Source organism: Streptacidiphilus alkalitolerans (genome assembly GCF_042511045.1).
GTDB lineage: Bacteria > Actinomycetota > Actinomycetes > Streptomycetales > Streptomycetaceae > Streptacidiphilus > Streptacidiphilus alkalitolerans.
Map to the genome: position 1 here is coordinate 334,289 of NZ_JBHEZX010000007.1, position 56,218 is coordinate 390,506.

Annotated in this window: 47 protein-coding genes and 2 pseudogenes (2 of these 49 cut by a window edge); 27 read left to right on the forward strand and 22 right to left on the reverse strand. The window is 71.7% G+C overall.

All coding sequences use genetic code 11. The annotated features are described in order from the left end of the window. Window positions 1-904, forward strand: partial view of an adenylosuccinate lyase gene (purB, locus tag ACEZDG_RS18860; protein WP_380510727.1) — the 3' portion only. 536 nt of this gene lie to the left of the window's left edge; the window shows 904 of its 1,440 coding nt (coding positions 537-1,440); the start codon falls outside the window, past its left edge; its stop codon occupies window positions 902-904. A gap of 252 nt (window positions 905-1,156) precedes the next feature. Further along, window positions 1,157-2,221, forward strand: coding sequence for a terpene synthase family protein (locus ACEZDG_RS18865; RefSeq protein ID WP_380510730.1), 1,065 nt, complete (start codon window positions 1,157-1,159; stop codon window positions 2,219-2,221). Here the strand turns inward: ACEZDG_RS18865 and ACEZDG_RS18870 are convergent. After that, window positions 2,218-2,598: an RNA-binding S4 domain-containing protein gene (locus ACEZDG_RS18870; protein ID WP_380510733.1), complete on the reverse strand. Its 381-nt coding sequence runs from the start codon at window positions 2,596-2,598 to the stop codon at window positions 2,218-2,220. The genes ACEZDG_RS18865 and ACEZDG_RS18870 overlap by 4 nt on opposite strands. A 174-nt stretch (window positions 2,599-2,772) precedes the next feature. On the opposite strand from ACEZDG_RS18870, the gene ACEZDG_RS18875 reads away from it, so the two are divergent. From ACEZDG_RS18875 to ACEZDG_RS18890, 4 genes are read left to right on the forward strand one after another with little or no spacing between them, the layout of a single operon-like run. Next, window positions 2,773-3,711, forward strand: coding sequence for an ABC transporter ATP-binding protein (locus tag ACEZDG_RS18875; RefSeq protein ID WP_380510736.1), 939 nt, complete (start codon window positions 2,773-2,775; stop codon window positions 3,709-3,711). Further along, window positions 3,708-4,556 carry an ABC transporter permease gene (locus ACEZDG_RS18880; RefSeq protein WP_380510739.1) on the forward strand — a complete coding sequence of 283 codons (849 nt, stop codon included), beginning with the start codon at window positions 3,708-3,710 and terminating at the stop codon, window positions 4,554-4,556. Before ACEZDG_RS18875 ends, ACEZDG_RS18880 begins: the two co-directional genes overlap by 4 nt. 38 nt (window positions 4,557-4,594) lie before the next feature. Beyond that, complete coding sequence (locus ACEZDG_RS18885) at window positions 4,595-5,890, forward strand: sensor histidine kinase (protein WP_380510741.1); 1,296 nt, start codon at window positions 4,595-4,597, stop codon at window positions 5,888-5,890. After that, a complete protein-coding gene (locus tag ACEZDG_RS18890) occupies window positions 5,887-6,561 on the forward strand; it encodes a response regulator (protein ID WP_380510744.1) in 675 nt (224 codons plus the stop codon). The genes ACEZDG_RS18885 and ACEZDG_RS18890 overlap by 4 nt, the downstream gene beginning before the upstream one ends. 44 nt (window positions 6,562-6,605) lie before the next feature. On the opposite strand, the gene ACEZDG_RS18895 is transcribed toward ACEZDG_RS18890, so the two are convergent. Both ACEZDG_RS18895 and ACEZDG_RS18900 read right to left on the reverse strand, forming a co-directional pair. Further along, window positions 6,606-7,763 carry an RNA polymerase sigma factor gene (locus ACEZDG_RS18895; protein ID WP_380510747.1) on the reverse strand — a complete coding sequence of 386 codons (1,158 nt, stop codon included), beginning with the start codon at window positions 7,761-7,763 and terminating at the stop codon, window positions 6,606-6,608. A gap of 109 nt (window positions 7,764-7,872) precedes the next feature. After that, window positions 7,873-8,526 carry a TetR/AcrR family transcriptional regulator gene (locus ACEZDG_RS18900; RefSeq protein ID WP_380510750.1) on the reverse strand — a complete coding sequence of 218 codons (654 nt, stop codon included), beginning with the start codon at window positions 8,524-8,526 and terminating at the stop codon, window positions 7,873-7,875. Between the two features lie 113 nt (window positions 8,527-8,639). On the opposite strand from ACEZDG_RS18900, the gene ACEZDG_RS18905 reads away from it, so the two are divergent. Then, window positions 8,640-10,205 (forward strand): FAD-dependent monooxygenase, encoded by a 1,566-nt coding sequence (locus tag ACEZDG_RS18905; RefSeq protein WP_380510753.1) that lies wholly within the window; start codon window positions 8,640-8,642, stop codon window positions 10,203-10,205. On the opposite strand, the gene efeB is transcribed toward ACEZDG_RS18905, so the two are convergent. The 3 genes from efeB to efeU form a co-directional block, all read right to left on the reverse strand. Then, window positions 10,190-11,506, reverse strand: a complete 1,317-nt coding sequence (gene efeB, locus ACEZDG_RS18910; RefSeq protein ID WP_380510756.1) for an iron uptake transporter deferrochelatase/peroxidase subunit — start codon at window positions 11,504-11,506, stop codon at window positions 10,190-10,192. The two genes, ACEZDG_RS18905 and efeB, sit on opposite strands and share 16 nt — an antisense overlap. Before the next feature lie 2 nt (window positions 11,507-11,508). Beyond that, a complete protein-coding gene (gene efeO, locus ACEZDG_RS18915; protein WP_380510759.1) occupies window positions 11,509-12,708 on the reverse strand; it encodes an iron uptake system protein EfeO in 1,200 nt (399 codons plus the stop codon). Between the two features lie 97 nt (window positions 12,709-12,805). Next, window positions 12,806-13,639 carry an iron uptake transporter permease EfeU gene (efeU, locus tag ACEZDG_RS18920; protein WP_380510761.1) on the reverse strand — a complete coding sequence of 278 codons (834 nt, stop codon included), beginning with the start codon at window positions 13,637-13,639 and terminating at the stop codon, window positions 12,806-12,808. A gap of 293 nt (window positions 13,640-13,932) precedes the next feature. Here efeU and ACEZDG_RS18925 point away from each other — a divergent pair, with 293 nt between their 5' ends. Genes ACEZDG_RS18925 through ACEZDG_RS18935 form a run of 3 tightly spaced genes read left to right on the forward strand, consistent with a single transcriptional unit; the run spans window position 13,933 to window position 15,668 of the window. Continuing rightward, window positions 13,933-15,087: an inorganic phosphate transporter gene (locus ACEZDG_RS18925; protein WP_380510764.1), complete on the forward strand. Its 1,155-nt coding sequence runs from the start codon at window positions 13,933-13,935 to the stop codon at window positions 15,085-15,087. Further along, window positions 15,084-15,338: a hypothetical protein gene (locus ACEZDG_RS18930; protein ID WP_380510766.1), complete on the forward strand. Its 255-nt coding sequence runs from the start codon at window positions 15,084-15,086 to the stop codon at window positions 15,336-15,338. The genes ACEZDG_RS18925 and ACEZDG_RS18930 overlap by 4 nt, the downstream gene beginning before the upstream one ends. A gap of 27 nt (window positions 15,339-15,365) precedes the next feature. Then, a complete protein-coding gene (locus ACEZDG_RS18935; RefSeq protein WP_380510769.1) occupies window positions 15,366-15,668 on the forward strand; it encodes a DUF3349 domain-containing protein in 303 nt (100 codons plus the stop codon). Between the two features lie 69 nt (window positions 15,669-15,737). Here the strand turns inward: ACEZDG_RS18935 and ACEZDG_RS18940 are convergent, their stop codons facing one another. The 4 genes from ACEZDG_RS18940 to ACEZDG_RS18955 all read right to left on the reverse strand — a co-directional run bounded on the left by ACEZDG_RS18940 (window position 15,738) and on the right by ACEZDG_RS18955 (window position 18,806). Continuing rightward, complete coding sequence (locus ACEZDG_RS18940; RefSeq protein ID WP_380510772.1) at window positions 15,738-16,547, reverse strand: ABC transporter permease; 810 nt, start codon at window positions 16,545-16,547, stop codon at window positions 15,738-15,740. A gap of 29 nt (window positions 16,548-16,576) precedes the next feature. After that, on the reverse strand, window positions 16,577-17,392 hold the full coding sequence (locus ACEZDG_RS18945; protein WP_380510775.1) for an ABC transporter permease: 816 nt from the start codon (window positions 17,390-17,392) through the stop codon (window positions 16,577-16,579). A 19-nt stretch (window positions 17,393-17,411) separates the two neighbouring features. Next, window positions 17,412-18,341 carry an ABC transporter ATP-binding protein gene (locus ACEZDG_RS18950; RefSeq protein WP_380510778.1) on the reverse strand — a complete coding sequence of 310 codons (930 nt, stop codon included), beginning with the start codon at window positions 18,339-18,341 and terminating at the stop codon, window positions 17,412-17,414. A 105-nt stretch (window positions 18,342-18,446) separates the two neighbouring features. After that, a complete protein-coding gene (locus tag ACEZDG_RS18955; RefSeq protein ID WP_380510781.1) occupies window positions 18,447-18,806 on the reverse strand; it encodes a DUF1304 domain-containing protein in 360 nt (119 codons plus the stop codon). 133 nt (window positions 18,807-18,939) lie between these two features. On the opposite strand from ACEZDG_RS18955, the gene ACEZDG_RS18960 reads away from it, so the two are divergent. The 6 genes from ACEZDG_RS18960 (at window position 18,940) to ACEZDG_RS18985 (ending at window position 28,779) form a co-directional block, all read left to right on the forward strand. Further along, the gene (locus ACEZDG_RS18960) at window positions 18,940-20,898 is read left to right on the forward strand and encodes a discoidin domain-containing protein (RefSeq protein ID WP_380510784.1); all 1,959 of its coding nucleotides are present in this window, start codon (window positions 18,940-18,942) and stop codon (window positions 20,896-20,898) included. Between the two features lie 231 nt (window positions 20,899-21,129). After that, window positions 21,130-22,197, forward strand: a complete 1,068-nt coding sequence (locus ACEZDG_RS18965; RefSeq protein WP_380510786.1) for a phosphatidylinositol-specific phospholipase C domain-containing protein — start codon at window positions 21,130-21,132, stop codon at window positions 22,195-22,197. A gap of 259 nt (window positions 22,198-22,456) precedes the next feature. Beyond that, complete coding sequence (locus ACEZDG_RS18970) at window positions 22,457-24,322, forward strand: methylmalonyl-CoA mutase family protein (RefSeq protein ID WP_380510789.1); 1,866 nt, start codon at window positions 22,457-22,459, stop codon at window positions 24,320-24,322. Next, on the forward strand, window positions 24,319-26,523 hold the full coding sequence (gene scpA / locus ACEZDG_RS18975) for a methylmalonyl-CoA mutase (protein ID WP_380510792.1): 2,205 nt from the start codon (window positions 24,319-24,321) through the stop codon (window positions 26,521-26,523). Before ACEZDG_RS18970 ends, scpA begins: the two co-directional genes overlap by 4 nt. Before the next feature lie 7 nt (window positions 26,524-26,530). Further along, window positions 26,531-27,526: a methylmalonyl Co-A mutase-associated GTPase MeaB gene (gene meaB, locus ACEZDG_RS18980; protein WP_380510795.1), complete on the forward strand. Its 996-nt coding sequence runs from the start codon at window positions 26,531-26,533 to the stop codon at window positions 27,524-27,526. 80 nt (window positions 27,527-27,606) lie between these two features. Beyond that, window positions 27,607-28,779, forward strand: a complete 1,173-nt coding sequence (locus ACEZDG_RS18985) for a serine hydrolase domain-containing protein (RefSeq protein ID WP_380510797.1) — start codon at window positions 27,607-27,609, stop codon at window positions 28,777-28,779. Here the strand turns inward: ACEZDG_RS18985 and ACEZDG_RS18990 are convergent. The 4 genes from ACEZDG_RS18990 to ACEZDG_RS19005 form a co-directional block, all read right to left on the reverse strand. After that, a complete protein-coding gene (locus tag ACEZDG_RS18990) occupies window positions 28,767-29,003 on the reverse strand; it encodes a DUF2277 domain-containing protein (RefSeq protein ID WP_380510800.1) in 237 nt (78 codons plus the stop codon). The genes ACEZDG_RS18985 and ACEZDG_RS18990 overlap by 13 nt on opposite strands. A 58-nt stretch (window positions 29,004-29,061) precedes the next feature. Next, a complete protein-coding gene (locus tag ACEZDG_RS18995; protein WP_380510803.1) occupies window positions 29,062-30,747 on the reverse strand; it encodes a beta-propeller fold lactonase family protein in 1,686 nt (561 codons plus the stop codon). Window positions 30,748-31,005: 258 nt separating this feature from the next. Continuing rightward, window positions 31,006-31,653: a TetR/AcrR family transcriptional regulator gene (locus ACEZDG_RS19000; RefSeq protein ID WP_380510805.1), complete on the reverse strand. Its 648-nt coding sequence runs from the start codon at window positions 31,651-31,653 to the stop codon at window positions 31,006-31,008. Window positions 31,654-31,761: 108 nt separating this feature from the next. Further along, entirely contained in the window at window positions 31,762-33,243 is a 1,482-nt protein-coding gene (locus ACEZDG_RS19005; RefSeq protein WP_380510808.1) for an MFS transporter, read from the reverse strand. A 236-nt stretch (window positions 33,244-33,479) separates the two neighbouring features. Here ACEZDG_RS19005 and ACEZDG_RS19010 point away from each other — a divergent pair, with 236 nt between their 5' ends. Next, complete coding sequence (locus ACEZDG_RS19010; RefSeq protein ID WP_380510811.1) at window positions 33,480-34,952, forward strand: MFS transporter; 1,473 nt, start codon at window positions 33,480-33,482, stop codon at window positions 34,950-34,952. A 27-nt stretch (window positions 34,953-34,979) separates the two neighbouring features. On the opposite strand, the gene ACEZDG_RS19015 is transcribed toward ACEZDG_RS19010, so the two are convergent. Further along, complete coding sequence (locus tag ACEZDG_RS19015) at window positions 34,980-35,654, reverse strand: GNAT family N-acetyltransferase (protein ID WP_380510813.1); 675 nt, start codon at window positions 35,652-35,654, stop codon at window positions 34,980-34,982. Window positions 35,655-35,975: 321 nt separating this feature from the next. Here ACEZDG_RS19015 and ACEZDG_RS19020 point away from each other — a divergent pair, with 321 nt between their 5' ends. Beyond that, window positions 35,976-36,335, forward strand: a complete 360-nt coding sequence (locus tag ACEZDG_RS19020) for a DUF3040 domain-containing protein (RefSeq protein WP_380510816.1) — start codon at window positions 35,976-35,978, stop codon at window positions 36,333-36,335. A 36-nt stretch (window positions 36,336-36,371) separates the two neighbouring features. On the opposite strand, the gene ACEZDG_RS19025 is transcribed toward ACEZDG_RS19020, so the two are convergent. The 3 genes and pseudogenes from ACEZDG_RS19025 to ACEZDG_RS37885 form a co-directional block, all read right to left on the reverse strand. Then, window positions 36,372-36,848: a type B 50S ribosomal protein L31 gene (locus tag ACEZDG_RS19025; RefSeq protein WP_380510819.1), complete on the reverse strand. Its 477-nt coding sequence runs from the start codon at window positions 36,846-36,848 to the stop codon at window positions 36,372-36,374. Window positions 36,849-37,000: 152 nt separating this feature from the next. Continuing rightward, entirely contained in the window at window positions 37,001-40,255 is a 3,255-nt protein-coding gene (locus ACEZDG_RS19030) for a discoidin domain-containing protein (protein WP_380510994.1), read from the reverse strand. Window positions 40,256-40,470: 215 nt separating this feature from the next. Beyond that, window positions 40,471-40,869, reverse strand: a pseudogene (locus ACEZDG_RS37885) (IS701 family transposase); the annotation flags it as partial. A 322-nt stretch (window positions 40,870-41,191) separates the two neighbouring features. On the opposite strand from ACEZDG_RS37885, the gene ACEZDG_RS19040 reads away from it, so the two are divergent. The 3 genes and pseudogenes from ACEZDG_RS19040 (at window position 41,192) to ACEZDG_RS19050 (ending at window position 43,936) form a co-directional block, all read left to right on the forward strand. Beyond that, window positions 41,192-42,328 (forward strand): hypothetical protein, encoded by a 1,137-nt coding sequence (locus ACEZDG_RS19040; protein WP_380510824.1) that lies wholly within the window; start codon window positions 41,192-41,194, stop codon window positions 42,326-42,328. A gap of 154 nt (window positions 42,329-42,482) precedes the next feature. Further along, window positions 42,483-42,581, forward strand: a pseudogene (locus ACEZDG_RS19045) (transposase); the annotation flags it as partial. Between the two features lie 506 nt (window positions 42,582-43,087). Then, on the forward strand, window positions 43,088-43,936 hold the full coding sequence (locus ACEZDG_RS19050; RefSeq protein WP_380510826.1) for a tetratricopeptide repeat protein: 849 nt from the start codon (window positions 43,088-43,090) through the stop codon (window positions 43,934-43,936). Between the two features lie 331 nt (window positions 43,937-44,267). Here ACEZDG_RS19050 and ACEZDG_RS19055 read toward each other — a convergent pair whose 3' ends face one another. Further along, the gene (locus ACEZDG_RS19055; protein WP_380510829.1) at window positions 44,268-45,389 is read right to left on the reverse strand and encodes an esterase-like activity of phytase family protein; all 1,122 of its coding nucleotides are present in this window, start codon (window positions 45,387-45,389) and stop codon (window positions 44,268-44,270) included. A gap of 258 nt (window positions 45,390-45,647) precedes the next feature. On the opposite strand from ACEZDG_RS19055, the gene ACEZDG_RS19060 reads away from it, so the two are divergent. Continuing rightward, complete coding sequence (locus ACEZDG_RS19060) at window positions 45,648-46,337, forward strand: DUF6629 family protein (protein WP_380510832.1); 690 nt, start codon at window positions 45,648-45,650, stop codon at window positions 46,335-46,337. Between the two features lie 55 nt (window positions 46,338-46,392). Then, window positions 46,393-47,445, forward strand: coding sequence for a rod shape-determining protein (locus ACEZDG_RS19065; RefSeq protein WP_380510834.1), 1,053 nt, complete (start codon window positions 46,393-46,395; stop codon window positions 47,443-47,445). Window positions 47,446-47,556: 111 nt separating this feature from the next. Here the strand turns inward: ACEZDG_RS19065 and ACEZDG_RS19070 are convergent, their stop codons facing one another. From ACEZDG_RS19070 to ACEZDG_RS19080, 3 genes are read right to left on the reverse strand one after another with little or no spacing between them, the layout of a single operon-like run. Next, entirely contained in the window at window positions 47,557-48,960 is a 1,404-nt protein-coding gene (locus ACEZDG_RS19070; protein ID WP_380510837.1) for a dipeptidase, read from the reverse strand. Further along, window positions 48,953-49,393: a hypothetical protein gene (locus ACEZDG_RS19075; RefSeq protein WP_380510840.1), complete on the reverse strand. Its 441-nt coding sequence runs from the start codon at window positions 49,391-49,393 to the stop codon at window positions 48,953-48,955. Before ACEZDG_RS19075 ends, ACEZDG_RS19070 begins: the two co-directional genes overlap by 8 nt. After that, complete coding sequence (locus tag ACEZDG_RS19080) at window positions 49,390-50,886, reverse strand: APC family permease (RefSeq protein WP_380510843.1); 1,497 nt, start codon at window positions 50,884-50,886, stop codon at window positions 49,390-49,392. Before ACEZDG_RS19080 ends, ACEZDG_RS19075 begins: the two co-directional genes overlap by 4 nt. A 246-nt stretch (window positions 50,887-51,132) precedes the next feature. Here ACEZDG_RS19080 and ACEZDG_RS19085 point away from each other — a divergent pair, with 246 nt between their 5' ends. From ACEZDG_RS19085 to ACEZDG_RS19100, 4 genes are all read left to right on the forward strand, one after another. After that, window positions 51,133-53,508: a discoidin domain-containing protein gene (locus ACEZDG_RS19085; RefSeq protein WP_380510846.1), complete on the forward strand. Its 2,376-nt coding sequence runs from the start codon at window positions 51,133-51,135 to the stop codon at window positions 53,506-53,508. Window positions 53,509-53,681: 173 nt separating this feature from the next. Next, on the forward strand, window positions 53,682-54,503 hold the full coding sequence (locus ACEZDG_RS19090; RefSeq protein WP_380510849.1) for a SigB/SigF/SigG family RNA polymerase sigma factor: 822 nt from the start codon (window positions 53,682-53,684) through the stop codon (window positions 54,501-54,503). 76 nt (window positions 54,504-54,579) lie between these two features. Beyond that, window positions 54,580-55,446, forward strand: coding sequence for an aldo/keto reductase (locus tag ACEZDG_RS19095; RefSeq protein ID WP_380510852.1), 867 nt, complete (start codon window positions 54,580-54,582; stop codon window positions 55,444-55,446). A 39-nt stretch (window positions 55,447-55,485) separates the two neighbouring features. Continuing rightward, on the forward strand, window positions 55,486-56,218 hold the start of the coding sequence (locus ACEZDG_RS19100; protein WP_380510854.1) for an ATP-dependent DNA ligase. Its footprint extends 818 nt past the window's final position; 733 of the gene's 1,551 nt are visible here — the first part of the coding sequence; it begins with the start codon at window positions 55,486-55,488; its stop codon lies beyond the right edge, outside the window.

Consider the following 56,218-nt stretch of genomic DNA (forward strand, 5'->3'; position numbering starts at 1 on the left):
GCGGCTCGAGGAGCTGATCGCCCGCTACCCGCTGCGCGGGATCAAGGGCCCGGTCGGCACCTCGCAGGACATGCTCGACCTGCTCGGCGGCGACCAGGACAAGCTGGCCGACCTGGAGCGCCGGGTGGCCGGCCACCTCGGCTTCCAGCAGGGCTTCACCAGCGTCGGCCAGGTCTACCCGCGCTCGCTGGACTACGACGTGCTCTCCGCGCTGGTGCAGCTCGCGGCCGGGCCCGGCAGCCTGGCCAAGACGATCCGGCTGATGGCCGGGATCGAGCTGGTCACCGAGGGCTTCAAGGAGGGCCAGGTCGGCTCCTCGGCGATGCCGCACAAGATGAACACCCGGTCCTGCGAGCGGGTCAACGGCCTCGCGGTGGTGCTGCGCGGCTACGCCTCGATGGTGTCCGAGCTGGGCGGCGACCAGTGGAACGAGGGCGACGTGTCCTGCTCCGTGGTCCGCCGGGTCGCGCTGCCGGACGCCTTCTTCGCCTTCGACGGCCTGGTCGAGACCTTCCTGACGGTGCTGGACGAGTTCGGCGCCTTCCCGGCCGTGATCGCCGCCGAGCTGGACCGCTACCTGCCGTTCCTGGGCACCACCAAGGTGCTGATGGGCGCGGTGCGGGCCGGGGTGGGCCGGGAGACCGCGCATGAGGCGATCAAGGAGCACGCGGTGGCCTCGGCCCTGGCGATGCGGGCCGGCGTCCGTGAGAACCAGCTGGTCCAGCGGCTGGCCGAGGACGACCGGATCCCGATGGACCGGGCCGAGCTGGACGCGCTGCTGGCCGACAAGCTGTCCTTCACCGGCGCGGCGGCGAGCCAGGTGGCCGAGGTCGTCCGCCGGGTCGAGGCCGTGGCCGCGGCCCACCCGGAGGCGGCCAAGTACGCGCCGGGCGCCATTCTCTGACGCCCCGGAAGCTGACGGAATGTGGGAAGGGCCCGCGGTGGGGGGATACCGGGGCCCTTCCTTGCGTCGGCACTCAGGAGTTCCAGGGGGGAGAGGTGCCTCCCAGGCCGCCCGCACCTTTCGTCTACCCGTACACCGCCCGGCAAACCGGATTCGGCCGTGAGTTCGGAGAATTGAGCGCGACGGCCGCATCCTCGGGCCGCCGGTCTCGTTGAGCCCGGTGGCAGTCGAACGGAGCGAGGGAGTGCAGACATGGTGTCGATCCCAACGGCGGTGGACCCCCGGCCCCCGCTGCCGCAGGACGGGCTGGTGCTGACCCTCGCGCTGCCGTACGGGCGGCTGCCCGCGCCCGGCGACCACCCCGACCGGGAGCGGCTGCGGCAGCGGCACGACGCCTGGTTCCGGGAGCGCACGGCCGGACTGGGGCCGGAGCAGGAGCGGCGGCTGTTCGGCCAGTGCGAGGGCGTCAGCCTGATGTGCCGGGTGCTGCCCGGCGCGGACGCCGAACGGCTGCTCGGGATCTGTCTGGCGGCCTCGGTGCTGTTCCTGCTGGACGACGCGACGGACGGTGACTCGGACGAGGCCTCGCAGGCGGACCGCTATCTGGCGGTGCTGGCCGGAGCCCCCGCTGACGGCGGGTCAGCACACCTGCGGCTGCTGGGCCAGACGCTGGCCCGGGTCCGCCAGGGGGTCCCGGACCGGCTCTGGGCCCGCTTCGTGGCGGGCTTCTCCGAGGTGATCGCCACCGCGGCGGTGAAGTCCGCCGCCCCGGTCCGCGACTACCCGGGCTATCTCGCGGTGCGCCGCGCCGACGCGGCGTTCGACCTGGTCGGGGTGGCCATCGAGCACGGTCTGGCGCTGGACCTCGACTTGGGGGCCGGCCCGGAGCAGGAGTCGGCCGCCGCGCTGCTGGACGCCTGCTTCGAGCACACCATCCTGGTCAACGACCTGCTCTCCTACCGCAAGGAGTACGCCGCCGACGAGCCGATGAACGCGATCAGCGTGCTGCGCCGCACCCGGGGCCTTGAGCTGCAGCAGGCGGTGGACCTGCTCTGCGAGCGGCTCGCGGCGGCGGAGGACGCGTTCTTCAGCGAGGCCGCCCGGCTGCTCGCGGCGGCGCAGGGCAGGCCCGGCGGCGACCCGGCCGGGCTGCGGGCCTACCTGGACGCCTGGTCGCTGATGCTCAGCGGCAATCTGGCCTGGTCACTGGCCTGCCCCCGCTACCACGGCACGGGCGGCGGCTGGGACTGGGCGCAGGGCGCGCCGGAGCGGATGGCGCTGTACCCGGACCGGACCGAGTTCGCCGGGCGTTCCTAGCGTCCGCCGTGCAGGCGTTCCAGGTCGCGGCGGTCGCGCTTGGTCGGCCGGCCGGTGCCCCGGTCCCTGATGGCGACCAGCAGGATCTCCTCGCGGGGCGGGCGCGGGGGGCTGTTGTCGACGTAGCACTCCACCGCGGCCGGCGGCCCGAGCCGCTTGCGGACCAGCCGGGAGACCACCACGACCCGCTCGTAACCGCCGCTCTCGCGGACCCTGACCTCGTCGCCGGTGCGCAGCACCTGGGCGGGCTTGACCTTGTCGCCGTTCACCCGGACGTGTCCGGCCTTGCAGGCCGCCGCCGCCAGCGAGCGGGTCTTGGTGAGCCGCACCGACCAGATCCACGCGTCGACCCGGACGGGCCCCTCGTCGGAAGTCATGCCCCGACCCTAGTACGCGTGGCAGCCGCCCGTCGTGGACCTCCGCCGTAGTACCGGGGTACCACGGCGGTCCCCATGATCCGTCCTGGGTACCACGGTCCGCGCCGGGCCCGCTCCTAGCGTGGGACCGACCGCAGGACGACACCGTCCGGCGGCAGGGCAAGGGGAGACGCGATGATCGAGGCGCACCAGCTGACCAAGCGGTACGGGGAGAAGACGGCGGTGGACCGGTTGGACTTCACGGTCAGGCCCGGCACCGTGACCGGCTTCCTCGGCCCCAACGGCGCCGGGAAGTCCACCACCATGCGCATGATCGTCGGGCTGGACGCGCCGACCGCGGGGTCGGTCGCGGTCAACGGCCGCCGCTACGCCCAGCACAGCGCGCCGCTGCAGGAGGTCGGGGCGCTGCTGGAGGCCAAGTCGATCCACCCCGGCCGCTCCGCCTTCGACCACCTGATGGCCCAGGCGTACACCCACGGCATCCCGCGCCGCCGGGTCGACGAGGTGATCGGGATGACCGGCCTCGAGAAGGTCGCCAAGAAGCGCGCGGGCGCGTTCTCGCTGGGCATGGGCCAGCGGCTGGGCATCGCCGCGGCGCTGCTCGGCGACCCGGCCACGGTGATGCTGGACGAGCCGGTGAACGGGCTCGACCCCGAGGGCGTGCTGTGGATCCGCAACCTGCTCACCGGGCTGGCCGAGGAGGGCCGCACGGTCTTCGTCTCCTCGCACCTGATGAGCGAGATGGCGCTGGTCGCGGACCATCTGATCGTGGTCGGCCGGGGCCGGCTGCTCGCCGACACCACGGTCGAGGCCCTGGTCCGGGACGCCGGCGGCGACACCGTCAAGGTCGCCACGGCCGACCCGGCCCGGCTGCGCGAGCTGCTGGCCGGGTCCGGGGTGGAGGTCAGCGGACGGGCCGGCTCCGAGGAACTGCTGGTCACCGGCCTGGAAGCCCGTGACATCGGGATCCGGGCGGCCGAGCACGGCATCACCCTGTACGAGCTGACGCCGCGCACGGTGTCGCTTGAGCAGGCGTTCATGGAGCTGACCCGGGACGAGGTCGAGTACCACGGCACCACCACGGTCGACGAGAAGCAGGGGAGCGCGGCATGAGCACGGTCATCGAGCAGGAGGCGCCGGCCGGCGTCGCGGGCGGCCGTGAGCGTCCGGCCTACAAGGTCACCGGGGCGCGGGTGCTGCGCTCCGAGTGGGCCAAGCTCTGGTCGCTGCGGTCGACCTGGATCACGCTGGGTCTCGCCCTGGTGTTCGTCATCGCCTTCGGCCTGATCAGTCTGGCCCACTACAAGTCGGCGCTGGACGGCGGCGGCCACCTGGACCCGGACCTGAAGACTGCCACCGCGGCCGACCTCTCGCTGTTCGGCGTCAACTTCGGCCAGCTGGCGCTGGGCGTCCTCGGCGTCCTGGTCACCGCGGGCGAGTACTCGACCGGCATGATCCGCTCCACCCTGGCCGCCGTGCCCAAGCGGCTGCCGGTGCTCTGGTCCAAGGCCGCGGTGTACGGCGTGGTCGCCTTCGTGGTCGCCCTGGTCGGCGTCTTCGCGGCCTTCGTGTTCGGCCACGGCATCGTCTCCGGTACCCCCGCCGCGGTCAGCCTGTCCGACCCGGGCGTGGTCCGGGCCCTGTTCGGCGCGGCGCTGTACCTGGCCCTGGTCGGCGTCATCGCGGTGTCGCTCGGCGCGCTGCTGCGCTCGGTCGCCGGCGGCATCTCGGTGCTGGTGGCCTCGCTGATGCTGATCCCCGGGCTGGCCGACCTGCTGCCCAGCTCCTGGCGGGACGACGTCACCCAGGTCCTGCCGAGCAACGCGGGCGGATCGATGTTCGCCGTGCACCACGCCGCGGGCACGCTCAGCCCGGGAACCGGCCTGCTGGTGCTGCTCGGCTGGACCGTGCTGGCCCTGGCGGGCGCCGCCTACCGGCTGATGCGCACGGACGCCTGAGAGACTCGGGAGCAGGCAGCGAAACAGAGGTGGCGCGCGTGACGACGACCGAGGACCCGCTCTGGGGGCACCCCCAGGTCACCCGGCTGGCACGCGCGGGGCGACGGCTGCAGCAGTTCGACCGGAACCGGCCCTGGGTGTTCGACACCGCCGTGGTGCTGCTGGTGCTGCTGCTGTTCGCTCTCCCCGACCTGCTGCACGACGGCCACCGGCGGGAGGGCGTCCTGTTCGGCGTGATGCCGCTGCCGGCCGTGGTGGCGCTGCAGCTGGCGCTGACCCTGCCGCTGTTCTGGCGGCGGCGCGCCCCGGAGGCGGTGCTCGCGGCGGTGGCGGCGGTGTTTGTGCTGCAGTGGTCGCTGAATGTGTGGCTGCACAGCGACATCGCGGTGTTCATCGCCTTCTACAGCGTCGCCAGGCTGGGCCGGGTGGCGCGGCTGCCCTGGGCCTGCGGGGCGATGGCAGCGGTGCTGCTGCTCCCGGCGCTGCGGGTGTCGGCGGTGGTGTCCTGGCTGGTCGCGCTGTTCTTCCTGTACAGCGCGGCCACCGCCGCCGCTGCGCTGGGCCTGGCGGTACGGATCGGCCGGGCCTACCTGGACGCGCTGCGGGACCGGGCCGCCAGGCTGGAGGTCGAGCGGGACCAGCGCAGCCGGCTGGCCGCCGCCGCCGAGCGGGCCAGGGTGGCCCGGGAGATGCACGACATCATCGGCCACAACCTGTCGGTGATCATCGGCCTCGCCGACGGCGGCGCCTACGCCGCGGAGGTGGCGCCGGAGCGCAGCAGGGAGGCGCTGACCCACATCGGGGCGACCGGACGGCAGGCGCTGGACGAGCTGCGGCGGATGCTGGGAGTGCTGTCGACCAGGCCGGAGGGCGGGGCGGAGCCGGAGCAGGCCGAGGATCCGCAGCTGAGCCCGCAGCCGGGGGTGGCCGACCTGGACGCGCTGTGCGCACGGGTCCGCTCGGCCGGCCCCGAGGTGGTCTACCGGACCCTCGGCAACCCGGACCGGCTGGACCGGGGCGTGCAGCTGACGGTCTACCGGATCGTCCAGGAGTCGCTGACCAACACCTTGAAGCACGCCGGGCCCGATACCAGGGCCCGGCTCACCGTCGTCGCCGAGGGCACCGAGACCCGGGTGCGGGTGGAGGACACCGGGCCCGCGGCCCAGGGCCCCGCCGCGCCGACGGCGCCGTCGCCGGACGGGCGCGGGATCGCCGGGATGCGGGAGCGGGCCGCGCTCTACGGCGGGACGCTGACGGCCGGGCCCCGCCCGGGCGGCGGCTGGGCGGTGGAGGCGGTCCTGGAAGGACTCGACGGAACCGGGGGCGCCGGATGACCACCGTGCTGATCGTGGACGACCAGCCGCTGCAGCGGCTCGGCTTCCGGATGCTGCTGGAGAGCACCCCGGGCTTCGAGGTGGTCGGCGAGGCCGGCCACGGCACCGACGCGGTCCGCCAGGTCGCCGCGCTGCGCCCGGACGTGGCGCTGATGGACGTACGCATGCCGGGCATGGACGGTATCGAGGCCACCCGCCGGATCGTCGCCAACGGCGGCCGGTCCCGGGTCCTGGTGCTGACCACCTTCGACCTGGACGAGTACGCCCACGCCGCGCTGCGGGCCGGGGCCAGCGGGTTCCTGCTCAAGGACGCGCAGCCGGAGGAGCTGCTCGCCGGGATCAGGGCGGTGGCCTCGGGGGACGCGGTGATCGCCCCGGCGCTGACCCGTCGGCTGCTCGACACCTATGCGCACCGGCTGCCCGGGCACCGGCCGGGGGAGGGGGCGGGCGGCGCCGAGGACCCCCGGCTGCGTGCGCTGACCGAGCGCGAGCACGAGATCCTGGTCGCCATCGGCCGCGGCTGGACCAACGGCGAGATCGCCGAGCGGCTGGTGCTGTCGGAGTCCACGGTGAAGACCCACGTCGGCCGGGTGCTGGCGAAGATCGGCGCGCGGGACCGGGTGCAGGCCGTGATCCTCGCCTACGACCTGGGGCTGGCCCGGCCGAACTGACACCCGGTGGTGCCGGCCCGGCCGGTGGCCCTATGCCGTGCGTCCTAGTCCAGGTAGTCGCGCAGGACCTGGGAGCGGGACGGGTGGCGCAGCTTGGACATGGTCTTGGACTCGATCTGGCGGATCCGCTCGCGGGTCACGCCGTAGACCTTGCCGATCTCGTCCAGGGTCTTGGGCTGGCCGTCGGTCAGGCCGAAGCGCATCGAGACCACACCGGCCTCACGCTCGGCCAGGGTGTCGAGCACCCCGTGCAACTGCTCCTGGAGCATGGTGAAGCTGACCGCGTCGGCCGGGACGACCGCCTCGGAGTCCTCGATCAGGTCGCCGAACTCGCTGTCGCCCTCCTCGCCCAGGGGGGTGTGCAGGGAGATGGGCTCGCGGCCGTACTTCTGGACCTCGACCACCTTCTCCGGGGTCATGTCGAGTTCCTTGGCCAGCTCCTCGGGCGTCGCCTCCCGGCCCAGGCTCTGCAGCAGCTGGCGCTGCACCCGGGCGAGCTTGTTGATGACCTCGACCATGTGCACCGGGATGCGGATGGTGCGGGCCTGGTCGGCCATGGCGCGGGTGATCGCCTGCCGGATCCACCAGGTGGCGTAGGTGGAGAACTTGAAGCCCTTGGTGTAGTCGAACTTCTCGACCGCGCGGATCAGGCCGACGTTGCCCTCCTGGATCAGGTCCAGGAACAGCATGCCGCGGCCGGTGTAGCGCTTGGCGATGGAGACCACCAGGCGGAGGTTGGCCTCCAGCAGGTGGTTCTTGGCGCGGTGCCCGTCCTCGGCGATGATCTGCAGCTCACGGCGCAGCGTGGGCTTGAGCTCGTCGTCGCCCTCGATCATCGCCAGCGCGAGCAGCCCGGCCTCGATCCGCTTGGCGAGGACGACCTCCTGCTCGGCGTTGAGGAGCGGGACCTTGCCGATCTGCTTGAGGTAGTCCTTGACCGGGTCGGAGGTCGCGCCCGCCACCATGACCAGTTGCGCGGGGGCGTCGTCCTCGTCCTCGTCCGAGACGGTGTACGACCCCTGCGGGTTCTCGTCGGTGCCGGCCTTCACGACGGTGTCGGGAGTTTTAGTGATGTCGGCGGAAACGTCCCCGTCGTCTATCACGACGCTTTTCCGGGCCCGCTCGGATGTCTTGGCGGCAGCCACCATCGGTGCTGTGCCTCCCTCTCGAAAGACCTGCTTGAGGCTGCGCAGGACACGCATCCGGGGGTCTGCCGCGCGCTCGGCGCTACGGCATCGCCCAGTGGATTATCGGCGAAATCTGGAATTCGTTACAGCTTCACTCGCGGCAAATGAGTGATCTGGGGCACAGTCACCCGTCGGCCACACTGATCGGCGTCCCGCCGGGACCGCTGCCGCCGCCGCTGATACCGCGGACGATCAGGCCGGTGAGGGTGTCCACCGCCTCCTGGTCGCTGAGCTCGCGGCCCAGCTCCTCGCCGCCCTCGACCAGCCAGTTGTAGGCGAACTGGGAGATCAGCGAGATCAGCGCCGAGGCTACCACCAGCGGGTCGCCGGGCAGCTCGCCGCCGGCCGCGCGGACGTGCTCCAGGTGCTCGGCGACGTCGTGCAGGTTGGGGGCGAGGATCTCGCGCAGCCGCCGGGCGAAGTGCTCGTCGACCATGGCCGCCTGGTGCAGGGCGATGATCACCGGCCGGTTGGCCCGGACGAACTGCCAGTAGGCGTCGACGTGCCAGCGCACGGCCGCGGGGTCGGAGAAGTCCGGGCTGTGGTCGGGGCCGGCCGCCCGTTCGTCGCCCTGGTCCAGCATGTCCGCCAGCAGCGACTCCAGCAGGGACTCCTTGCCGTCGAAGTGGCTGTAGAAGGAGCCCGCGGCGCGGTCCGCCTCGGAGGTGATGTCGGTGATCTTCGCCCGCAGGTACCCGGTCCTGGCGAAGACCCGCTTGGCGGCCTCCTTGAGCGCCGACTCGGTCTCGGCGGCCCGTGCCGCGCGTGTGCCCGTCATGCCGCTGGGACTCCTCCGGTGCGGATGGCCTCGTTCGCTTGCGGTGGACGTTAGCAGCAGCTAGGCTGAATCCAGATTCAGTGAATGATGATTCATCCACGAGGGAGGGTGTCATGCGGAACACCGGGGTGCTGATCGTGGGGGCCGGGCCCGCCGGTCTGGTGCTGGCCTGTGAGCTGGCCCGGCGAGGGGTCGCGTACCGGCTGGTGGAGCGGGACGAGCGGCATTTCGCCGGGTCCAGGGGCAAGGGGCTGCAACCGCGCACCCAGGAGGTGTTCGAGGATCTCGGGGTGCTGGACCGGGTGCGCGCCCTCGGCGGCCCCTATCCGCCGATGCGCGCCTACCGGGGCAACGAGGTGGTGTGGGAGGGGCGGATCGACGAGCCGCGCGAGCCCTCGGCCGAGGTCCCGTACCCCAACGCCTGGATGCTGCCGCAGTGGCGCACCGGCGAGATCCTGCGGGAGCGGCTGTCCCAGCTGGGCGGCGAGGTGGAACTGGGCACCGGGCTGCTGGCCCTGGAGCAGCACGCCGACGGGGTGAAGGCCCTGCTGGCCGGCCCCGGCGTCGAGGGCGGCCGGGAGTGGGCCGGGGCCGACTACCTGGTCGGCACGGACGGGGGCCGCAGCACCGTGCGCCGGCTGGTCGGCATCGGCTTCGCGGGCGAGACCAGGGAGCAGGAGCGGATGCTGCTGGCGGACATCAGGGCCGAGGGCATCGACCGCGACCACTGGCACATCTGGCAGACCGAGGACGCCGAGGGCAACGCCTTCCCGCTGGCGCTCTGCCCGCTGGCCGGGACAGACACCTTCCAGCTGGTGCTGCCGGTGGCGGCCGGGGCCGAGGTCCCTGAGCTGGATCTGCCACGGCTGCAGCAGGTCCTGGACGCCGCGGCCGGCCCGGGGAGGGTGGCGGTGACCGGGCTGGCCTGGACCTCGGTGTTCCGGGCGAACATCCGGATGGCGGAGCGCTTCCGGGAGGGGCGGGTCTTCCTGGCCGGCGACGCGGCGCATGTGCACTCCCCGGCCGGTGGCCAGGGCCTCAATACCAGCGTCCAGGACGCCTACAACCTGGGCTGGAAGCTGGCGGCGGTGGTGCAGGGCGCAGCGCCGGCCGCGCTGCTCGACAGTTACCAGCAGGAACGGCTGCCGGTGGCCGCCGATGTGCTCGGGATCAGCACCCGGCTGCACGACAAGGGCGTCGCGGGGGCGGCGGACGCGCACCGCCGGGACGATCCGCAGCTGCACCAGCTCAACCTCGGCTACCGGGAGGGGCCGCTGAGCTTCGAGGAACGGGCCGACCCGGGCCCGGACGCGGTGCTGGCCGGGGATCGCGCGCCGGATGCGTCGCTGGACGACGGTACGCGCCTGTTCGACCTGCTCAGGGGGACGCACCTGACCCTGCTGGCGCTGGGGGCCGGCGCCGAGCGGGCGGCGGTCGCCGTGGCCGAGGGGTCCGCGGCCGAGGGGTCGCCCGAACGGGTGCGGGTGGTGGTCGGCGCGGGGGCGGCGCTGCGCCGCAGCTACGGGGTCCCGGCCGACGCGGACGTGCTGCTGCTGGTCCGGCCGGACGGCTACCTCGGCCTGGCGCTGGATGTCAGCGCCGAGTCGGCCGAGGCAGCCGCCGAGCGGGTGCGGGGCTGGCTGCGGGCGGTTTCCGGTCCCGCTCAGCCGAAGAGCTGAGAGCCCCAGTCCTTGTCGGCCGGCAGTCCGGGCGGGGTGACGAACAGTCCGCCCGAGACATGCTTGATGTACTCGTTGAGCGCGTCGTGCCGGCCGAGGATCCGCTGCAGGGTGACGAACTGGTCCGGGCTCTTCATATAGGCGAGGAAGAACAGACCGCCGACCAGTTGGGCGGTGACCGGGTCGATCCCGTCGGTGTAGGAGTAGCCGCGGCGCAGGATCCGCAGGCCCTGGTTGTTCTCCGGGGCGGCGAGCCGCACATGGGAGTCCATCGGGATGACGGTCTCGCCCGAGGCGTCCTTGGCCGAGAAGTTCGGAGTGTCGAACTCCTTGGTCCCGGTCAGCGGAGCGCCCGTGGCCTTGGTACGGCCGAAGACGTTCTGCTGGTCGTTCAGATTGTCGCGGTCCCACTGCTCCAGCAGCATCCGTATCTTACGGCTGACCAGGTACGAGCCCCCGCGCACCCAGTGCTGGGGCTCCTCGGTGCCGATCCAGACATGCTGGCCCATCACCGCGGCGTCCCGCGCGTCGATATTGCGGGTGCCGTCCTTGAAGCCCATCAGATTGCGCGGGGTCGCCTGCGCGGGGGAGGTGGACGCGGTGCGTCCGAAGCCGAGCTCCATCCAGCGCGGGGTGACCACCCCGGTGCCGAGGCGACGCAGATTGCGGATGGCGTGGAAGGCCACCTGCGGGTCGTCGGCGCAGGCCTGGACGCAGATGTCGCCGTCCGAGCTGCCCGGGTCCAGATCCTCCTTGGGCAGCTGCGGCAGCGGCTTGAGCAGGGTCGGACGCCGCGCGGCCAGGCCGAAGCGGCTGTCGAAGAGCGAGGCGCCGTAGCCGATGGTGATGGTGAGGTTGCCGGGCTTGAGCCCCTCCGCCTCGCCGGTGTCATTGGGCGGCGACTCCAGGTCCCCGGCGTCGCCGGGCACGGTCCGGCCCTTGGTCATCGCCTCGGCCGCGAACGTCCAGGTGCCGAGCATCGCCTCGAGCTGGGTGCGGTCGGTGGTGGTGACGTCGAACGCGGCGAAGCAGAGCCGGTCCTGCGCGGGGGTGGCGATACCCGCCTGGTGCGTCCCGCGGAAGTCGACGATCTGGCTGGCCTCGGCGGCGTCGGCCGCGGCCGGTGCGGCGTGCCCGCTGCTGTCGCTGTCGTGGGTCAGCAGCGAGCCGGCCGCGGCTGCGGCGCCGACGCCGAGACCCACGCCGATGCCGCCCAGGACCCGGCGCCGGTTGAGGCCGCCGCCGGTCGAGGAAGGGGAGGAGCCAGGAGATTCGGAGGACTCGGAGGACTCGGAGGTCATGGTCAGGCGACCTGTCCGGCGACCTTGGAGACCGCCTCGGCGTAGGCGTCGACAGCGGCCGAGAGGGCCCGGCGCTGGTCGGTGGTGACGGTGCGGTAGTCGACGTAGCCGCTGTTCTCGTAGCCGGGGGTGGCGGCGTACTTGGCGAGCAGGGTCGCGGTCGCGGTGTAGCGCTCGGCGATGGTCGCCACCAGCTGCGGGTCCTTCTTCTGCAGCGTCGGCAGCAGCACCTTCACGGCCTCGTTGGCACCCTCGAGGTTGCCCTTGAAGTCCAGCAGGTCGATGTGGGAGTAGCGCTCCTCCTCACCGGTGACCTTGGAGGTCTGGATCTCGTTGACCAGGTCGGTGGCACCGTTGGCGATCTCGGCCGGCTGGTAGGCGACCGTCTGCACCTGGGCGTAGAGGCTGGCCACGTCGGTGTCCAGCTGGTTGGCGACGGGGGTCATCCCCTTGAGCGAGTCGGTGGTCCAGAGCGCCTGCTCCAGCCGGTGGAAGCCGGTGAAGTCGGCGGGGGTGGCGGCGTCGTCCGCGCGGCCGTCGATGCGGCCGTCCAGGTCGCCCCAGATCTCCGCGGTGGGCTCGACGGCCTCGTAGTGCACCCGGGCCGCGCCGTAGAGCAGCTTCGCCTCGGCGATGTCGCCGCTGCGCACCGCATTGGTGAACGCCTTGGTGGTGGGCACCAGTTGGGCCACCTCGCCGTCGATCCAGGTGGCGTACTGGGTGGTCGCGGCGACCAGCTCGGGGTCGTCCTTCCAACTGTGCGCGGTGCTGCCGGAGACCGCCAGGTCGGTGCTGCTGGTGGCCGCGCCGGGGCAGTACACCTGGTAGGTGCCCGCGGTCAGGGTGAGCGAGAAGTCGCCGGACAGACCGGGGGTGAGGTTCTCCTTCTCGCCCAGCATCTTGCCGTGGTCCTGCAGTTCGGCCTCGGTGACCTTGCCTGAGTTCTTGTTGGTGACGGTGAACTTGACCGGGCCGGCCGGGATCTTGGCGGGGGAGGGGGCGCAGCCCTGGTCGGTGATGGTGATGGCCACGGCGGCGGGCCCGGCGGCGGCGGCCTGGGAGGCACCGGCGGAAGTCCCTGCGGACGGCGTGCTCGTCTTCGCGGTGCCGCTGCTGCCGCAGGCGGTGAGCAGCAGGCCGGTTGCGGACACGGTCACCGCCAGGGCCACGGCGGTCAGGCGGCGGTTCGGCAGGGGATTCACGGGTGTTGCTCCTTGTGGGGGGACGCCGCGCTGCTGCGGGGCACGATGGGGAGACGGGGCACGACGGGGAGAGTGGAGCCGGACGGGCGGGGCCGGCTCAGGCGGTGGCGGGGGCCGGGGTGGGCCTGGCGCGCTTCCTGGCCGGCCACAGCACCACGGCCGCCATCGGGACGGCATAGACCAGCCAGCCGGTGACCATCGGCCAGGTGGGGTAGGGCTGGATACCGAGCACACCGGTCAGCACCGAGGCGACCGGGGTGCCCGGCCGGACCAGCCAGGAGAGGTCGAAGGCCTGGGCGCCCTGGTTGATCCAGCCGCCCTCGAAGGCGGTCATCACGGCGGTGGCGACCAGTCCGGCCGCGACCAGCACCAGCACCACGCCGGTGATCCGGAAGAAGCGGGAGAGGTTCAGCTTGACGCCGCCGCGGTAGATCCCGTAGCCGATGCCGACGGCCAGCAGGATGCCGAGGGCGGCGCCGGTGCCGCCGTACCAGGGGTTGCTGCTCTCGTTGAAGGTGGCGAGCAGGAAGACGGAGGTCTCGAAGCCCTCCCGGAGCACGGCGAGGAAGGCCATCAGCACCAGGGCGGAGGCGGATCCGTCGGCCAGCGCCTTTCCGGCCGCGCTCTCCAGGTCGCCGCGCAGGTCGCGGGCGTGCCGCCGCATCCACAGCACCATGTAACTGACCATCAGCACCGCGATCACGCCGATCACGGTCTCCAACTGCTCCTGCTGCCGCTGCGGCAGGTCGCTGGAGATGACCTGCAGGGCGACGGCCACGACCACGCAGATCGCCACGGCGATGCCGACGCCGATCCACACCTTGCGCAGCGCGTCCCGGCGGCCCTGCTGGGCCAGGAAGGAGGCGATGATGCCCACGATGAGCGCGGCCTCCAGACCCTCGCGGAGTCCGATGACAAACGTGGGGAGCATGTGGTGTGCCCTTCCGAGCCTCTTACCTGCTATTAAGCAAGGCTTGCCTTAGTTAGGCATGCCTTATTCATAGTGCGGCGGGCCCGGTCGCACCAGCGGGCCTCCGAGTGAAATGCCCGAATCATCAGCTAATGACGTACTTCCCCGGGAGCAGTTGTTACGGCGCCGTGACCTTCCCGCCCCGACGCCCGGGAGTCCGCCCATATGGACGGAAGGTGACGGGCAGTCGGCGAACGGCTGAAGCCTCGTCCGGACACCTCGACGCGAGGCACTGCCCTCGGGACACTGCCGGTGTGGGCAACGACACTCTGCTGGCACTGGTGGTCGTCACGGCTCTGGCCTTCGACTTCACCAACGGTTTCCACGACACGGGCAATGCGATGGCGACCTCGATCGCCACCGGTGCCCTCGGTCCCAGGACAGCGGTAGCGCTGTCCGGGGCACTCAATCTGGTGGGTGCATTCCTGTCACTCAGCGTCGCGGCGACCATCGCCAGCGGCCTGGTGGACACCCACCTCGTCACTCTGACGGTGGTGTTCGCCGGACTGGCCGGCGGCATCACCTGGAACCTCCTCACCTGGTTCCTGGGCATACCCTCCAGTTCCTCGCACGCCCTGATCGGCGGTGTGGTCGGCTCGACCATCGCCGCCGCGGGCGGCCACGCGGTCAAGTGGCACGGGCTGATCCAGAAGGTGATCATCCCGGCCGGGCTCTCCCCGGTCATCGCCGGCGTGGTCGCCGCGGTGGGCACCTGGCTGGTCTACCGGATCAGCCGCAATGTCTCCGCCGGAGCCCGCGGCCACGGGTTCCGGATCGGCCAGATCGGCTCCGCCTCGATGGTCTCGCTCGCGCACGGCACCAATGACGCGCAGAAGACCATGGGCATCATCACCCTGGCCCTGATCGCCAACGGCACCCTGGGCGCCGACGCCAAGGCGCCGTTCTGGGTCATCCTCACCTGCGCCCTGGCCATCAGCCTCGGCACCTACATGGGCGGCTGGCGGGTCATCAGGACCCTGGGCAAGGGCCTGGTGGAGATCGAGTCCCCGCAGGGGATGGCGGCCGAGTCCTCGTCCGCCGCGATCATCCTGCTGTCCAGCCACTTCGGCTACTCACTCTCCACCACCCATGTCGCCACCGGTTCGATCCTCGGCACCGGGGTCGGCAAGAAGGGCGCCACCGTCCGCTGGAGCGTGGCCGGACGGATGGCCACCGCCTGGCTGTTCACCCTCCCGGCGGCCGGCCTGGTCGGGGCCGGCGCCTACGGCCTGGCCCATGTGATCGGCGGCACCGCCGGTGTCGTGGTGGTCCTGATCCTGCTGCTTGCGGTCTCCGGGGGCATCTACTACCGCTCCCGCCGGACCTCGGTCAGCCACGACAACGTCAACGCCGAGTGGACCGGTTCGGTCGCCCCGGCCGCTGACCGCAGGGAGGTCGCGGCGGTATGAACGACTGGATCAATCTCCACGCGCTGTGGCAGATCGTGGTGGTCGGCCTGCTGGCCGGCGCCGGACTGCCGGCCCTGTTCGCGGTCGGGCTGCGGGCGCTGAGCCTGCGTCCGGGCGGCGCCCAGGTGCAGGCCGGCGACGAGCATGTGGTGGGCGGCAGCCCGGTCGGGATCGCGGCTGCCGGGCTCTGCTTCGCGGTGGTGCTCGCGGCCGTCGGCTACGGCATCTACATCATCGTCAACGGCGGCTGACCGCCCTTCCGACCCAGGAGGTCCGCGGTGCCACTACCGCCCGTACTGTCGTCCATCGTGGGCTGGCTGCGCGCCGGCTACCCCGAGGGCGTGCCCGAGCACGACTACATCCCGCTGTTCGCCCTGCTCTCCCGCCAGTTGAGCGAGGCGGAGGTCAACCAGGTCGTCGAGGAACTGGCCGGGAGCAGCGACCCGGTCTCGGCCCAGGCCATCCATGAGGCAGCCGCGGCCGTTGTCAACGGTCAGCTGCTGGACTCCGACGTGGCCCGGGTCAGCGCCAGGCTGGCCGCCGGGGGCTGGCCGCTGGCGCGCCCGGACTCCGCCGAGTGACCGACGGGCGCGCGGCGCGGGCCTCCACCCGCGCCGCGCGCCCGCGTTCGGCCCCGGCCCCGGCCCCGGTCAGTGCAGCAGCACGCGCTGCATCCGGGGGAGTGCGACCCGCAGCCCGATCAGGCCCATCAGCAGCAGGTAGACCACCGGCAGCAGCAGCCCGGGCCCGATCTCGCCGAGGGCGGGCTGCCGGATCAGCTCGATGCTCTGGTAGAGCGGCAGGCACTCGACCACCACCTGGATCCACCTCGGGTAGACGCCGAGCGGGTAGAAGGTGGTGGCGAACAGGAACATCGGCAGCATCGCCAGCTGGATGAACTGGAAGTCCTGCCAGCTGCGCAGATAGGTGACCACGGCCAGCCCTGCGGCGGCGAAGGCGAAGCCGACCAGCGCGGCGCCGGGCACCACCAGCAGGATCCACGGGGAGTGGGCCAGCCCGAAGGCGGTCACCACGGCCAGAAAGCCGGTGGTGACCAGGGTGCCGCGCAGCAGCGCCCAGAGCACCTCGCCGAAGGCCACGTCCCGGACGGTCATCGGGGTGGCCAGGATCGAGTCGTAGGTGTGGTTCGTCCTCAGCTTCGAGAACATGTTGAAGGTGGTCTCGTTCATCGCCCCGTTCATGGCCGCGGTCGCCAGCAGCGCGGGCGCGACGAAGGCGGAGTACGGCACGTCCGCCCCGGAGGGTCCGCCCAGGCCGGGGACACGGCCGACCAGTTGGCCGATGCCGATGCCGATCGAGACCAGGTAGAGCACCGGCTCGAAGACCTCGGCCACCAGCAGGGCCCAGGTGTGCCGGTAGATCATCAGATTGCGCTCCACCAGCATCCGGGGCCCGGCGCTGGCGCCTGCTGCGGGATGCGGTGCGGTGAGTACGGCCACGGCCGGCCTTCCTGCCTTTCTTGAGCTCTTCAGCTGTGGAGCCGGGCGGCGAAGCCGCGGCGCGCGGCGAGGTAGCCGACCACGGCCAGGACGGCCAGGTAGCCGAGGTGGACGGCGCTGCCGCCGGCCGTGGCACTGCCCTCGGTGATCGAACGGCAGAGCGTGATGCCCTGGTAGAGCGGGGTGCAGGCGACGACGGCGTGCAGCCAGCCGGGCAGTTGGTCGGCGGAGAAGAAGGTGCCGGAGAACATGTAGAGCGGCATCAGCACAAAGCGGTAGACCGCCTGCAGTCGGGCGATCCGGGTCACCGTGATCGACCAGGCCGCGATCGGTGCGGCGAAGGCCAGCCCGGTGAGCGTGGCGGCGAGCACCAGCAGCAGTGCCTTGACCGGGCCGACCACCCCGAACGCGGCGATGACGACGGTGAACGCGGTGGCGCTGATCAGCAGCCGGAAGGCGATGAACAGCAGGTGCCCGTCCAGGATGTCGCGCGGGCGCATCGGGGTGGCCGCGGCGGCACGGTAGTTGCCGCGCCGCTGGGCCGACTCGAACACCGGTCCTGCCGCCTCGATGTAGCCGGTCTGCATCGCCATCGCGGCGAGCAGCCCGGGGGCGATGAACACCAGGTAGGAGTGGCCGTGCAGATAGCTGCTGCCGCCCCGGTCCACCAGTTTGCCGAGCCCGGCGCCGAGGGCGGCCAGGAACAGCAGGGGGTTGGCGACACTGATCACGACGGTGCCGCGCCAGGTGCGGCGGTAGCGGTGCAGCCAGTAGCCGAGCTCGCGCAGCGCGGGGGCCGGAGCGTGCGCGCTACCGGAGCGCATGCGGGGCAGGGTGAAGGACATCGTGGGCTCCTGCGGCTGGTCAGTCGACGAGGGTGCGGCCGGTGAGCTTGAGGAACACGTCCTCCAGGCTGGACCGGCGGACCAGGGCGGTGAGCGGGACGATGCTGCGGCCGTGGACGGCGGCCAGGGTGCCCTCGCCGTCCTCGGTGTAGAGCAGCAGCCGGTCGGGCAGGACCTCCAGCCGGTCGGCCAGACCGTCCAGCTTCTCGGCGACCGACTGCTGGTCGCCGGGCGGGAAGCGCAGCTCCAGCACCTCGCGTCCGGCGTGGGCGCCGATCAGCTGCTGCGGCGAGCCCTCGGCGACGATGCGTCCGCCGTCCATCACCACCAGTCGGTCGCAGAGCTGCTCGGCCTCGTCCATGTAATGGGTCGTCAGGATGAGGCTGACGCCGTCGGACTTGAGCTGGTAGAGCCGTTCCCAGAGCAGGTGCCGGGCCTGCGGGTCGAGACCGGTGGTGGGCTCGTCGAGGAGCAGCACCTCCGGGTCGTTGACCAGGGCGCGGGCGATGGTCAACCGGCGCTTCATACCGCCGGAGAGGGCCTCGACCTGTTCGTCCGCCTTGTCGGTGAGCCGGGCGAACTCCAGCAGCCGGTCCGCGCGTTCGCGGATCACCGCGCGCGGCAGGCCGAAGTAGCGGCCGTAGATGAGCAGGTTCTCACGGACCGTCAGTTCGTTGTCGAGGGTGTCCTCCTGCGGGACCACCCCGATCCTGGCGCGGATGGCGGAGCCCTCGGTGGCGGCGTCCAGGCCGAGGATGTGCAGCGAGCCGCCGGTGAGCGGGGAGACGCAGCCGATCATGCGCATGGTGGAGGACTTCCCCGCGCCGTTGGGCCCGAGGAAGCCGAACGCCTCACCGGTGGTCAGGGTGAAGTCGATGCCGTCCACGGCGGTGAACCCGGAGGGCTGGTAGACCTTGCGCAGGCCGGTGGCCTGGACGAGTGGCTGCAACGAACTCTCCTTGCGCGGGATCTCTTCCGACAAGGCGAGAACGTAGTGTGATCGATAGAAGCTCGCAATCCATTTACAGTCTGGTGCAAATTTCTGCTTTGGATACTAGGCGGCCAGGACCACGGCCAGGGCGATCGCGCCGGGCAGGGCCTGGGCGACCAGGATCCGGCGGTTCGCGGTGAAGCCGCCGTAGAGCCCGGCGACCAGGACGCAGGCGAGGAAGAAGATCTGGGCCCGGTGCCCGGTCGGGTCGGCCGCGATCAGGCCCCAGATCAGCCCGGCGGCCAGAAAGCCGTTGTAGAGGCCCTGGTTGGCGGCCAGTGGGGCGGTGGCCCTGGCCATCTCGGCGTCAAAGCCCGAGAGCTCGCGGCCGGGCTTGCGCTCCCACAGGAACATCTCCATCACCATGATGTAGACGTGCAGCAGGGCGACCAGTCCGACCAGGACGTTCGCGAGGGTGTGCATGCGGGGGCTCCTTGTGCGCGGTTAGGTAATTGACAGGTTCATAGAGATAGTTGTGTCAGGCTGGTAGACAATTGCATAAAGCAGTGCAAGTTTTGCGGAACCTACTCATCCCCACCCCTGTTGAGAGGTTTCCATGGCAGTCTCCAGAAGGACGTTCCTCGCCACCGTGCTGGCCGGCTCCGCCGTCGGCGCGCTCGCGGGCACGCAGTCGGCGTACGCGGCCAGCGCGGCCGGTGACGTGGTCGGCAAGATTACCGTCGGGTACCAGGGCTGGTTCGCCTGCATCGGCGACGGTGCGCCGATCAACGGCTGGTGGCACTGGAGCCAGAACTGGTCCCAGGCGCCGTCGACCGGCAACAACGCGATCAAGGCCTGGCCGGACATGCGGGAGTACACGCACACCTACCAGACCGCGTACCCGAACTTCGGCAACGGCCAGCCGGCCACCCTGTTCTCCTCGTACGACCAGCAGACCGTGGACACCCACTTCCTGTGGATGCAGCAGAACGGGTGCGACACCGCGGCGTTGCAGCGGTTCAACCCCAACAGCAGCGAGGGCCCAACCCGCGACGCGATGGCGACGAAGGTGCGCAGTTCGGCGGAGTCGCACGGGCGCAAGTTCTACATCATGTACGACGCCACCGGCTGGACGAACATGCAGTCCGAGATGAAGGCCGACTGGACGAACAAGATGTCCGCGCACACCGCGTCCAGCGCGTACGCGCGGCAGAACGGCAAGCCGGTGGTGTGCATCTGGGGCTTCGGCTTCAACGACAACAACCACCCCTGGGACGCGGCGACCTGCCTGGACGTGGTCAACTGGTTCAAGGGCCAGGGCTGCTACGTCATCGGCGGGGTCCCGCGCGAGTGGCGCACCGGCACCGGCGGTTCGCGGGCCGGGTACCTGGGCGTCTACCACGCGTTCAACATGCTCTCCCCGTGGATGGTGGGCGCGATCGGCAACGCGGCGGACTCGGACTCGGTGTACCAGAACATCAACGTACCGGACCAGGCCGACTGCAACGCCAACGGCATCGACTACCAGCCCTGCGTCCTGCCGGGCGATGTGTCGGGGCGTCAGCGGGCGCACGGGGACTTCATGTGGCGCCAGTTCTACAACATGGTCCGGGTCGGCGCCCAGGGCATCTACATCTCGATGTTCGACGAGTACGGCGAGGGCAACCAGATCGCCAAGACCGCCGAGACCCAGGCCACCACCCCCACCGGCTCCGGACTCCTGGCCCTGGACGAGGACGGCACCGCCTGCTCCGCCGACTACTACCTGCGCCTGACCGCCGACGGCGGAAAGATGCTCAAGGGGCAGATCGCGCTGACCGCCACCCGCCCCACCCAGCCCGTTGTCAGCGGCGGCGGGGACACCCAGCCGCCGTCCGCGCCGGGCGGTCTGCAGGTCAGCGGGCACACCGCGACCTCGGTCTCGCTGAGCTGGACGGCCTCGACCGACAACGTCGGAGTCACCGGCTACAGCGTGCACCAGGTCGCCGGCAGCGGGAACACCGTGGTCGGGACGCCGACCGGGACGACGTTCACCGTCTCCGGGCTCGCCCCGTCCACCGGGTACAGCTTCTTCGTCACCGCGCGGGACGCGGCGGGCAACACCTCGGCGGCCTCGGGGACGGTCGGCGCCACCACCGACGCGCAGCCGGGGAACGTCAACCTGGCGCTGCACCAGCCCACGTCGGAGAGCAGCCACACCCAGGTCTACGGCAGCGGCAACGCGGTCGACGGCGACGCCAACAGCTACTGGGAGAGCAACAACAACGCCTTCCCGCAGTGGCTGCAGGTCGACCTCGGCGCGGCCCAGCACGTCGGGCGGGTGGTGCTGACCCTGCCGCCGCCCTCGGCCTGGTCGACCAGGACGCAGACGCTGTCGGTGTCCGGAAGCACGGACGGCTCGTCCTTCTCGACGCTGGTCGGCTCGGCCGGTTACACCTTCAACCCGGCCACCGGGAACACCGCCACGGTGACCCTCCCGGCGAGCGCCAACGCCCGGTACCTGCGACTGACGTTCACCGCCAACACCGGCTGGCCGGCCGGGCAGGTGTCGGAGTTCCAGGTGTACGCCTCCTGAGGCCGCGTCCGAGGCGGCATCTGAGCCCGCATCAGCCGTGAAGCCGCCCGGGTCGGGGCCCGCCGAGGGCAGCGGGTCCCGACCCGGGTATGGCGGGGTTGGGCTGTACGGGGGGAGGATGCCAGGCGTCGTACATTGTCATGTCACTGGCGGTTCTCCTGGTGCCGACAGCATGGGCGGGCCGGGTCGTGCACACCAGTGACGCGGCACCGCTCCCGTCCAGGAGGATTCATGTCCCGTACGTTCTTCCGACGTCTGCTTGTGCTCGGCACCGCCTCGGCAGCACTCCTCAGCGGCGCGCTCCTGGCTCCGGGCGGGGCCGGGGCGGTCGACGGCGGCAGCCTGTCGGAGGCCGGCGCCACCACCGTCGGTCTGCACAACACCTACGACCCCAGCGCCTTCCCCTACCTCGCCAAGGCGCTGGACACCGGCACCTCGATGATCGAGCTGGACGTCTGGGACGACTTCATCACCAAGGAGTGGAAGGTCAGCCACTCCAACCCGCTCGGGAACAGCAACAACTGCGTGGACGCCAGCACCGCCGCCCAGCTGTACTCCGGCGGCGCCAACAAGGACCTGGGCAGCTGCCTGGACGACGTCCGGGTCTGGCTGGCGGCGCACCCGGGGCACGCCCCGCTGATGATCAAGATCGAGCTGAAGGCGGGCTTCCAGGCCACCTACGGGCTCGGCCCGACCCAGCTCGACCAGACCATCGCCACCCACCTCGGCAGCGACGTCTTCCGCCCGGCCGACCTGCTCGCCAAGCCCGGCGGCGGCAGCTACGCCACCCTGGACGACGCGGCCAAGGCCGGGAACTGGCCCAGCCGCGACGCGCTGGCCGGAAAGGTGATCCTGGAGATCATCCCCGGCACGGTGGAGGAGGCCAACCCCACCGACACCCTGTGGACCGACAAGGAGTACGCCCAGCACCTGAAGACGCTGCAGGCGGCCGGGCAGCTCGGCCAGGCGCAGATCTTCCCCGCGGTCCACAACGCCGCGGCGGGCGACCCGCGCACCCGCTACAGCGACACCACGCTGCGCCCGTGGTTCGTGGTCTTCGACGGTGACGCCTCGACCTACCTGAACGGCAGCATCGACACCTCCTGGTACGACGTCAACCACTACCTGCTGGTGATGACCGACGCGCAGAACGTGGCCCCGGCCATCAGCGACACCACCCCGACCGTGGCCGAGGCCCAGGCCCGGGTCGCCCAGTTGGCAGCCGCGCACGCCACCGTGGCCTCCAGCGACTGGACCACCCTGACCACGGTCCAGCCGGAGGTCCTGCCGCGGGGCTGAAAGGCCCGGTGGGAGGCTCTGGCGGAGGGTGCGGCGGAGGACGCGGCAGACTGGACTGGCATTAATAGCCGCGTACATGCCACAATTGCAACGCACGCCGTCCCCCCGGACGTGCAACGGCGCCCCGGTCGCGTGGATTCGGGGCGCCGCTCCATTGGGGGCGGCCCCGTTGGCACCGCACAGCAGGAGAAGTGCAGCGAGGTCAAGGTCACATTCATCTGACCTGCAATCAGTGGTTAACGGGCTCTAACCTGCCAGCATGACGGTCTCGCCCGAAGGGCTCTCCCTGGCCGCCGATTTCCCGGAGGCGACCCGGGAGCATTGGCAGCGCCTCGTCGAAGGCGTCCTCCACAAGTCGGGGGCGTCGGACGCCACCGGCGCCCAGGCAGAGGACGCCCTGGCCACCCAGCTGCAGGACGGCATCCGGATCCACCCGCTCTACACCGCCGAGGACCCGGCGGCCGACGGCGCCGCCGGCCCGGGCTTCCCCGGCCTTGCCCCGTATGTGCGCGGGGGCCGGGCCGAGGGCGCGGTCGCCGCCGGCTGGGACGTCCGGCAGCGGCACACCGACCCCGACCCGGCCCGGGCGAACCAGGCGGTGCTGGCCGACCTGGAGAACGGGGTCGGCTCGCTGTGGCTCACCGCGGGCGCGGCCGGGGTGCCGGTCGCGGCGCTCCCGGAGCTGCTGCAGGGGGTCTACCTGGATCTCGCGGGTGTGGTCCTGGACGCCGGGGCGGAGACCGCCGCCGCCGCCGAACAGCTCTTTCGGGTGTATCGGGAGCGCGGAGTTCCGGCGCACGCCGCCCTCGGGAATCTGGGCGCCGACCCGCTCGGGCTGCGGGCGAGCGGCGGCCCGGCGCAGCCCCTGCCCGAGGCCCTCGCCGAGGCCGCCGCGCTGGCCGCCCGCTGCGCCGCCGAGTACCCGGGGCTGCGCGCGCTGACGGTGGACGCGCTGCCGTACCACGACGCCGGTGCCTCACCCGGGCAGGAGCTGGGCTGCTCGCTGGCGACCGGGGTGGCCTACCTGCGGGCGCTGACCGCCGCCGGACTGACCGTCGAACAGGCGGCGGCGCAGCTGGAGTTCCGCTACGCGGCCACCGCCGACCAGTTTCTGACGATCGCCAAGCTGCGCGCCGCACGGCGGGTCTGGGGCCGGGTGGTCCGGGCGTCCGGCGCCGGCGGCGCGGCCGGGGCGCAACGGCAGCACGCGGTGACCTCCGCGGTGATGACCACCGAGCGCGACCCCTGGGTGAACATCCTGCGCGGCACCCTGGCCTGCATGGCCGCCGGGGTCGGCGGCGCGGACGCGGTGACCGTGCAGCCCTTCGACAGCGCGCTGGGGCTGTCCGACGCCTTCGCCCGACGGGTCGCCCGCAACACCCAGTCGATCCTGGTGGAGGAGTCGCACCTGGCCCGGGTGATCGACCCGGCCGGCGGGTCCTGGTACGTGGAGCAGCTGACGGACGAACTGGCCCGGGCCGGCTGGGCCTGGTTCCAGGAGATCGAACGGGCCGGCGGCCAGGCCGCGGCGCTGGACTCGGGACTGGTCCGGGAGCGGATCGCGGCCGACTGGGCCGAGCGCGAGGCCGACCTGGCGCACCGTCGGGAGCCGATCACCGGGGTCAGCGAGTTCCCGAACCTGGCCGAGAAGCCGGTGCTGCGCGAGCCGCTGCCGCCTGCCGCCACCGGGAGCGCGGGCCTGCCGAAGGTGCGCAGGTCGCAGGCGTTCGAGGCACTGCGGACCCGCTCCGACGCCGAGTTGGCCGCGACCGGGAAGCGCCCGCGGCTGTTCCTGGCCACCATCGGCCCGGCCGTGGTGCACACCGGGCGCTCCTCCTTCGCGGCGAACCTGTTCCAGGCGGGCGGGATCGAGACGGTCACGGGCGAGGGCGCCGAGGCCTTCACCGCCTCCGGGGCGGCTGTCGCCGCGGTCTGCTCCAGCGACAGGCTCTATACCGAGCAGGGCGCGGCCCTGGTCGCGGAACTGCGCGCGGCGGGCGCGCGGCGGGTGCTGGTGGCCGGGAGGCCCGAGGCGCTGCCCGAGGCGGACGGAGCAGTCTTCACCGGCTGCGACGCCGTCGCCGTCCTCACCTCGACCCTCGACCTGATCGGAGCGGTGCGATGATCCCCGACTTCACGGAGATCCCCCTCGACGACGACACCGCCCCGGCCACCGAGGCGGAGTGGCGCGAGGCCTGGCAGCAGGCGGTCGGGAAGCCGGTCGAGGACCTGGGCTGGGAGACCCCCGAGGGGATCACGGTCAAGCCGCTCTACGGCGCCGATGACCTGGCCGGGCTGGACTTCCTGTCCACCTACCCCGGCATCGCCCCGTTCCTGCGCGGCCCGTACCCGACGATGTACGTCAACCAGCCCTGGACGGTGCGTCAGTACGCGGGCTTCTCCACCGCCGAGGAGTCCAACGCCTTCTACCGCCGCAATCTGGCGGCGGGTCAGAAGGGCCTCTCGGTCGCCTTCGACCTGCCCACCCACCGCGGCTACGACAGCGACCACCCCCGGGTCACCGGCGACGTCGGCATGGCGGGCGTGGCCATCGACTCCATCTACGACATGCGCCAGCTGTTCGACGGCATCCCGCTGGACCGGATGTCGGTGTCGATGACCATGAACGGCGCGGTGCTGCCGGTACTGGCGCTCTACATCGTCGCGGCCGAGGAGCAGGGGGTGGCACCCGAGAAGCTGGCGGGGACCATCCAGAACGACATCCTCAAGGAGTTCATGGTCCGCAACACCTACATCTACCCGCCGCAGCACTCGATGCGGATCATCTCCGACATCTTCGCGTACACCTCGCAGAAGATGCCGCGCTACAACTCCATCTCCATCTCCGGCTACCACATCCAGGAGGCCGGGGCCACGGCCGACCTGGAGCTGGCCTACACCCTCGCCGACGGCGTGGAGTACCTGCGGGCCGGTCTCGCGGCCGGGATGGACGTGGACTCCTTCGCGCCCCGGCTGTCCTTCTTCTGGGCCATCGGCATGAACTTCTTCATGGAGATCGCCAAACTGCGCGCGGCCCGGCTGCTCTGGGCCAAGCTGGTGCGGGAGTTCGGCCCGAAGAACCCCAAGTCGCTTTCGCTGCGCACCCATTCGCAGACCTCCGGCTGGTCGCTGACGGCGCAGGACGTCTTCAACAACGTCACCCGCACCTGCATCGAGGCGATGGCCGCCACCCAGGGCCACACCCAGTCGCTGCACACCAACGCGCTGGACGAGGCGCTGGCGCTGCCGACCGACTTCTCGGCCCGGATCGCCCGGAACACCCAGCTGCTGCTGCAGCAGGAGTCCGGCACCTGCCGGGTGATCGACCCCTGGGGCGGCAGCGCCTACGTGGAGAAGCTCACCCACGACCTGGCCGCCCGCGCCTGGCAGCACATCCAGGAGGTGGAGGCGGCCGGCGGCATGGCCAAGGCCATCGACGCCGGCATCCCCAAGCTGCGGATCGAGGAGGCGGCGGCGCGCACCCAGGCCCGGATCGACTCCGGCCGGCAGCCGGTGATCGGGGTCAACAAGTACCGGGTCGCCACCGACGAGCAGATCGACGTGCTCAAGGTCGACAACTCCTCGGTGCGCACCCAGCAGATCGAGAAGCTGCGGCGGCTGCGCGAGGAGCGCGACGAGGACGCCTGCCAGGCCGCGCTGCGCGCGCTCACCGCCTCCGCCGAGGCCGGCCCGCTGCCGGGCGGCAAGCTGGAGGGCAACCTGCTGGCGCTGGCCGTGGACGCGGCCCGGGCGATGGCCACCGTCGGGGAGATCTCCGACGCGCTGGAGGCCGTCTACGGGCGCCACTCCGGGCAGATCCGTACCATCTCCGGTGTGTACCGCGACGAGGCAGGTCCTTCCAGCGCAGTGGAGCAGAGCCGGGCGCTGGTACGGGCGTTCGAGCAGGCGGAGGGGCGGCGTCCGCGGATCCTGGTCGCCAAGATGGGCCAGGACGGCCACGACCGCGGCCAGAAGGTGATCGCCACCGCCTTCGCCGACCTCGGCTTCGACGTGGACGTCGGCCCGCTGTTCCAGACCCCGGCCGAGGTGGCCCGGCAGGCGGTGGAGGCGGACGTGCACATCGTCGGCGTCTCCTCGCTCGCGGCCGGACACCTGACCCTGGTGCCCGCGCTGCGGCACGAGCTGGCCGAGGCCGGACGCGAGGACATCACCATCGTGGTCGGCGGGGTGATCCCGCAGCAGGACTTCGAGGCCCTGTACGCGGCGGGCGCCGCCGCGGTGTTCCCGCCCGGCACCGTCATCCCCGACGCCGCGATCGACCTGCTGAGGACGCTGGCCGCGTCCCTCGGCCACGACGAGCTCTGAGGAACGGATGGCAGCCCGCCGCATCGACCTGGACGCCTACGTCAAGGGAGTGCTGGACGGCTCGCGCGCCTACATCGCGCGGGCCGTCACCCTGGTCGAGTCGACCAGGGCCGACCACCGCGAGCTGGCCCAGCAACTGCTGGTCGCCCTGCTGCCGCACTCGGGCCGGGCGGTACGGGTCGGTGTCAGCGGAGTGCCCGGGGTCGGCAAGTCGACCTTCATCGACGCCCTCGGCACCCTGCTCACCGCCCGCGGCCACCGGGTCGCGGTACTCGCCGTCGACCCCTCCTCCACCCGCACCGGCGGCTCCATCCTCGGCGACAAGACCCGGATGGAGCGGCTCGCGGTCGACCCGCACGCCTTCGTCCGGCCGTCGCCGACCTCCGGCACGCTCGGCGGGGTGGCCCGGGCCACCCGGGAGAGCATGGTGGTGATGGAGGCGGCCGGCTACGACGTGGTGCTGGTGGAGACCGTGGGCGTGGGCCAGTCGGAGACCGCTGTCGCGCAGATGGTGGACACCTTCCTGCTGCTCACCCTGGCCAGGACCGGCGACCAGCTGCAGGGCATCAAGAAGGGCGTGCTGGAGCTCGCGGACCTGGTCGCGGTCAACAAGGCCGACGGCGAGCACGCCCTCGCCGCCCGCTCGGCGGCCCGTGAACTCGCGGGCGCGCTGCGGCTGATGCAGAGCCCCGACGCCGCCTGGACACCCCCCGTACTCACCTGCAGCGGACGCGACGGCACCGACCTCGACGTGCTGTGGGAGCGGATCGAGCAGCACCGGCAGATCCTGGACGGCCTCGGCCTGCTCGCCGCCCGCCGCAGCGACCAGCAGGTCGCCTGGACCTGGTCCATGGTCCGCGACCAGCTGCTCACCCGGCTGCACGAGCACCCTGGCGTCCGCCGGATCACCCCCGAGCTGGAACAGCAGGTCAGAACCGGCCGGTTGACCGCGACCCTGGCGGCGGAACGCATCCTCGGCGCCTTCGGATCCGACGACGGCTGACGCAGGTCCGCAGGACCGATGAGTCCGTGTCGCGGCGGACGTCCTATCCCGGGAACCGCAGCCGCGAGAAGGTGGACCGCATGAGCGACCTGCACGACATCCTGCAGCAGTACGTCAGCGCCGGGCCGTTGCCGGGGGCGGTGGGGCTGGTCGCGCGCGGCGACCGGGTCGAGGTGAGCGCCGTCGGCTCGGTGGACACCGAGGGCAGCGCCCCGATGGCCCGGGACACGATCTTCCGGATCGCCTCGATCAGCAAGCCGCTGGTCGCCGCCGCGGCGATGCTGCTGGTCGAGGACGGGAAGCTGGCGCTGGAGGACCCGGTCGCACCCTGGCTGCCGGAGCTGGCCGCGCCGAAGGTGGTCCGCACACCGGACGCGCCGGTCGACGACGTGGTCCCGGCGAACCGTCCGATCACCGTGCTCGACCTGCTCACCTTCCGGGCCGGGTACGGCTTCCCCTCCGACTTCTCACTGCCGGCGGTGGCGCTGCTGTTCAGCGAGCTGCGGCAGGGCCCACCGGAGCCGCAGGCAGTGCTCCCGCCGGACGCGTGGATGGCGGCGCTGGCGCGTATTCCGCTGCTGCACCAGCCGGGCGAGGCCTGGCTCTACAACACCTGCTCCGACATCCTGGGGGTCCTGATCGCCCGGGTCGCCGGCCGTTCGCTGCCCGAGTTCATGGCCGAGCGGCTGTTCGAGCCGCTGGGCATGGTGGACACCGGCTTCCACGTCCCCGCCGCCGAGCTGGGCCGCTTCACCAGCTACTACCGCCCCCGGCCGGACGGCGGCCTGACCCTGGCGGACGCCCCCGGCGGGCAGTGGAGCAGCCCGCCCGCCTTCGCCTCCGGCGCCGGCGGCCTGGTCTCGACCGTGGACGACTGGTACGCCTTCGCCCGGATGCTGCTGGCCGGGGGCGCCGGTCCGGACGGGCGACCGCTGCTGTCGGCCGGGTCGGTGCGGGCGATGACCACCGACCGGCTGACCCCGGCCCAGCGCGAGGCCAGCGGGCTGTTCCTGGAGGGCCAGAGCTGGGGCTTCGGCGGTTCGGTCGACGTGGACCTGAGCGAGCCCTGGAACGTCCCCGGCCGCTACGGCTGGGTCGGCGGCACCGGGACGACGGCGCACCTGGTCCCGTCCACCGGCACGGTCAGCATCATGCTGAGCCAGCAGGAGATGGCAGGACCGACCCCGCCCGCGCTGATGCGGGACATCTGGCGCTACGCGGCGGTGTTCGGGGACGGCGCTCAGGACGCGTGACTGTGGGACGCCGCCCCCGCGCCGCGGACGACCAGGGCGTCCAGGAGCTTGCGGGTGGCCTCGGCCACCTCCTCCACGGCCTGGTCGAAGGCCTCCTTGTTGTGCGCGGCGGGCGCGCGGAACCCGGAGACCTTGCGGACGTACTGCAGGGCGGCGGCCCTGATGTCCTCGTCCTCGACCTCGGGTGTCACCGGCGGGCGGAGGGTCTTGATGCTTCTGCACATGGTTCCAGTGTGCACTCCGCCCGCCCGGTGACCCCGCTGGTCCGGGAAGGTGCTCCGGTCAGCAGGTGATGATCGCGGTGGTGACGATGGTGCAGGTGCGGGTGGCGCTGTTGTCGGACGGGACCAGGTCCACCGGGCTGCTGCTGGTGCGGCTCATGGTGAGGCTCCAGGGCAGGCCCACGGTGAGCGTGCCGAAGCTCGCGGTGAGATGGCGGGTGACGCTGGCGCCGACGGCCACTCCGGCCACGGTGCACTGGAACGAGCCGCCGGACACACCGCCGGAGACGGCGCAGTCGGAGGAGCTGAGGGCCGCCCCGCGCAGCGTGCCCGAGCCGAAGGCCGCGGCGGTGAGCGCCGAGGGCCCGTGGTTGGTGACGGTCAGGGTGTAGTTGATCTTCCCGACCAGCAGTCCGGGAACGGCGGTCGCGGTCAGGGTGACGCCCACGTCGGCTGCGCTGTAGCTGAAGTGGTCCGCGCCGCTGACCGCGCTGGTCCCGTCCGGCGTGGTGGCCCGGACGTCCACGGTGTCCGGGGCGGTGCCGGCCGGGGAGGTGGCGGTGCAGGAGGTCGCGGTGCAGGAGACGTCGGTGGCGGGACGGCCGCCGAAGCTGATCGCGGCACCGGCGAGGTGGCTGCCGCTGACGGTCACCACGGTTCCGCCGGCCGGCGGGCCCGAGTCGGGGCTGACCGAGGCGACCACCGGCACCGGCGGCGGCAGCACCCCGTCCGGGGCGAGGTCGTAGGGGTGGGTGCCGGTGCTGACGGTGCCGGTCACGCTCTGCGCGGCGGTGTCGACCACCGAGACGGCGGAGTCGTTGTAGTCGGCGACGAAGGCATGGGCCCCGGTGGAGTCGAAGGCCACCGCCACCGGGTTGGCGCCGACCGCGATGGTGGCGGTCACCGCACCGGTCGCGGTGCTGACCACCGAAACCGCGTTGTCGCCCTGGTCGGTGACATACAGTTGGCTGCCGTCCGGGCTGACCGCGAGGCCCTGCGGGATGGAGCCGACCGGGATCGTGCCGATGACCGCGTCCGCGGCGGTGTCGATCACCGAGACCGAGTTGCCGCCCTGGTTGGCCACATAGAGCAGGGTCCCGGCCGGGTTGGTCCGCAGCACCACGGGTGAGGGGCCGACCGGGACGGTGGCGGTGACCGCCCCGCTCGCGGTGCTGATCACCGAGACCGAGTTGGAGCCGGAGTTGGACACATAGACGTCGGCCCCGTCCGGACTCACCGTCACCCGGAAGGGGTTGGCGCCCACGGTGATCGGGCCGCCGCTGACCGTGTCGGTGGCGGTGTCGATCACCGAGACGGTGTTGCCCGACTCATTGGTGACATAGACCCGGCCTCCGTCCGGGGTGACCGCCAGGCCGAAGGGGTGGGCGAACCCGGGGACGACGGCGGTCACCGTGTCGGTCGCGGTGTCGATCACGGAGACGGTTCCGTCGCCGGTGTTGGCCACGTACACATGCGAGCGCGCGGCGTCCTCCGCGACGCCCGAGGGGTTGGTGCCCACCGGGACGGTGGCGACCACGGCGCCGGTCGCGGTGTTGATCGCGGTGACCGTGCCGGACCCGGAGTCGGCGGTGTAGACCGTGGTCGCCGCGGGACCCGCGTCGGCGTGCGCCGCCGGGGCGTTCAGCGCGACCAGACCGGTCAGGCCGAGGGCCGTGGCGGCGGCCAGGGCGGCGAACCGGTGCCGCGAGCGGGCGCGTGGCGGTAACAGCAGTGGCGAAGATGGCATACGGGGATTCCCCTCCCGAGATGCCGCGGCGCTGCGGTCGGAACCCGGCGGGCCCTTACCGGCCGGGGGCGGCCGGAGCACGGGCGCACGCAGCGCAGCCGCGCGTCGATGCAGCCGAGCCCTGTTCCCCCCAGCCCGCTATCCGCAGAAACGGCGCGGTCACGTCCGGCCCCAGGATGCCCCTTTCCGTGGACATGCCGGAGGAGAACGGGCAAAACGGTGCCGTGAACCCCCACCCGTGGTAACGGCGGCAGCCGGCTACCCGCCGCCGCTGATCCGGGCCAGTTGGGCGGGGGTGAGCGACGGCCGGTGGCTGGGCGCGTCGGGGGCGCGGAAGCCGGCCAGCTGGATGTCCAGATGGCGCTCCCAAGCGCCGGGGGCGACATCGCCGGTCGTGGTGATGATGCCGCGCAGGGCGTAGACGGTGGCGAGGACGTCGCCGAGGGTGATGTCCGCGCGGACCCGGCCGTGCTGCTGCGCCTGCGCCAGCAACTCGGCGGTCAGCACCCGGAGATGGGCGGCGCAGGCGGCCTTGGTACGGCCGACCAGCTTGTCGGCGTAGCCGCGGTGGTCGCTGAGCGAGCGGCCGAGGACCCGGAGGTAGGTCTCCAGGCCGGACCCGTCGTCCTTGGCCAGTTCCTGCCCGGCGGTGGTGACCAGCTCGACCAGGATCAGCCGGACCAGCTCGTCGATCAGCGCCTCCTTGTTGGGGAAGCGCCGGTACACCGTCCCCACGCCGACGCCCGCGCGGGAGGCGATGAGCTCCATGCTGGCGTCGGTGCCGAACTCCGAGAGCACCTCGCGGGCGGCGTCGACGACCAGTTGGTGGTTGCGCGCGGCGTCGCGGCGCCGCGGGCGCGGGTCGGCGGCCGTGTCGCTGTCCGGGTGTGCGTGCTGCACGGCCATCGTCGTCGCTCCGGTTCAGAGGCAGAGGTCGTCGTGGGGGAGAAAAAGGGGGTGTGGCGGTCCTGGAGTGCAGTCTAGGACCGCCACCTGCCCCTACGGGCTGTCGTGCTACTCGGGCTTGTCGCCGATCAGGGTTCCGCCGGCCAGCAGGCCCAGCTCCGCGTGCTCCGGCTCGTCGGCCGGCAGTGCGGAGCCGCCGACCGGGAGCGAGCGTCCGGCGGTGGGGATGAGCAGGGCGGCGACCGCGGCGACGCCCAGCGCCACCGCGAGCATCGCGAAGCCGTGGGTGTAGCCGGCCTCGACCGGCAGCCCGCTGGGGGCGGCGTTGGAGGTGACGATGCTGGCCATCAGGGCCGCGCCGATGGAACCGCCGATGGTGCGGATATTGGCGTTCATCCCGCTGGCGACACCGGTCTGCTCGGCCGGCACCGCCGCCACGATCAGGCTGGACATGGCCGCGAAGGCCAGGCCGAAGCCGACGCCCATGATCGCGGTGGCGATGTAGAGCTCCCACTGCTGGCCGTGCGCGAAGGCGAGCAGCGCCATCGAGACGGCGCCGATCAGGCAGCCCAGCAGGACCACGGTCTTGGCGCCGATCCGGCGGGCCAGGCCGCCCGCGGCCATGCCGATCAGGAACATGGTGACGGTGGACGGCAGCAGGATCAGCCCGGACTGGGTGATGCTCGCGCCGAAGCCGTACCCGGCGGCGGACGGGGTCTGCACGAACTCGGGCAGGAACGCGAACACCGCGTACATGCCGACGCCGATCAGCAGCGCGACCAGGTTGTTGGTCCACACGGCGGGGCGGCGCATCATCGTCATGTCGATCAGCGGGGTGGCCGAGCGGCGCTCGACCTCGACCCAGGCGTAGGCCAGCACGACGGCCAGGACCAGCAGCCCGATCACCTTGCTGGAGCCCCAGCCCCAGACCGGGGCCTCGCTCAGCGCCAGCAGCAGCGCGACCAGCCAGGCGGAGAGCAGCACGGCGGGCAGCCAGCTGATCTTCCCGGGGGTGCGGGTCGGGGACTCGGGGACGAACAGGAACGCGGCGACGGCGGCGGCGATGGTCATGATCATCGGCAGCCAGAACAGCCAGTGGTAGTTCAGCGCGTTGACGATCGGACCGGCCAGCACGATGCCGAGGCCCGCGCCGACGGCGGTGAGCGAGGCGATGGTGCCGATCGCGCCGTTCAGCTTCTCGCGCGGGAACTCGTCCCTGATGATGCCGAAGGCGAGCGGCAGCACACCGCCGCCGATGCCCTGGATCGCCCGGGCGATGATCATCACGGTGACATTGGTGGCGAGGGCGGCGAGCAGTGAGCCGGCCGCCAGGGCTATCAGCGTGGCGACGAAGACCCGCTCCTTGCCGATCATGTCGCCGATCCGGCCCATGATCGGGGTGAAGATCGACGCCGACAGCAGGTAGGCGGTGAGCACCCAGGTGACCGTGTTCTGGGTGGTGTGCAGGCTGGTCTGGATGGTCGGCAGGACCGGCGTGACCAGGGACTGGAGCAGCGCGTAGGCGGCGACGCCCGCCGCGAGGACGGCGAAGGTGACCTGGTGGTGCGTGCGCCGGGTTTCGGACGCCATGGAACTCCCTCGTTCGGTGCGGGTGCGGGTCGCGGCCGAATGAAACGGAATGGGCATTCCGATGGCCCCTCAGGGAGAATACGCCATCGGAATGACCATTCCGTTTCATTCGGCCCTCAGCGGACCCATAGGCGACGCAGATCACATTTCGACCGCGCCACCGAGGCTCGCCACCGCGTTCGCCTGGCATCATTCGTCGGGGTCGACCCGGTGGCAGCAGTGGGGAGCGCGGAGCGATGAGCGGCACGGCGGTGGACGGTACGTCGGTGGGTGGCGGCGGCGGGGTGGCGCTGGCGGGAGCGGCCGGGCGGTGGGTGCTGTTCACCACGGTGCTCGGCTCGGCGATGGCGATGATCGACAGCACCGCGGTGAATGTCGCCCTGCCGCACATCGGGACGGACCTGCATGCCTCGCTGGCCGCGCTGCAGTGGTCGGTCAACGCCTATCTGCTGACCCTGGCCGGGCTGATCCTGCTCGGCGGCGCGCTCGGCGACCGCTACGGGCGGCGCAGGGTGTTCCTGATCGGCGTGGTCTGGTTCGCGCTGGCGTCCGCGGCCTGCGGGCTGGCGCCCGACGCCTGGGTCCTGGTCGCGGCCCGGGCGCTGCAGGGGGTCGGCGGGGCGCTGCTGACCCCCGGTTCGCTGGCGCTGATCCAGTCGGTCTTCCGGCAGCAGGACCGGGCGGCGGCGGTGGGGCTGTGGTCCGGTCTCGGCGGCGTGGCCGGGGCGCTGGGCCCGCTGCTGGGCGGGTGGCTGGTGGGCGGTCCCGGCTGGCGCTGGGTGTTCCTGATCAACCTGCCGCTGGCCGTCGCGGTGGTCGCGGTCGGCCTGCGGCACGTCCCGGAGAACCGGGACGAGACGGCCACCGGCCGCTTCGACATGGCCGGGGCGGCGCTGGCCGCGCTGGCGCTCGGGGCCGTCACCGCCGCGCTGACCAGCACCGCGAGCGGGGTCGGCTGGTCGGCCGGGGCCGCGGTGCTGGCGCTGCTGGCGGCGCTGGCCTTCGTCCTGGTGGAGCGGCGGGCGGCGGTGCCGATGCTGCCGCTTGGGCTGTTCTCCTCGCGGCTGTTCACCGTGGTGAACCTGGTCACCGTGCTGATCTACGCGGGCATGGGCGGGGTGCTGTTCTTCCTGGTGCTGCAACTGCAGATCGCCGCCGGGTTCCCGCCGCTGCTGGCCGGCCTCGGCACCCTGCCGCTGACGGTGATCATGCTGTCGCTGTCCCCGACCGCCGCCCGGCTGGGCGACCGGATCGGCCCGCGGATCCCGCTCACGGTCGGCCCGCTGCTGGCGGCCACCGGGATCCTGCTGATGCTCCGGATCGGCCCGGACGCCTCGTACGTGCCGGATGTGCTGCCCGCCACGACCGTGCTCGGCTTCGGGATGACGCTGCTGGTCGCCCCGCTGACGGCGACCGCGCTGAACTCGGTCGAGGACCGCAGGGCCGGGATCGCCAGCGGGGTCAACAACGCCGCCGCGCGGATCGGCAGCCTGCTGGCGGTGGCGGCGCTGCCGGCCCTGGTGGGCCTGTCCGGCGGCCAGTACCGCTCGCCGGACGCGGTGGACCAGGCGTTCCGGGGCGCGGTGTGGATCTGCGCGGGGCTGATGGTCGCGGCGGCGCTGCTGACCTGGTTCGAGATCTGCGGTCGAGGCGTCGCGGCGCTCCCGGACGCGGAGGCGGTCCGTAAGGCCAACCCGCCGAGGATCTGACAGGAGGCCTGACCGGCCGTCAGCCGGTCACTGGTCGCCGCCGGGGGCGGTCGTGCCAAGGAAGGTGATCTTCCGTCGGATCCGGAAGCCGAGAGACTCGTACAGCCGGATCGCCCCCGGGTTCTCCGACGCCGCGTGCAGGAACGGCAGCTCGCCGCGCGCGGTGATGCCGGACGAGACCGCGCGGACCAGCCTGGCCGCCAGCCCCTGGCCGCGGAAGGCCGGGTCGGTGCAGACCGCGCTGACCTCGGTCCAGCCGGGCGGACGCATCCGCTCACCGGCCATCGCGACCAGCGCGCCGTCGCGGCGGATCCCCAGGTAGCGGCCCATTTCGATGGTGCGCGGCAGGAACGGCCCCGGCTTGGTGCGGGCGACCAGGTCCAGCATCTCCGGCACGTCGGCCGCGGTCAGCGGCACCGCCTCGGGATCGTCCCCAGCCCGGACGTCCTCCCCGGTCAGCTGCACCCCGGGGATCTGGAACAGCTCGGTCCAGGCGTCCGGTGGGGGAGTGGTGTACCCGGGCAGCACCAGCAGCCCGCCGGGGCCGACCAGCGCGGCGGCGTCGGCCCAGTCGTCGGCCTCCGGGTCGGCGGGCAGGCCGGCGAAGGGCGACATGTCGACCGGAAAGCGCAGCACCCGGCCGCGCTGCTCGGCGAAGCCGGCCTGCGGCCCGGTCAGCGCGGCCAGCGCCGGACTGTCCAACGGATGTGTCGCCGTCCCACCGCTGCCCACTGTGCCCCACCCCTGTCGTTGAACCCGCCCGTCGTTGATCCCGGCCAGCCGACAGTACGGACAAACCTGGAGCGGCGGCAAACCCGTACCCGCTGTGGGCTTGCCTTGGATGCCGCGTACATGCCAGGCTCGAAAGACGTTCGACCCAGGTCGAGCGTGAGCGGCGCCCTGCCGACGCCCGGTGCAGGGCGCCGCCTCGACGACGCACGCATGGAACGCTTCCACCCGGGCAGGCGGCTGCGCAGGGCCCCGAGGGAAGCATCGGTGGGACGGTAGGAGGGGGTGGCAGCGGTGGACGGACCCGCGCTGTCGCGGCGCGAACTGAGGATCCTGGCCGGGATCGAGGAGCGGCTGCGGGCCGATGCCGAGCTCGACCGGCAACTGCGGACCATGCGGCTGCACCGGGTCTGGCACCTGTGGCACATGCTGCGCGCCGAGCGCGAGGTGTTGGTGCTGGCACTGCTCGGCGCCGCCGGCGTGCTGCTGGTGGTCGGCGTCCCGGCGGTCCGGTTCACCCCGATCATGCTGATCGCCGGACTGATCCTGGTGGTCCTGGCCGGCGCGGCCGGTCTGATCCGGCCGCTCTACCTGACCCTCTGCGGCCACGGCCGGCAGAACCGGACCGCCCGCTCTCTCGGCGAAGCGGCCTGACCACGGGAAGCAGTCAGACCGCACGCGCCGCAGGGGTCAGGGGAGCTGCTTCTCCACCGCGATCCGGCCCTCCTCGGCCAGGCGGCGGCGGGCCCACTCCAGGTTCGCCGGGGTGACATCGCGTCCGCTGGCCATGACCAGGTCCTCGGCGGACACCGCCCCCTCCGCGCCGGTGTGCAGCAGGCGGTCGGGGGTGACCTCGTCCCGGGTGGGGGTGCGGACCGCGTCCGACCCCTGGCCGGACTGCCCGTCCTGGCCTGCCTGACCGTCCTGCCCGCCGTAGCGCTGCTGGAACTTGGCGATCGCGCCCTGCGGGTCCACCGCGCGGGCCTTGCCGGTGTGGAAGGGGTGGCTCTCGGCGGAGATCTCGACGTCCACCACCGGGTAGGTGTTGCCGTCGTCCCACTCGATGGTCTGCTCGCTGGTCGCAGTGGACCTGGTGAGGAACGCGTAGCCCGCGGACCGGTCCCGGAAGACCACGGGGGCGTACTCGGGGTGCTTGTCCTGACGCATGCCTGCTCCTTCTGTCCTGGTGCCCTGCGCGTCCTCCACGTATATCCCAAGGGCGCCGATCACGCCTGCCCTGAATCGCGTCGACTGCACCCCCTGGCACGGGTCGGGCCGCCCGGGACGGTTCCCGGGCGGCCCGACCCGCCGGTGGGCGGCTACTTCTGGGCCGGGGTGGCGGTCCAGACGAAGCTGGCGCTGCCCGAGGCGCCCGCGGTGTTCCTGGCGGTGACCGTGACGGTGTAGCTGCCGGCGGTCGTGGCCGAGCCCGAGATCAGGCCGGTGGAGCTGATGGCCAGACCGGCGGGCAGGCCGGTGGCGGTGTAGGTAGTGCCGGTGGCGGGCTGGGCGAAGGCCCAGTTCACCTGGGCGCCGACGGGGCTGCTCATCCCGTGCGGGTTGGCGACGGTGAGAGCGGCGGCGCCGCTGGTCGCGGCGTCGGTGTCGGCCGTCGCCTTGGCGGTCATCGCGGTGGCGACGGTGAGGTTGCCGGTGAGCGGGAGGTTGCGGGAGGAGTCGCCGACCAGGATCTGGTAGCTGCCCGCCGCGGTGGTCCAGTTGTTGCTGCCGGTGTTCCAGTACGCCAGGTCGTGGGCCGACACCGTGAAGGTCACGGTCTTGGCCTGGCCCGGGGTGAGGCTCACCCGCTGGAAGTTGCGCAGCTGGTGCACCGGCTCCCCGGTGGAGGCGGGGTCGCCCACGTAGAGCTGCACCACGTCCGTGCCGGCCTTGGCGCCGGTGTCGGTGATCGTCGCGGTGACGGTGGCGTTGCCGCCGTTCAGCGCGCCGACCTGGAGGTTGCTGAAGGCGTAGCTGGTGTAGGAGAGGCCGAAGCCGAACGGGAACATCGGGGTGATGTTCTTGGCGTCGTACCAGCGGTAGCCGACGTCCAGGCCCTCGGAGTAGGTGATCTGGTTGTTGACGCCGGGCCACTGCGCCGGGGTGTTGGCGGGCACGTCGGCCAGGCTGTTCGGGAAGGTGACCGGCAGCTTGCCGGACGGGTTGACGTCGCCGAAGATCAGCGCCGCCATCGCGGTGCCGATCTGCTGGCCGGAGTAGAAGCCCTCGAACACGCCCGCGACCTGGTTCAGCCAGGGCATCGAGACGGCCGAGTTGTTGTTGAGGACCACGATGGTGTGCGGGTTGGCCGCGACCGCGTCCTCGATCAGCTGGTTCTGGGTGCCGGGCAGGTCCAGCGTGGTGGTGTCGTGCTCCTCGTTGCCGTAGTTGTCGCTGGCGAAGACGATGGCCACGTCCGAACTGCGGGCCAGGTTGGTGGCCGCGGTGAGGTCGGTGCCGTCGTTGTAGGTGACGGTGGTGCCGGTGCCGGCCACCCGGTTCTGCAGGCCGGTCAGCGGCCAGACCGTGCCGGAGCTGGTGACGGTGGCGCTGCCGCCGCCGATGGACTGCACCCCGGCCCCGCCGTCCCAGCCGAGCACGGCGATGGAGTGGGTGGTGGCGGTGGACAGCGGCAGGATGCCGTTGTTCTTCAGCAGGACGGTGCCCTCCTCGGCGCCCTGCAGCGCGACCGCGTTGTGCGCGGCGGTGGTGACCGTCGCGGTGGGGGAGCCGCTGGGGGCCTTGTCGAACAGGCCGAAGGCGAAGAACTGGGTAAGCAGCCGGGTGACCATGGTGTCCAGGGTGGCCTGGCTGACCGTCCCGGCCTGCACTGCCTGCTTGAGGAAGTCGGCGAAGAAGTAGCCGTTGGGCATCTCCACGGTGAGTCCGGCGTTGGCCGACTCCACGGTGGAGTGGGTGCCGCCCCAGTCGCTGGTGACGAAGCCGCCGAAGCCGGCCTGCTGGTAGAGCGGGGTGTTCAGCAGGGCCGGGTTCTGGCAGGCGGGAACGCTGTTGACGATGCTGTACGCGCACATCACCGCCGCGGTCGCGCCCTGGGTGACGGCGGTCTGGAAGGCCGGCAGGTAGAGCTCCTGCATGGTGCGGTTGTCCACCACCACGGTTCCGGCCGGGTTCTCGATGTTGTAGACCGCGGCGTGCTTGGCCTCGGCCATCACCCCCTGGCTCTGGATGCCCTTGATGTCCGCCGCGGCCATCTGCCCCGACAGGTACGGGTCCTCGCTGAAGCTCTCGAAGGCCCGGCCCCAGCGCGGGTCGCGGACGATGTTCAGGGTCGGGCCGAGGGCCACGGCCGCGCCCTTGCCGGCGAACTCGGCGCCGATCGCCGCGCCGTACTGCTGCTCCAGTGCGGTGTCGAAGGTGGCCGCCGAGAGGTTGCCGGAGGGCATCTGGGTGACCCCGCCCAAACCGTCGCCGACGCCCGCAGGACCGTCCTGCAGCCCGATGTTGGGGATGCAGAGCGAGGGGATGCCGGTGATGTTCCCGATGTACGGGGAGGCGTTGCCGTTGCCGTGCAGGATGGAGATCTTCTGGTCCAGCGTCATCTGCGCCATCACCTGGGCGACCCGGGTGGCGACCGGCGCGGTCGAGCCCACCCAGGGGCAGTTGCCGTTGCCGCCGCCGGGCGGGTTGGTGCTCGGCGGTGCGGAGGTGGGCGGGGTGGTGGCCCCGCCGACGGTGTGGACGGTCAACTCCCAGAGCGAGTCGCCCCACTGGGTGCCGCGGGCGGTCGCGTAGAGGCGGAGGTAGCGGCCGGTGCCGGAGACGGTGACGGTCTGCACGCCGCCGGTGCCGGTGGTGGTCGTGTAGACCGTGCTCCAGTTCGTCCCGTCGGTGGACAGCTGGATCTGGAACCCGGACGCGAAGGCCGCCTCCCAGTTCAGCACCACCTGGCAGACCGGCAGTTGGCTGCCGAGGTCGATCTGCAGCCACTGCGGGTCGCTCGCGGCGCTGGACCAGCGGGTGCCGGTGTCGCCGTCGACCGCGGCGGAGGCCGGGAAGGTCGCGTTCTGGGTGGACGAGGCGGTGGCCGGGCGGTTCAGCGCGGCGTTGGCGGTGCCGCAGGTGCCGGGCGGCGCGGTGGTCGGCCCGCCGGTGCCGCCGGTGCCGTAGACCTGGAACTCGTAGAGCGAGTAGCCGTAGGGCGTGGCCCGGGCGGTGCCGTACATCCGGACGTAGCGGCCGGTGCCGCTGATGTTGAGGGTCTGCACGCCGCCGGTGCCGGTGGTGGTCGTGTAGATCGGGGTCCAGGCGGTCCCGTCCGGGGAGGTCTGGATCTGGAACGAAGTGCCGTAGGCGGCTTCCCAGTTGAGCACGACCTGGCTGATGGTCGCGCTCGCTCCGAGGTCCACTTCCAGCCACTGCGGGTCGCTGAAGGCGGAGGACCAGCGGGTGGTGGTGTCGCCGTCGACGGCGGCGGAGGCGGGTGTGCCCACGGCCTCGGTGGAGGACGCGGTGGCCGGCCTGCCCTGCGAAAGCAGCGTGCCTGCTGCGTGCGCGGGGGAGCCGGTGAGGGCCAGCAGCAGGGCGGCGACCAGGGTGGCCGCCAGGGCCATCGCGATCACCGCCCGACCGTGCTGACGATGCATCAGAGAGTGTGGCGGGGTGGAATGTTCGACTGGCATGCAAGTCCCCTGTCGGAAGTTGCCAGCGTCGTGAGAGCGCTCTCACGCGTGCCTCGAAGGTTCCGACCTTGTAAACACCATGTCAAGCAGCTGGACGGGTTCCGGAACCCCGGACGGTTCCGGAACGCCACTGCCGACGGGCTGATGAAGGTGCGGCCCTCGAAGTTGACCAGACCCAGGGCCTGCTTCATCTCGCGGTCGTCGTGCTCGATGCACCGGCGCAGTTTGGCCATGCGGACCAGGGTGGTCAGCGCGGTGCCGGCGGGCAGGTCCGAGAGCCAGAACTGGACCGGCCCGTCCTCGGCGGGACGGATCCGCAGGGCCACGAACCGCGAGTACATGCGCTTCAGACCCCTGCGGCCCTTGCCCGGACGCGAGCCCTCGCGCCGGGACACCGGCCTGGCGGCAGCCTTTCCAACCTCGATGGCCAGGGCTTTGACCGAGCGGGCCAGGTTGGGATACTTGGACAGTGGTGGCCGCCCGGTCCCGCTGTAGGGCGGGGTGACCGGGCGGGCCGAGCCCGGGTGAGCAGTGGGTGTGCTGGTATCCGCCCACTCATCAACCAAGCCGAGCCGGGCCGTCAAGGTGCCCAACTTGTCCTTGGACATCGAACTCGGGTACCGGGTGCATGTCCTGGAGCTGGTCCAGAGGACCTCAATGCCTTGGTGCAGCTCGCTGTCCGGCCGGGCCCGCCGGTGGTCTACGACAGCAACATGCTCAAAGCCCTGGGCGAGGACGTCCCGCTGACGCGCCTGGTGGTGCCGCTGAAGGTGGGTTGACGAGCCGTTCCGTCACGATCCGGACACCTTGCCCTCACATCACTGTCACCCCTCGGTACGCTCCAGCTCCCGAACCCAGGAGCCCTGTGTGAACCGCCGTCACCTCACCCTGCTCAGCGTCGGGGTAGCCGCATTCCTGATCGCGGGCGGGGGCGCGTACGCACTGGACCTCAGCCGCTCGACTGCGGGCAGCACCTCGGCGAACCCCGTGCTCCCGCAGATCGCCCCGGCTGCCCGCTCCAGTGCCGCGAGTACCGACCCGGCGCAGGTCCCGGGGGTGGTCGGCTACTTGAACACGGGACCCGAGACGGTGGCCTACCTGACCTGGCAGGTGGACGCGAGCGGCTCGTTCTCGGGCACCCTGGACACCGCTGCCGTCTCCGGAACGGCCCCGTCCGAGACGGTGGTCCCCCACGTCAACCAGTCCGTGTTCGGGCAGGTCAGCGGGTCCACCATCGCCCTCCAGGAGGGTGGGCACACCGACACCGGTACCTTGGCCGGCGGTGCCCTGACCCTCAACGTCGTCCAACAGGACGGCACCATCGCGCCGGTGGACTTCACCAGCGCCACCCCGGCCCAGTACAACGCGGCTCTCGCCTCGCTGCGCACCACCGTGGACAGTGCCAACGGGCAGGCGCGGACCGCCATGTACACCCAGCAGTCCATCGCCCAACTGCAGAAGGACTACGCGGCGCTGGGGAACGACCAGTCATCCCTGGTGACCGACGTCGGGCAGATCCAGCCGGACCTGCACACCGCCTTGAACGACGTCTCCGGCGAAGAGGTCGCGGAGGGGCAGGTCGTCTCGGAGGCGAAGCAGGGCACCGACGTCGACACCGTGTGCAGTGACGCCTATACCGTCGCCAGCGACGGCTACACCGTCCAGTCTGACTCCTACACCGTCAGCAGCGACCTGGACAGTGTCACCTCGGACCTGGCGGATCTGCGCTCGGCCCTCCCGCAGCTACGCGCGGACCTGGCTGTCGTACAGGCGGCGGACCCTTCGTACGCAGGAGACGGCGGAGGACCCCTGCCGGGCGACGTGGCCTCCGAGATGACGAGTGCGCACAATGTCGCCGTGGCGCAGGTTGCCAAGGCAAACGCCCAGATCGACACCGTCAACGGCTACGTGGCCACCGCGCAGACCTACGCCGTCAAGGCAGCACGAGCGGGCGGCTGCTCGGCCCCGGACCCGGAACCCACGCCGATCCCCCACCTCTCGTGACCTGTGGCACGGCACCGCTGACCGTCAGGGCGGTGGGTGCATCGGAGCACGGTGAACACCCGACTCACCGAAGACACTCCGCTCGGGTTCCCAAGTGAACAGTCCGACCGCGTCTACTACGAAGCGGTGGCACCCCGATTCGAGCCAGGGGCCGAACACCCGCCTCCGCCAAGCCGTCCGCCGCCGCGGCCACTTCCCCGACGAGGAAGCAGCGCTCAAAGTCCTCTACCTCGTCATCCACCGGCAACACCGGCGGCTGGAAGGAGGCCATCAACAGCCTCGCCGACTACTACGGCGACCGCGTCATCGGACGCTGACCACCCCAGCCAGCGGTTTCGCCACGGACATCCGGCCGGTTGCGGGAGGGCGATGCCTAATCAAGTGTACGCGGCAATGCCGACCGATCGCACACCTTTCTTCTTTGACAATTCCGGGGGAGACGGGGCCCACTGCCTTTCCCATGCCGAGAAGCAGGCTTCGACTCTCCGTCCCGGTATCTCAATCTCTGTCGGTCGAGACATGTGCGACAACTGTATCGGCTGGTTCCAAGATAGAGCCGCTCAGCTAGGTGTCCATCTGTACGTATCTGACCCGACATCCATAAATGTATGTACACCGGCTGGGTCATGGATGGCGTATGACTACCCATCTTGTATGGACTGCTCTGCATGGCACGTAGGCCTGTGGAGGTGGTCCGTACGGTAGGATCACCTCCATAGGCTAACCGGCCACCGTGGTGCTGATCATGAGGAGATATCCATGGGTGGAGCGGTGCCGAGTTGGCGTGTATTCCCCGAAGGGGTTTCGATTCAGGAGCTCCTGGAGCGCGGTGACCAGGCCACGGATGCTGGAGATTTCATCTCTGCTGGCAACTGGTACTTCCATGCCAAGCGCAGGGGGTCGGCGGAGGGGCGGGACAAGGCTCGGGAACTCCAGCCTCAGCTGGAGATCCTGGCTGATCAGGGAGATCTCGACGCGAAGGTCCTTGTGGCCGGCCTACTCCTGGAGCGTGGCGAACAGCTCCCCCGTGCGACCTCATTGCTGGAGGCGGCTGCTGGTGAGGCTGTCATCGAAGGAATGAGGGAGCTGGGATTCGTCCTTGCCGGTGGGATGGGTGTAGCTCCGGATCCGAGCAGGGCTAACGATCTGTACCGTGCTGCCGCCGAGGCGGGCGACGGCTATGCGGCCTTCAATCTTGCGGTTAACTATTACCGTGGGTATGGGGCCGGGAAGAACTTCCGAGAATTCGCAAAGTGGCTGCAGGTGGCCGGGGGACTAGGAATTCCGGAGGCGTGTGCCGTGCTGGGGGACCAGTGCGCGAAAAAGGGCCTCGATGACGAATCTTTGCAATGGTACGTCAGGGCGGCTAGATCTTCACATGTCCCTGCGATGCTCGTGGCGGCGCAGCGCTATCGTGATGGTGTTGGAACTGCTGTTGACCTGGTTCAGGCAGTTCGCTGGCTTTTGACTCCGCTTGATCGCGGAAATGGCGATGGGATCCATGACGCGATCGAATTGGCCAGTTCAATGACGATCGAGCAGATCCGCGAAGCTGGTCAACTCTCTGGTCATTCAGATGAGGCTGAGCTGCTGATCCGTAGGCGTTAGCCATAAGTGCTGCTCCAGGGTGCTGTGACAGTCTCCTTGGTTCCTTGGCTCTTCCAAGATATTCGTAGCCGGTGATCTGCTTCAGTGGGCCGGGATCCGCTGCGGATCAGGGGCGACGTAGTAGCAGCGTGCCCTGAGTGTGGCCAGGTCTGCGAATGGGTGCACTCGCGGTCCGTGCGGCACCCGGCGGACGAGGCGGTTCGGTGGGAGATCGCGGCCATGTCTCATGATCTCGCGGAGCAGATTACGTCCAGTACAGCGGGATAGCAGACAGCGGTCCCAACCGGAGGTTTCGGGTGGGACCGCTGTGTCTGGGTGACGTGACGCGGTGTCAGGGGAGCTTGACCTGCAGGCGCAGCAGGCGGGTGTTCTGGGCGGTGGAGAAGTTGTCGTCGCTGATGAGGAGGAGTTCGTTGACGCCGGAGCGGCTCGATCCGGGGACGAGGGTCATTCCCTCGTAGTTGTCCAGGATCGGGTTGGGCTGGGGTTCGGGGGCGGTGGCGCCGAGGGAGGGGCACTGGGCCACGTCCACCAGCAGCTTCTTCTTCGCCAGCAGCGAGCCGGGGGCGTTGCCGAGGTCGGCCACCCCGGTCACGTCGGGGGAGTGCAGGGCGTGCGGGGCGGCGTAGACCCGGATGGTGTTGCCCACGCCGGCGGTGAAGGCGGCCTCCAGGACCAGCAGGCCGTGCGAGCCGTAGGCGGCGACCTCGGAGATCCGGTTGCCCGGGTCCACCCGGTAGCCGACCTCCCGGACCAGGTCGTAGCCGTGCTTGTGGTTGGCCCGGTAGACCAGGATGCGGCGGTCGTTGGCGTCCCCGGTGCTGCTGATGTCGCCGCTGAGGACGCCCTCCATCGCGGCGTAGACGGTGCGCCCGTCGGGGGAGACGCTCAGGCCCTCCAGGGTGGCGTTGGAGGTGGCCTGGCCGGCCGGGGCCACCAGGAACCGGGCCGGGATCCGCAGGCCCAGCTGCTCGATGCCCTGCCGGTCGAACTCCCGCACCGAGGGCTCGGTCTCGGAGCTGACCAGGTAGTTGCCGTTGTCCAGGACGGTCAGCCCCTCGCCGTCGAAGTCGCTCTCGTCGTAGGCGGTGCCGTCCGGCTTGCGCAGCACCAGGCTGCCGACGACATGCGGCTCGGCCGGGTCGTCGAAGAACCAGATCTTGGCCAGTTCGCCGGTGGTGTGGTCGACGATGGCGCCGTAGGCGTGGCGCCGGGGGTCGTAGCTCAGCGCGGACAGGCCGCCGACGGTGTCGCCGTCCACGGCGAGTTTGTTCAGCGCGTCGCTGTAGCCCACCACCCAGCCGGCGCTGCCACAGGCGCGTGAGGCCGGGGGATTACCCCGGCCCGCGGTGCCGGCCTGGGCGCTCGCGGCCGGGAGCGCGGTGAGCGAGGCCAGCAGGAGGGTCGCGGTCACGGCTGCGGTACGGGCACGGCGGCGGGAGCGGGGGAGCATGGGTTCTCCTTCGGTCGGCGGACGTTCCGGCTGCCCAGAGTGGCAGCTGACGCAGTGTCGAGTGGACTCCTTCAGGCAAACGTCGGGCGTTCGGCACATGCCGTTGCCCGCGCCGCCACCGCCCGGACGACTGCCCTGCGGGCACCGACCCTGCGAACACCGACACCGCGGGCACCGGCTCCGCGGGCATCCGGCTGCCCCAGCGGTTAGGTTGGCGGGACGGACCGGTCGGGCTGGGAGCGGCGGCGGGAGACGGCGATGTGCTGGAGTTCCACGGCCGATCTGGTGGCGGGCGGCACCGTGGCGGCGCTGGGCGTGGTCGCGCTGGCACGGGTGCGCCGGGCCAGGGAACTGCCGCTGGCGGCGCTGCCGCTGATCCTCGGGGCGCACCAGCTGATCGAGGCCCTGGTCTGGTGGGGCGCGGAGGGGCGGCTCGGCGCGGGTCCCGCGGCGGCGGCCAGGACCGCCTGGGCGCTGATCGCCTATCCGCTGCTGCCGGCCCTGGTGCCGCTGGCGGTGCTGCTGGTGGCGATGCCCGGGCTGCGGCGGCGGATCCTGCCGTTCGCCGTGATCGGGATCGCCACCTCGGTGCTGCTGCTGGTCGCGGTGCTGGACGGCCCGGTGACCGCCTCGGTGGACGGGCACACCCTGCGCTACGGCGTGGGCGTGCCGCACTCGACGCTGGTGGGGGCCGGCTATCTGCTGGCCACCGTGGGCGCGCTGCTGGCGAGCGGGGAGCACGACATCCGGCTGCTGGGGATCGTCTGCGGGGTGGGCGCGGCGGTGTGCCTGACGCTGTGGCAGACCGCGTTCGTCTCCACCTGGTGCGCGCTGGCCGCGCTGAGCAGCGTGTTCGTGCTGCGCTGGCTGTGGCACAGGTCTGATCGGGGGTCAGATTCGCCCGGACGGTCGGTCCCGCCTGGCGGCCCGGCCCCGGCGGCGTTCTGATCGAAGCAGGGTTTGCCGGTTGTCGGCTGCCGGTTGTTCGTTGAGGGAGGAACACGTGGCCCAGTTTCGATCCTGTGCTGCTATTGATCTGGGTGCGGCGTCGCTGCGGTTGCGGCTGGGCGCGGACGTGCCGGTGGCCGAGACGGTCGCCCGGGCCGTGCTGGACGAGGACGGCACGGTCTTCGCCATGGGCGACGACGCGCTGGTGATGGAGGGCCGGACCTGGGGGGCGATGCAGCTGTGCCGTCCCACCGCCGGCGGTACCGTCGCGGACCACACGGTCACCCTGCTGATGCTGCGCTCCATGCTGCGCGACGCGGGCCGGGGCCGGTACAGCTTCGGGGGGCGGATGGGCGTCTGCATCTCGGCGGCGGTCACCGACCTGGGCACCGCCGCGCTGCGGCAGCTGTGCCGGGACGCCGGGTTCACCGATGTGCGGCTGGTGCCGCAGGCGCTGGCCGCCGCCGTCGGCGCGGGCATCCCGGTGGACACCCCCTACGCCTCGGTGATCGTGGACCTGGGCGCCGAGCACACCAGCGCGGCGCTGCTGGTCTGCGGCCGGGTCATCGCCTCCCGCTCGACCCGCTTCGGCGGCGACGCGCTGGACGCGCTGGTGGCCCGCTACCTGCGCGAGGAGTACCAACTGGTGGTCAGCGCGGGCGCGGCGCAGCAGGTGAAGACCGCGCTGAGCGTGGCCGGCGCCGGCGACAGCGTGCCGGTGCGCGGGCAGAACGCGGCGACCGGCCGCCCGCGCGGGCTGTCGCTGCCGGTGGAGGAACTGCGGCAGCTGCTGCTGCCGCGCGCGGTGGCGGCGGTCTGCGACCAGGTCACCGCGGTGCTGGCGGGCTGCCCGGTGGAGATGTCCGCGGACATCTTCGAGCGGGGGCTGGTGCTGACCGGCGGCGCGGCCAAGCTGCACGGCCTGGAGGAGGCGATCCGGATCGAGGCGGACCTGCCGGTGCATGTCGCGGACGACTGCGAGCACGCGGCGGTGCTGGGTGCGCAGCGGCTGATGGCGGACAACTGGGCCGGCCTTGACCGGTCGGCGTTCCGGGCGACGACCCTGTCGGGGGCGGAACTGGAGCCGGAGCCCGCCGCCGCGCCCTGAAGCCCGGTCCGGCAGCGCACTGACAGCAGCGCACCGACAACAGCGCACCGCCGGCAGCGTCTCGCTGCCGGCGGTGCGCTGTCGTCGTCAGCGCGTCAGCGCGTCAGCGCGTCAGCGGTGGGCCGCGGCGTACTCGAGCAGGAACCGGGCCTCGACCTCGGCCATGTGCTGGATCTCCGCCGGGTCGACGCTCTCGTTCGGCGCGTGGATCGCGCAGAGCGGTTCCTCCACCCCCATCAGCACGATCTCGGAGTCGGGGAAGGTCTCCGCGAAGACATTGCACAGCGGGATCGAGCCGCCTTGGCCGACATAGCTGAGCGGCTTGCCGTAGACGGCCCGGGCGGCCCGGTCCAGCGCCGCGTAGGCGGGGCCGCCGGTGGCGGCGCGGAACGGGGAGCCGGTGCTCTCCGGCTCCACCTCGACCCTGGCCCCCCAGGGCGCGGCCTGCCGCAGATGCGCGGTCAGCGCGGCCAGGGCGGCATGCGGGTCGGTGCCGGGCGGGACCCGCAGGCTGACCCTGGCCCGCGCGGTGGCGGGCACCGCGGCGGCCGAGCCGACCACCGGCGCGCAGTCGATGCCGAGCACGGTCGCGGCCGGACGCGCCCACAGCCGGTCCGCGACCGTGCCGCCGCCGATCAGCTCCACTCCGTCCAGCACGCCCGCGTCGGTGCGGAACTGCTGCTCGTCGTAGCCGACCCCGTCCCAGCTCCCGGTGCAGTCCAGGCCTTGGACGACGGTGCCGCCGTCGGGGCCGCGCAGTGAGTCGAGGATCCGGATCAGCGCCGCCAGGGCGTCCGGGGCGGCGCCGCCGAACATCCCTGAGTGCACGTCACCGCGCAGTGTGGAGACGCTGACCACCACATTGGCCAGTCCGCGCAGCGAGCTGGTCGCGGTGGGGACGCCGACCGCGGCGTTGCCGGTGTCGCAGATCAGCAGCGCGTCGGCGAGCAGGTCGCCGGCGTGGCCGGGGACGTAGGCCTCCAGGCCGCCGGTGCCCTGCTCCTCGGAGCCCTCGGCCACCAGCTTGATGCCCACCGGCAGGTTGTCGCCCAGCGCCCGGAGCGCGGTGAGGTGCATCACCACATTGCCCTTGCAGTCGGCCGCGCCGCGCCCGTACCAGCGTCCGTCCCGCTCGGTGAGCTCGAACGGCGGCGAGGTCCAGGACGCCTCGCCGAGCGGCGGCTGCACGTCGTAGTGGCAGTACAGCAGCACGGTCGGGGCGCCGGGCGGGGCCGGGCGGTGGCCCAGCACGGCGTGGCTGCCGTCCGGGGTCAGCGCCAGGTGCACGTCCAGCAGTCCGGCCTCGGTGAACGCGGTGGCGACCCAGTCGGCCGCGCGCCGGCACTCCTCGGGCGGGTACTGCCGCGGGTCGGCGACCGAGGGGATGGCGACGAGTTCGGCCAGGTCCTGCTGGGCGCGGGGCATCAGCGCGGCGATGCGCCCGGCCAGGTCGGGGACGGCCGCGTCGGGGACGGCGGAGGCCGCGTCGGGGGTGGCGGAGGGATTGTCAGTCATCTTCCACGGTCTTCCCGGTCTTGAGGTCGTTGATCTTCTTCTGATAGGTCGCCAGCTCGTCCGGGCAGTACACCTCGACCACGACCGCGCCGGCGTCCAGCACCCGCTGGTCGGCGATCACCGGTCGCTGCCCGGGGCCGCCCGCGCCGTTGGAGAGGTTGGACAGCCACAGCGCCTGCTTCAGCGCGCTGTTGGGATCCTTGCAGACGACCCCGCCGTCGGTGCCGAGGGTCCTGGCGATCTGGCCCTGGTCCGGGGCGTCGTAGCCGGCCGCGGTCAGCTGCTTGACCAGGTCCTGGGCCTTGCGGTTGGCGGCGTTGCCGGTGTGTGCCGCGCTGAACGTGAACAGCCCCACCACCAGCATCACGATCAGCAGCACGATCGAGCCGATGTAGATCCAGCGGTGCTGCGAGGCCATCATCGAGCGGTTCACCGCGCGCCCCCTTCCAACTCGGCGGCGACGGCGTCGGCCGCGGCGCCGTCCCGCCAGCTCGGCTTGCTCAGCTTGAGCAGCCCGAACGGGATGATCACGCCGAGCAGCAGCAGCCCGCCGCCGATCAGCCCGATGTAGGACCAGACGCTGCTCCCGCCGAACTGCGAGGACGGGACGAAGCCGATCACCATCGCCGCGGCCGAGGCCAGCAGCCCGACCACGCACAGGGTGACCAGCATCGGGGCGCGGTAGCCGCGCGGATGGTCGGGCTGGGTGCGGCGCAGCCGGATCGCGGCGGCGAACATCAGCAGGTAGACGATCAGGTAGACCTGAGTGGTGATCACCGAGAAGATCCAGTAGGCCGAGGAGACGTCCGGGATCAGCGCGTAGAGCAGCGCGATCAGGGTGGTCACCGCGCCCTGCGCGACCAGGATGTTCTGCTGGATGCCGTGGCTGTTGAGCTTCTGCAGCACCGGCGGCAGATAGCCCTCCTGACGGGAGATCATCAGCAGGCCCTTGGACGGGCCGGCCAGCCAGGTCAGCATCCCGCCCAGCGAGGCGGCGACCAGGCCGACCGCGATCACCGGGGTCAGCCAGCCGATGTGGAAGTACTGGAAGAAGGCGTCGAACGCCTGCATCACCCCGGCGGTCAGGCTCAGCTGGTCGGCCGGCACCACCCAGCTGATGGCCAGGGCCGGCAGTACGAAGATCACCAGGACCAGGCCCATCGCCGTGAACATCGACTTGGGGAACTCCTTGGCCGGGTTCTTCAGCGAGGAGACGTGGACCGCGTTCATCTCCATCCCGGAGTAGCTCAGGAAGTTGTTGACGATCAGCACCAGGCTGGCGAGACCGGTCCAGGCCGGGAGGATGTGGTGCGCGTCCATCGGGGCGGCCGAGCCGTTGCCCTGGCCCAGGAAGACGAAGCCCAGCAGCACCAGCAGCGCGCCCGGGATCAGCGTCCCGATCACCAGGCCCCAGGAGGCGAGCCCGGCCACCGCGCCGGTGCCGCGCGAGGAGACCCAGACCCCGGCCCAGTACAGCACCATGATCACGATGGCGGTGTAGAGGCCGTTGCTGGCCAGCTTGGGGTTGACCACATAGGCGATGGTGCTGGCCACATACGCGAGCAGGCTCGGGTAGTAGAAGATCGTCATGGCGAACTGGCACCACACCGCCAGGAAGCCCAGCGGCTTGGACAGCCCCTGGGACACCCAGTTGTAGACCCCGCCCTCCCAGCCCGAGGCCAGCTCCGCCGAGACCAGCGCGGTCGGCAGCAGGAACACGATGGCCGGCACCACGTAGAGGAACACGCAGGCCAGCCCGTACACGGCCATGGTGGGCGCGGCCCGGAGGCTGGCCACCGAACTGGTCGTCATCAGCGCCAGCGTCAGCCAGCTCATCCGCGGGTTGGCCGCGACGCGGGCCGCGCTCGCCCTTCCGGCGGGAACCGCGGGGCCCTCACGGCCGACCGGGACGTCCATACTGCTCATCGCCTGCGCTCCCTCCGCGCGCCCGGGGCGGCGCCGCTGGGGCCAGCCTTCGGGCGGACCGGGCGCGGCGCATGCGGGAGCAGCCGAACGGGTGGTCTTGCGTATCTGCATCGATGTTTTTGCGCCAACAGGCAGTGAATATTGCGGAGTTCCGTCCAAATGATTGCGAGAGCCACCGGGGCGTCCTACTGTTCCCCTCGGCCCGCGAGGGACCCCCACCCACCCCCCTCGGCCGTGGAGCGTCAGATGGCACAGTTCCTCCCGCCACTGCGGCGGACGGCAGCGCTGGTCGGCGCGATACTCGCCGCAGCGAGCCTGCAACTCACTGCCCAGGGCACCGCCCGGGCCGCCACCCCCGCGGCGGCCTGCATCCCGTCCGGGACCGAGGCCGCGATCAACGCGGCGCTCAGCGGCACCGGCGCGACCGCGGTGCTCTGCCCCGGCGCGGTCTTCACCCTGGGCAACCCGGTCGTCTTCACCGCACCGAACCAGCAGCTCTACACCCAGGGCCTGCCCACCGACAGCACCCGCGCGGTGCTGCGGATCGGCGGTGGCACGCTGACCACGGCCGTCGACGGCGGCGGCCAGTCCGGGGTGACCGTGCAGAACATCCAGATCGACGGCGGCAGGCCGGCGCTCGGCCGGGTGGCCACCGGCGGCGCGCTGATGGAGATGGGCGGCGCCGGTTCCAACCAGACCGTGCAGCAGGTCTACGCCCATGACACCCGCAGCTGGTCCACCCTGCACCTGATCGAGGGCGCCGTCACCAACAGCGTCCCGCAGTGCCAGGGCGCGCAGGTGCTGAACAACCAGATCGGCCCGGCCGGCACCGCCTCCCCGGACGGCACCTGGGCCGACGGCATCTCGCTGGCCTGCGGAAACAGCCTGGTGCAGGGCAACAGTGTGAAGGACGCCACCGACGGCGGCATCGTCGTCTTCGGCGCCCCCGGATCGAGCATCAGGAACAACACCGTCACCGCGGTCACCCAGCAGCTGCTGGGCGGCATCAACATGGTCGACTACGCGCCGATGAACGGGAACTACACCGGCACCACCGTCAGCGGCAACACCATCAACGCCCAGAGCGCCTTCATCAAGGTCGGCCTGGCCATGGGCCAGCAGGTGTGGAACTGCACCACCGGCACCAACTACGGCGCCTCGGTCACCGGCAACACGCTCCAGGGCGCCTACATGGGCTACGGCTACGCCGTCAACGGCGTCAGCAACTGGACCGTCACCGGCAATACCGACAGCTCCACCCATGTCGGCACCCAGACCGCGGGCGGCTGCTTCGGCTCGCCGCGGGCCTCGCAGACCGGCGGCTTCCAGGTGGAGACCGCCACCGCCAGCACCCTGCAGTCCCAGTTCAGCAGCGCGGTGCTGACCAATGTGCTGTCGGTCACCGGTCCGGCCCCGGTCACACCACCCGCCTCCGTCTCCGCCAGCCCGACCAGCGTGGACTTCGGCAGCCAGAACACCGGGACCACCAGCGCCGCCAGGACGGTGACGCTGAGCAACAGCGGCGGGTCCGCGGCCACCCTGTCCTCGGTCACCGCGAGCGGGGACTTCGCCCGGTCCGGCGGCAGCTGCGGCAGCAGCCTGGCGGCCGGCGCCTCCTGCACGGTCGGGGTGGTGTTCGCCCCGACCGCCGCCGGTGCCCGCAGCGGCACGCTCACGGTGGCCGGCGGCAGCGGGCAGAGCCCGCTGACGGTCGCGCTCAGCGGGACCGGGACCACGCCGAGCGGCAACCCCAACCTCGCCCTCGGCGCGGTGATGACGGCGTCCGGCTCCGCCCCCGGCTTCCCGCCGTCCAACGCCAACGACGGCAATACCGGCAGCTACTGGGAGAGCGCCAACAACGCGCTGCCGCAGTGGCTGCAGGCGGACCTCGGCTCGACCCGCGCGCTGGGCTCGATCACGCTGACCCTGCCGCCGTCCTCGGCCTGGGCCACCAGGGCGCAGACCCTGTCGGTCCAGGGCAGCACCGATGGTTCGGCCTTCAGCACCCTGGTCGCCCCGGCCTCCTACACCTTCAACCCGGCGACCGGGAACAGCGTCACCATCCCGCTGCCGTCCGGCACCAGTGAGCGCGACCTGCGGCTGAACATCACCGCGAACAGCGGGTGGCCGGCCGGGCAGATCTCCGAGTTCGAGATCTTCGCCGGGGGCTCCTCCGGCGGGAACCCGGGCGGTCCGCCGGCGGGCACCGACCTGGCGCTCGGCCGTCCGGCCAGCGCAAGCAGCTCCACCCAGGGCTATGTCCCGGGCAACACCGTGGACGGCAGCACCAGCAGCTACTGGGAGAGCGCGAGCAACGCCTTCCCGCAGTGGCTCCAGGTCGACCTGGGCGCGAGCACGGCGGTGCGGACCGCGGTGCTCGACCTGCCGCCCGCCACCGCCTGGGCCACCCGCACCGAGACCGTGCAGGTCCAGGGCAGCACCGACGGCTCGACCTTCAGCACCCTGGTCGGTCCGGCCGGCTACACCTTCGACCCGGCGAGCGGAAACACCGTCAGCATCACCCTGCCCGCCGGCACCAGCACCCGCTATCTGCGGCTGACCTTCAGCGGCAACACCGGCTGGCCCGCGGCCCAGCTCTCCGAGCTGCAGCTGTTCTCCTGACCGCCGACCCGTTCCGGCCCGTCCCCGCGACCACGCGCGGGGGCGGGCCGGACGGCCTCGGTCCCCGGTTCGGCCCAGTCGGGCCGATCCCTTTCCGCTGATGCGGGTGCGCCGGAACGCGGGTAACGATGGACCGCGTAGCTGGGACGGTGCACAAGCGCGAGAGGGACACCATGACCACGACGTCCGCCCTGCCGGCACGGCCGGCCGATCCGCTGCGGATGTCTCCCGCGGACGCCCGGGCGCTGTCCAGACCGCTGTTCCGCCGCCTCGCCGCACTGGAGCCGGGGACGCACGAGCACCAGTACGTGCGCAACACCCTGGTCGAGCTGAACCTGGCCCTGGTGAAGTTCTCCGCCGCCCGGTTCCGCGGGCGCAGCGAGCCGATGGAGGACATCGTCCAGGTCGGCACGATCGGGCTGATCAAGGCGATCGACCGGTTCGACCCGGAGCGGGAGTTCGAGTTCCCGACCTTCGCGATGCCGACCGTGCTGGGCGAGATCCGCCGCTTCTTCCGGGACACCAGCTGGACCGTCCACGTCCCGCGCCGGCTGCAGGAGCTGCGGCTGCGGCTGGCCAAGGCGGGCGACGACCTGTCGCAGCAGCTGGGACGGGCCGCCAGCGAGGCCGAACTGGCGGCCCACCTGGGGCTGACCGAGGCGGAGGTGCGGGAGGGGGTGCTGGCGGCGAACGCCTACACCGTCGGCTCGCTCGACCTCTTCACCACCCAGGACGACGCCGACGACGGCCGGGCCCCGCTGGAGCGCTCCGGCGCGGTCGACCCCGCGCTGGCGGCGGTGGACGACCTGGCCTCGCTCAAGCCGCTGATGGCCGCCCTCTCCGAGCGGGAGCGCTCCATCATCGGGCTGCGCTTCGGCGCCGACCTGACCCAGTCCGAGATCGGGGCCCGGCTGGGGATCTCGCAGATGCATGTCTCCCGGCTGCTCTCCCGGGCTCTGGCCCGGCTGCGGGAGCAGCTGCTGGCGGACGAGTAGCGGTGAATAAGTTCGCCGGCCCGGTTGTTGGGCCCAGTTGATGAATGGCAGTCACCGACCCGACCTGGAGAACACCATGGGTGTAGGAATCGCGACGCAGTCCGGAACCTTCGACCTCGGCGGCGAGCGCACGGTCACCCGGCTGGGCTACGGCACGATGCAGCTGACCGGCCCCGGCGTCTGGGGCGACCCGAAGGATCCGGACGAGGCGGTCCGGGTGCTGCGCCGGGCCGTCGAGCTCGGCGTGAACCTGTTGGACACCGCCGACTCCTACGGCCCGGTGGTGGCCGAGCCGCTGATCAAGCGGGCGCTGCACCCCTACCCGGCCGACCTGGTGATCGCCACCAAGGCCGGCCTCACCCGTTCCGGCCCCAATGACTGGCGAGCCGTCGGCCGGCCCGAGTACCTGCGCCAGCAGGCCGAGCTAAGCCTGCGTCACCTCGGGGTGGAGCGGATCGAGCTGTTCCAGCTGCACCGGATCGACCCCAAGGTGCCGCTGGCCGACCAGGTCGGCGAGCTGAAGCTGCTGCAGCAGGAGGGCAAGATCGCCCACATCGGCCTGTCCGAGGTCAGCGTGGAGGAGCTGAAGGCAGCGCAGGAGACCGCGGTGATCGCCACCGTGCAGAACCGCTACAACCTCACCGACCGCAGCTCCGAACCGCTGCTGGACTACGCCGAGGAGCAGGGCATCGGCTTCATCCCCTGGTTCCCGCTGGCCACCGGCGCGCTCGCGGGCGAGGGCGGGCCGCTCCGCGACATCGCCGCCCGGCTGGACGCCACCCCGTCCCAGGTGGCGCTGGCCTGGCTGCTGCACCGCTCCCCGGTGATGCTGCCGATCCCCGGCACGTCCAGCGTCGCCCATCTGGAGGACAACCTCGCCGCGGCGGAGCTGAAGCTCTCGGACCAGGACCTGGCGGAGCTGACGGCGGTCACCGCCGACTGACCGCGGGCGCCGCGGCCGGGGCCGGGCCAGAATGGGTCCATGCTGCAGCAGGTCGCCGCCACCTCCCACGCCACCGCGGCCGAGCCGGCCCGCAACGCCAAGGTGGCGCTGCTGGCGGAACTGCTGCGCGGCCTGGGCCCGGAGGACCTGCCCGCCGCGGTCTCGCTGCTGTCCGGCGAGTCGCGGCGGATGCGGGTCGGCGTCGGCCCCGCCGCGCTGCGTACGCTGCCGCCGCCCGCCGCGGGGCCTGAGCTGGGCATCGCCGAGACCGAGCGGGCGCTGCGCACCCTGGCCGCGGTCCAGGGCCCGGGCTCCCAGGCGGAGCGGCAGCGGCTGCTCGGCGAGCTGTTCTCCCGGGCCACGGCCGAGGAGCAGGCGTTCCTGCGGGCCGTGCTCGGCGGTGAACTGCGGCAGGGCGCACTGGACGCGGTGATGGGCGACGCCGTCGCCAAGGCCGCCGGGGTCCCGGTGGCGGAGGTGCGGCGGGCGCTGATGTTCCGCGGTTCCGCCGCCGCGGTGGCGGTCGCGGCGATGGAGGGCGGCGCGCCCGCGCTGCGGGCCTTCGGCCTGGAGCTGGGCCGTCCGGTGCGGCCGATGCTGGCCGCCTCGGCGCCCGATGTCGCCGCCGCGCTGGAACGGGTGCGCCCGGCGGCGCTGGAGTGGAAGCTCGACGGGATCAGGGTCCAGGTGCACCGCGACGGCGACCGGGTCGGCGTCTTCACCCGCAGCCTGGACGACATCACGGCCAGGGTGCCGGAGGTGGTGGAGGCCG

Bases quoted from the DNA above. Each gene is read 5' to 3' on its own strand.
- ACEZDG_RS18865 (WP_380510730.1), top strand. From the start codon at position 1,157: ATGGTGTCGATCCCAACGGCGGTGGACCCCCGGCCCCCGCTGCCGCAG.
- ACEZDG_RS18870 (WP_380510733.1), bottom strand. From the start codon at position 2,598: ATGACTTCCGACGAGGGGCCCGTCCGGGTCGACGCGTGGATCTGGTCG.
- ACEZDG_RS18875 (WP_380510736.1), top strand. From the start codon at position 2,773: ATGATCGAGGCGCACCAGCTGACCAAGCGGTACGGGGAGAAGACGGCG.
- ACEZDG_RS18880 (WP_380510739.1), top strand. From the start codon at position 3,708: ATGAGCACGGTCATCGAGCAGGAGGCGCCGGCCGGCGTCGCGGGCGGC.
- ACEZDG_RS18890 (WP_380510744.1), top strand. From the start codon at position 5,887: ATGACCACCGTGCTGATCGTGGACGACCAGCCGCTGCAGCGGCTCGGC.
- ACEZDG_RS18895 (WP_380510747.1), bottom strand. From the start codon at position 7,763: ATGCGTGTCCTGCGCAGCCTCAAGCAGGTCTTTCGAGAGGGAGGCACA.
- ACEZDG_RS18900 (WP_380510750.1), bottom strand. From the start codon at position 8,526: ATGACGGGCACACGCGCGGCACGGGCCGCCGAGACCGAGTCGGCGCTC.
- ACEZDG_RS18905 (WP_380510753.1), top strand. From the start codon at position 8,640: ATGCGGAACACCGGGGTGCTGATCGTGGGGGCCGGGCCCGCCGGTCTG.
- efeB (WP_380510756.1), bottom strand. From the start codon at position 11,506: ATGACCTCCGAGTCCTCCGAGTCCTCCGAATCTCCTGGCTCCTCCCCT.
- efeU (WP_380510761.1), bottom strand. From the start codon at position 13,639: ATGCTCCCCACGTTTGTCATCGGACTCCGCGAGGGTCTGGAGGCCGCG.
- ACEZDG_RS18930 (WP_380510766.1), top strand. From the start codon at position 15,084: ATGAACGACTGGATCAATCTCCACGCGCTGTGGCAGATCGTGGTGGTC.
- ACEZDG_RS18945 (WP_380510775.1), bottom strand. From the start codon at position 17,392: ATGTCCTTCACCCTGCCCCGCATGCGCTCCGGTAGCGCGCACGCTCCG.
- ACEZDG_RS18955 (WP_380510781.1), bottom strand. From the start codon at position 18,806: ATGCACACCCTCGCGAACGTCCTGGTCGGACTGGTCGCCCTGCTGCAC.
- ACEZDG_RS18960 (WP_380510784.1), top strand. From the start codon at position 18,940: ATGGCAGTCTCCAGAAGGACGTTCCTCGCCACCGTGCTGGCCGGCTCC.
- ACEZDG_RS18965 (WP_380510786.1), top strand. From the start codon at position 21,130: ATGTCCCGTACGTTCTTCCGACGTCTGCTTGTGCTCGGCACCGCCTCG.
- ACEZDG_RS18970 (WP_380510789.1), top strand. From the start codon at position 22,457: ATGACGGTCTCGCCCGAAGGGCTCTCCCTGGCCGCCGATTTCCCGGAG.
- scpA (WP_380510792.1), top strand. From the start codon at position 24,319: ATGATCCCCGACTTCACGGAGATCCCCCTCGACGACGACACCGCCCCG.
- meaB (WP_380510795.1), top strand. From the start codon at position 26,531: ATGGCAGCCCGCCGCATCGACCTGGACGCCTACGTCAAGGGAGTGCTG.
- ACEZDG_RS18985 (WP_380510797.1), top strand. From the start codon at position 27,607: ATGAGCGACCTGCACGACATCCTGCAGCAGTACGTCAGCGCCGGGCCG.
- ACEZDG_RS18990 (WP_380510800.1), bottom strand. From the start codon at position 29,003: ATGTGCAGAAGCATCAAGACCCTCCGCCCGCCGGTGACACCCGAGGTC.
- ACEZDG_RS18995 (WP_380510803.1), bottom strand. From the start codon at position 30,747: ATGCCATCTTCGCCACTGCTGTTACCGCCACGCGCCCGCTCGCGGCAC.
- ACEZDG_RS19000 (WP_380510805.1), bottom strand. From the start codon at position 31,653: ATGGCCGTGCAGCACGCACACCCGGACAGCGACACGGCCGCCGACCCG.
- ACEZDG_RS19005 (WP_380510808.1), bottom strand. From the start codon at position 33,243: ATGGCGTCCGAAACCCGGCGCACGCACCACCAGGTCACCTTCGCCGTC.
- ACEZDG_RS19010 (WP_380510811.1), top strand. From the start codon at position 33,480: ATGAGCGGCACGGCGGTGGACGGTACGTCGGTGGGTGGCGGCGGCGGG.
- ACEZDG_RS19025 (WP_380510819.1), bottom strand. From the start codon at position 36,848: ATGCGTCAGGACAAGCACCCCGAGTACGCCCCCGTGGTCTTCCGGGAC.
- ACEZDG_RS19030 (WP_380510994.1), bottom strand. From the start codon at position 40,255: ATGGCCCTGGCGGCCACCCTGGTCGCCGCCCTGCTGCTGGCCCTCACC.
- ACEZDG_RS19050 (WP_380510826.1), top strand. From the start codon at position 43,088: ATGGGTGGAGCGGTGCCGAGTTGGCGTGTATTCCCCGAAGGGGTTTCG.
- ACEZDG_RS19055 (WP_380510829.1), bottom strand. From the start codon at position 45,389: ATGCTCCCCCGCTCCCGCCGCCGTGCCCGTACCGCAGCCGTGACCGCG.
- ACEZDG_RS19060 (WP_380510832.1), top strand. From the start codon at position 45,648: ATGTGCTGGAGTTCCACGGCCGATCTGGTGGCGGGCGGCACCGTGGCG.
- ACEZDG_RS19070 (WP_380510837.1), bottom strand. From the start codon at position 48,960: ATGACTGACAATCCCTCCGCCACCCCCGACGCGGCCTCCGCCGTCCCC.
- ACEZDG_RS19080 (WP_380510843.1), bottom strand. From the start codon at position 50,886: ATGAGCAGTATGGACGTCCCGGTCGGCCGTGAGGGCCCCGCGGTTCCC.
- ACEZDG_RS19085 (WP_380510846.1), top strand. From the start codon at position 51,133: ATGGCACAGTTCCTCCCGCCACTGCGGCGGACGGCAGCGCTGGTCGGC.
- ACEZDG_RS19090 (WP_380510849.1), top strand. From the start codon at position 53,682: ATGACCACGACGTCCGCCCTGCCGGCACGGCCGGCCGATCCGCTGCGG.
- ACEZDG_RS19095 (WP_380510852.1), top strand. From the start codon at position 54,580: ATGGGTGTAGGAATCGCGACGCAGTCCGGAACCTTCGACCTCGGCGGC.